The organism is Sporocytophaga sp. (assembly GCF_017745095.1).
Taxonomy (GTDB): domain Bacteria; phylum Bacteroidota; class Bacteroidia; order Cytophagales; family Cytophagaceae; genus Sporocytophaga.
In genome coordinates, this window is sequence record NZ_JAGHZZ010000004.1 from 288,357 (window position 1) to 346,027 (window position 57,671).

The window sequence follows — 57,671 nt, forward strand, 5'->3', positions numbered from 1 at the left end:
CGTCAAAATATTCGGGGTTTTCCATATTTTACCTTTTGAAAATACAACAAGGAAATGCATGAAATGTTAAGTGTGCTTAAAATCCTTCTTTTGCAATTTTTACATCTTTATTATCTTGATTTGGATAAAGGATATCACGAAGAATTTCAGGGGCATTATGAAGCTTCTGAATTAGCACTTCAAAGTCGTCTTTTAAAACGGGATTGGGACGGTTAAAATAAGTTTCTTCCAGAAGAAGTATCATGAAGAACATGGCACTAGCATAAAAAGCTAATAAGGTAGTGCTGAATATGCATAGATTGATGATGGTGGATTTTAAAAATTCTTTTAAGGTTTTCATATCGGTAGTTTATTTTCAGTTAAAAACAAAGCCTATATTCCTTACTGCTATATCAATCACATCTATAGTAAAGATAAGCATTACATTTTTTTCTGTCAATGCTATATTCAGGAAATTTTTTGTGACTTTATATCGTTGATATCTGTGTTCCCACATTCAGTTTAACTCAGCTTTGGAAGATAATTCTCACTTACTTGAAAGGGCAAAGAAACTGGTACTTTCCGATGGTATCGTTTCCCAGTCTATGTCCGGTTTCAGCGGCGGTCCTGTATTAGTTGCTTTTGCATTGTTATTAGGCGCTTCAGGTTTGCAACTTGGTTTGCTTGCCTGCATTCCTGTTTTTGCAAATCTCTTCCAGTTGTTTTCAGTTTGGTTTCTTAATAAAATTAAAAGTAGAAGGAAGGTTTGCGTCTTATTTTCATTTTTAGGCAGATTCCCTTTGCTGATATTAGGTTTCGCATGTTTGTTTTCACAGGGGAGTTGGCTGATCTATCTTTTAATTGGGGTAATGTTTGTTCATAACTTTGTTGGAGCAATTTCAGGCGGTTCTTGGACATCCTGGATGCATGATCTTATTCCTTCTGAGCAGCTGGGAAGATTTTTCAGTAATAGAATCAGATGGGCTCAGGCTTTTGCTGTTGCTGTTTCCTTTTTAACCGGATTCGTCCTTGATCATTTTGCAGGACATGAAATGATGAGATTCGTATTCGGTTGCTTTTTCCTGGTAGCAGGAGGGTTGGGTTTGCTAAGTACTTTTTTGCTTTCTCAAACACATGAACCTGAAATGAAAGAATTTCCTGTGTTCTCATTTAGAGAATTGACAAGACCATTTGCCAATGAAAATCTGAGAACACTTATAGGTTTTACTATCCTATGGAATCTGGCTTCAAATTTTGCTACACCATTTTTCTCAGTGTATCTGCTAAGTCAACTTCAATATCCTGTCAGTATTGTAATCGGTCTTACCGTGCTTGCACAGCTGGTCACTATCATGTCTCTTGGCTTCTGGGGTAAATATTCCGATACCTTAAATAATAAAGCTGTACTTAGAATTTGTGTGCCTCTGTATATGCTGTCCGTTCTTGCCTGGACTTATACCACGTTTCCTGCTAAGCATTTGCTTACTCTGCCTTTACTGATTATCATTCATATAATGATAGGTATAGCCAATGGTGGTATATCTCTGGCTGTAGGGAATATAGGTTTAAAATTGGCGCCTAAGGGAAAGGGATCTGTTTTCCTTATCTCCATGAACATGAGTAATTCCATATTTGCCGGCTTTGGTCCTTTGTTGTCAGGTATGGTTTCCGGTTATTTTACTCTAAAGGATCTCTCAATTGGTTTTAATTATTCTGGTCCAGACATGAAAGAGGCAATTCATTTTATAAGCCTGCAGTCATGGGATTTTCCTTTTGTATTCTCGGTAATTCTTGGTGTGTTAAGCTTTAAGATGCTTGCAAATCTGAAGGAGGGAGTCGAGATAGAAAAAGAATCACTCTGGTCAAATTTGAAAAGGCAGTTAGTTGGAGACTTGAAAAATATCACTCTATTCAAGCAACGCAAACCATTGTCTCTATCAAAAGCTAAAGTATATTCTGCTTTAGAAAAGCTGGAAAACGATAATGACGAAGATCTGATTTATTCATCTAAAACAGATTCTTCAATTCTTCAATAGCCATTATTGGCGCGACATGAGATTTGATTGTTCCCATTAAGATTACTAGATATTTAAATTTGGTGACTTATTATTTTTTTTGGAAATCACTTTTAGGACGAAACATGCTTGGAGTTTTTTAAATCTTAATTCAGGACTCGGAGATTTGAGTTAAGAAGTTCCGGCGTTTGATTCAGAACTGAATAAAATCGCATTTCGCATTTTATACCTTAAAATGCCAAAAAGCGGGACAGAGATATAAAAATAAAAATGAGTCACAGTCAGGGGAAATTTGCCTGAAAATGAAAGATTTTTAGTTTTTTCTTAGGATAAGGTCTATTCTGTTTCGAAAAGTTGATGAAAAGTGGGGTGATCTATTCTTCCAAACCTGCCCCTTCAATGTCTTTTTTATAATCTTCAATAGCACTATAGATACCCCATGCGGAATCAAATCTGCCTGATTCAGAATTAAGTAATTTATAGTCTGCAGTATCTGTGATAAAGCCTGTTTCCACAAGTACACTTGGCATAGAAGTTTTCCATAATACCAGAAAACCAGCTTGTTTAACTCCTCTACTATGTCTCTTATTACTCAGTTGAAATTCGGTTTCAATCTTGTGGGCAAGCTTCATGCTGCTTTGCATAAAGGCATTCTGGAATAATGAAAACAGAATATAGGATTGAGGTGAATTAGGGTCAAATCCTTCATAGTTCTCTTTATGATCATCTTCCATCAGAATAGAAGAATTTTCTCTTTGGGCTATTTCGAGATTCTGTTCGGTTTTATGAAGGCCCATGCAATAGGTTTCTGTTCCATGCATGCCAGAAGGGCCTGAGTTTACGTGAACTGAAATAAAAAGATCGGCATGATTCTTATTGGCGATACCAGCCCTGTCATGAAGTTCCACAAATCGATCATCTTTTCTTGTAAAAACCACCTTTACATCGGGCATGTTTTCCTGAATCAACTGACCTACTTTCAAACTTATATCAAGAGCTATATCTTTTTCTCTGGTTTTATTCTTCAGACATCCGGGATCTTTTCCTCCGTGGCCGGGATCAATAACAATCGTCTTCACCTTTATAGATTTGCGCTCTAAAGGAGTAAATGAAAATAAAAGTAATGTGAGACAGAATCCTATTGATAAGAACTTTTTTACCATATCCTTTGGGGATAAAGATTAATATCACCTAAAAACGAGTAATCTGTTAGTAAAATTACAAAATATTTTGGATAAGGAAAAGTTTTACACAATCCGTTTATGATTGGGCAGAATGTCTGTTATATAGAGGGTTCGACTTAATTGATAATGGAATTGTTTGTCAAAAGGTTGTATGAAAAGATGAACTTTTCTGAATTTAGAAATGAAGAAAATCAATATTCAAATCTTTGTTTTATTTCTTTGGTCAACAATGCTCTTTGGTCAGTCTTTAATGCATTCTTCAACAGAAACGATGAAAAATGGCCCTGGAATTATTGAAGTGTCAAAGAATTCTTCAAAACTTCCTTGTGTAATTAATTACAATGACTGGAACTTATCTTTCCTTGATGACTTCAATGGCTCTGTCAAAGACTTGTCTGAAAATTGGTACTTGTTTGGTGATAATCATGGGCCAGACGAATTACAAATTTATAAATGGGATCAATTGTCTGTTTCTGGTGGCAATCTTGTGATTACAGCGCAGCCCCTTCCAGAGCCTGTAACAGGGTCTAATGGTGTTATTTATAATTACACTTCCGGCTGGATTCACTACAAAAATATGGTAAAAGGGAATGCCTTATTCGAGATAAGATGCAAAATGCCTGAAGGTAGAGAACAATCTTTATGGCCTGCATTCTGGATGTGGAATGGTGATTGTTCTCAGCAAACAGATGGTTATAGGGAAATTGACATCTTTGAATACTGGGGAAATAATTTTAAATGCGGGACTAATAATGTCTTCTGGTGCGATGGAAGTAGAAATAGACAGAGTTGTTTTACTGAATATTGTGAAAAGCAGCCAGACTTCTTCAACGACTTTCACATTTTCTCTGTCGCGTGGCTAAAAGATAAACTTGTTTTTTATATTGACGGAAAGGAAATTCGGACTGTGAAGGACCACGTTCCTCTTGAATCAGCTGAAATGTATTTAATTGCAAACCTTGCTTTAGCAAATTCACCATCTATTTCCGATGTTAAATTTCCTCAGTATTTTACAATAGATTGGATAAAAATTTATAATCTGAAAGACAAGGGAAATACATTAGAAACATGCACACGATCTGAGAATTGTGAAAAAACAAGCACGAATGAATTGAAGCTGCTGAAGGCCTCAACCACTAAACAATAAGACAAAAATATAATCTATTGAATTTTTCTTTTCAGATCTTTTCTGAATTTGAACTTGAAGTACTGGCGAATCCAGAACATCATAAATCCAGTATTCATGAGTTTATTCAGGAAGGGCGAGTTTGAAAAGTAAAATTTAGTCATCGTTGTTTCGATGAACCTTGCTTCAAAAGCTTTGGAGTACTTTTTAATTAAGTTTTCTTTTATTGTAAAAAAACTTTTGTCTGCATTGCCTTTGCTTTTGTGCAGCAAATGAAAATTGACAACATATGCACTGTACCCCAATATTGATGCAATGATGCACAAATCTGTTCCATACAGGTGAAACCCAGACAAATCACCGGAAAGCGCAAGATTGGCTTCTTTTTTTACCAGAATAAAATTTTCATCGACAGAAACTACCTTAGCAGGAGGGTGCCCGCATCTGCGGAATACTCCATCACCTTCTGTAATTCTGTATACTTTGTTTTTAATACCAACAGCTCCCGCATTACCAATGATAGCCCATTTGGGATCCATAGCTTCTATTTCAGCAATGCGCTGTTCTAACACTTCAAGGTTATCATAGTTCAAAAGAATATCCTGATGACAAAGTATGATATATTTCCCCTGTGCTTCCTGAAGAAATTTATTTAATCCTGAAAATGCTTCATAAGCATTACTCTGACTATTATCAATATGAAGAAATTCACAAAAGGATGTGTTAAATCCTGCATTTACAAAAGACTGAAGCATCTCCTGATATTCATCAGGATTAGTAACCAATGTACATACAGAATACTTATAAGGGAAAATTTGCTTTCCTGAAATGGCTCTCGAGGTTATCGGATTTAATACTTCCAATGCTTTAAAATCTTACTTCTAAAAATGATTAATCTATATTACAAAGGTGAAAGCTCAGAGCAAAAAGCTGAAAGCACTTCTTATACTTTCAGCTTTTCGCTTTATGCATTGCGCTTACAACGCCTGCATAGTCGTCAGTTTGCTGTATACTCCATCTTCAAACATTAGCAGTTCCTGATGAGTACCTCTCTCTACAATTTTGCCTTTCTCTATAACCAATATTTCGTCGGCATTCTGAATAGTGCTCAATCTGTGCGCAATTACCAGAGTGGTTCTGTTTTTCATCAGATTATTTAGAGCCTCCTGAACCAGTTTTTCTGATTCAGTGTCAAGAGCCGAAGTAGCTTCATCCAAAATTAAAATAGGAGGATTTTTTAGAACAGCTCTTGCAATGCTTAAACGCTGTTTTTGTCCGCCAGACAGTTTAACCCCTCTGTCACCGATTACAGTGTCATATCCATTTTCAGACTCCATTATAAAGTTGTGAGCATTTGCAATTTTAGCAGCTTGGATAACCTCTTCTCTTGACATATTCGGCTTTCCAAAGGCGATGTTGTTATGGATGGTATCATTAAATAGCAAAGATTCCTGATTTACTATACCCATCAGATCTCTCACCGATTCTACAGTGCAATCTTTAATATCTGTACCGTCAATTTTTATGCAACCTTCCGTAGGGTCATAAAATCTCGGAATAAGGTCTGAAATAGTTGATTTCCCTCCTCCCGAAGGGCCTACCAATGCAATAGTTTTACCTCTTTGCAACTTGAAGTTTACACCATTAAGAATTGTTTTATGCTCATCGTAAGAGAATTGAACATCTTCGAAAGAAATTTCTTTTTCAAAAGTCTTTAACTCTGTTGCATTAGACTTATTCTTGATAGCAGGTTCAGTATCTATCAACTGAAGAACTCTTTCTCCGGCAGTAATACCGTGTTGTATCTGAGAGAACGAACCAGTCATAGCCTTTGCAGGTCTAAGCACCTGGCTGAAGATGGCAATGTAAGCGATAAACTCTTCAGGTTTCAGAGAATTGTTTCCTTCCAATACCATAGCGCCACCATACAATAGTATTCCCACAACAACCGTAACCCCCATCAATTCAGAAACAGGAGAAGCAAGTTCGTTTTTCTTCACCATTGTTCTGGATGCAGTTGAATACCTGATGTTTTCCTGATGGAATTTATCCTGGACATATGATAAAGCATTAAATGCCTTGATAACACGCAATCCTGTAAGTGCTTCATCCAATATGCTCAGCATAATTCCCATAGATGTTTGAGCATCAGAAGTAGCTTGTTTCAACTTTCTTACAATTGTAGCTATAATCAATCCAGATACCGGAATAAAGAAAATCGTGAAGAATGTTAAAGATGCCGATAATTTGAAAAGCGCAAAGAAATAAAATATGATTGTTACCGGTTCACGGAAGAAAACAATTAAAGTATTTGTGATAGATCCTTGAACTACTTGCACATCTCCGGAGATTTTGGCCATTATATCCCCTTTTTTCTCATTTGAGAAATAGCTCAGATGCAGATTTAATACATTGTTAAATACTGTTTTTCTCAGATTCAGTAGTGTGTGAATTCTTAAGTCCTCAAGTACAATCTGCGATAGGTAACGGAATAAGTTAGACAATAATACGGATGTGAAAATGACACCACATATATAAAAAAGTGCCGCTAGTTTCTGATCCGAAGATTGTGATGCTTTATATAGATAATAATAAAATACTTCTTTGAAATAATCATAGCTCAAAACAAAGGAAGGCATTTGAGTCACTTTATTCAATGATTCAGCTGAATCCTCGGAGAACAATAGATTAAATATCGGAATAAGAAGGGTAAAATTTAAAAGCCCAAAAATAATACTGAGCAAAGCAAAGATTATATATGGAATCGCAAATTTTTCAAGAGGCTTGGCAAAAGCTATGAGCCTTAAGTATATTTTCATGATATTGATTGTAAACTAAAATATAAACTTCAACAAAGTTATTAAATTAAATCCACTTTAATGAAGGTGTTCTCCATAACAGCCTGTCTGCTTTAGAATTTGATGATCTTTTTCCCGCTTAATTGTCTTCTTATTTCCTTTACCACAATAGGTAATGATTTTTTGGCGCCTGAAAATTTTGCTAATTCATTAATTCTCATTCTGCTAGCTGCAACCGCTTTTTTTCTCAGGGCTACTTCATTTAAAGCTTTGATGTAATAAAACTTAAAGGAAAGAATTTTGAATGTCAGGTTAAAAAACAACTGAATATTATATAAAAACAGGTAAAGTCCTTCTAGATGAATAAGATGTAAAAGTACTTTATTCCTAAAAGATGTAACTTTTATCTTTTTACTTTTATGATATTTAGAAATGGTGGCACTGTTTGGATGCAGACAAACTGCCTCCGGTTCATAGTAACACTTCCAGCCTAAACGCCAGGCTTTTATGCCAAGATCCAGATCTTCATTGTAGAAAGGTGCATAGATCTCGTCAAAGCCACCCAGCGCAAATAATTTTTTCCTGTCTACAAGACTGTTGGCTCCACTTAAAAAAAAACTCGGAATCCAGAATGTGGATGAACTATTTTCCAAAGTATAGTTAATCGTCCCTTTAATAGTAGCCCCTTTAATATAAGGATATTTAGCGGTGTCCTGAGTCTTGTGGTCCGTCAGTCCAATGATTTTGCCCATCACTCCGAATGTGTTTTCCGAATCAAAGTACCTAAACTGATTCACAAAATATTCCGGGGTGAGCATTACATCATTGTTGAGTGCAAAGACTAGATCCTTAGTCGCTGCTTTAATTCCAAGATTTATAGTCGGAGAAAATCCTTTGTTTACTTCGTTAATGAGTAATATAATTTCAGGGTATCTATCTTTTATAAATGCAATGGAGTCATCAGAGGAACAGTCATCTGCAATAATGATTTCGTACTCAGCTTTGCAATATTCAAGAGCTTTATAAACTGAAGGAAGATTTTCTTCAAGAAGTTTTCTGCCGTTATAATTTGGTATAACTACTGATATGCTTTTCTGATTCATTTGTTCCAACCTTCTATTATTTCAAATACCTGCTCTGTTTTTAATGATTCTATGCAAATGCAATTGCCTCCTTTGGCACAGTCAAAGCATTCCTTATCAAGCGACAATACTGTTGAATATTTACCTATGGGTTTCCATCTGCCTGCGTGCATGGGCTTTATGGAAGGGTAAAAACCTACAGTGTGAATTCCAAGTGCTGATGCGATGTGTAATGGTCCGGTGCTGCAAGCTACAAGTCCGTCCGCTTTTGCAATTACCGATATGAGTTCACCCAATGTGACTTTGCCCGTAAGGTCAATCATTTCAGGTAATGAAAAGAAATCTTCCTGTTCATTCCGTATTTTCTGACCTTCGTCTTTTGTTCCCGTTATTATTGGAGTATAGCCGGCTGAAATTAATCGTTTGGCGAGTGAAAAATAGTTCTGAATAGGCCATTCTCTTGCACTTCCTTTTGACTTAGGGTGCAATATTATTTTTTTCTTAGCACTATCAAGTTCTGATTTTACTGCTTCTGGTAATTCAGATTTAGGAGATACATCGAGTAAGGAGCCTAAAGTACCAATTGAAGGAATTTCTTTAACTCCTAAGCCTTCAAGTAATTTGAAGTTCAGTTGAGCTTCATGGAGATCAGATTTTTTTCTGGAAAAACTTATTTTTTTATTGGCATATAACCAGTGAAAGGTCCTGTGACTTGTGCCTATCCGGACCGGTATTCCGCTTTGTTTACATATTTTTGCAACATCCTTATCAGGATATACGAAAATGGCAGTCTCTATATTCTTGGATTTTAATAAAGATGGATCGTCTATAAGCGATTCTCTAGAGATGAATTCATCAATAGAATTACAAGCCTTTATTAGATCGGCAGTATATTTTTTCCCAAGAAAAAGAATCATGGAATCCGGGAAACGTTGTTTTAGATATGCAGCCAGAGGAAATGTGAGTACCACATCTCCAAGATTATCAGTCCTGCTTATCAGAATGTTTTTCATATGTTATAAAAGTCTATCAAACCCTCTCTTAAATTCAAATTGAGAAATGTAGTTAAGTTCTATCAGTTATTAAGTCAGGTTTTTGTTGACGTCTACCCTCAAAGCTTTTGTATAGTGAAGGCAGAACATAATGAAGAATAAACAAAAAGTAAGGCCTGTCTTTGTTTCTAAGGTATCTTCAAAGAGGAACGATACAGAAGTGATAGTGTATATTACCAAAAGGATTTTAGATCTATAGTTTTTATTTGAAAATAAAGGGAAATAGAAGCAAGAAATAAAAACAATAAAGCCCAGTATGCCAGTAGCAGCTAATGTTCTGAGGTATTGGTTGTGGGGACTTAATCTGTTTTCCGCTTCTACAAAGGGAAATTTTTTTGCATATCCTTTCCTCACTTCAGATTCAATATTTCCTTCCCCAACTCCAAATATTGGATGATCCCTGAAGAGCTGAAATGTTACCTGTTGAGAAACCAGTCTTTTACCGATGGAATAATTGTTAGCTTTATCTTTAATGTCACTCAGGTTCCAGTCATACTTTGTATACCCCCATTTATTCTTTAAAGTATTCAATGAAAAGAAAGATATTCCAACCAGTGCAATCACACCAATGAATAGGAAAAGGCCTTTTTTGAAATTTTTTGATGCTAATAAATAAAAGGTAATTAAAACCAAAACAACATAAAAAGCGACTAGCCCTGATCTAACTGCTAGCAAATGCTGATAAAAGATTAAAAATATAAGCATAATTATATTTAATCCTTTGAAAAAAAAGTCTTTAAAGTAATCTTTTTCTATAAGATAATATGCAAGGAATACAGAAAATGTGACCATTAGACTGAAGCGCACATGATTTACAGGAGTAGGAATTAGATGAGATTTTCCATACGCCCAATCGAAGTATTCCTTATTTTGAAAATAAATTGAAGTACTACCAACAGCGCATACAAATACCATAATCAAAAAGAGGAAGAAAATATCATAATATAATTTTCTTGGAAAAGGTGGAAGTATAGCAAACAAAAAAGGCAAAGCTAGAAATTGATAATGCAGCTCAAACTGCAATGCAGCATACTTTTGATTTTCTGGATTAGTTCGAAGGAGACTTAGTATAAAGGCAATAAAAATAATGAAGAAAACGGAAAATCTTTTTTCAATTAGAAAAATATTAAAATTCCTGATTTTTAGTATAAAATAAAGTAAAGCAAGTCCGGTCAATGCTAATATACCTTGATTTGCCAGGATATGTATACTATCCATAGTAAAAATGCCAGTTACTATGACAAAAAGACATATTCTTACAAAAATTAAATAATATCGGTTTTGAGAATCCATTAATTAAGGGTAATAATTATTTTTATTTATTGTAAAGTAATTGAAAATTAAGGTGTTGTTTTTGGAGAGAATCCAAACACAACAAATGCAGAAATTTTAATGTTCTACTTTAAGGAATCGTAAATATGGTACGATAATTACTTTATTCATTAAGTAAAATTATAAATAATACTTTAAATGGAAGAGAATAGAGAAAATATAAGAAAGGATTTAAGCAAAGCGGAGAAAGATGCTCAGTTTGAAAAGGAGTTTATGCCTTTGATTGATTCTCTTTATAATTTTGCTTATCGTTTGACCCTTGATGAAGACGATGCAAATGATCTTGTACAAGAGACCTATTTAAAGGCATATCGATTCTTCAATTCATATGAGCAAGGCACCAATGCTAAAGCCTGGCTGTTCAGAATATTGAAAAACAGTTTTATAAATGATTTTAGAAAGAAAAGCAAAGAGCCTTCAAAGGTTGATTATCAGGAGGTAGAGTCCTATTATAACTCTGATGATGTGGATGAAAGCATCACTACCGACCTTAGGATAGAATCTTTGCAGGAGATGATCGGGGATGAGGTTGCAACTGCGCTTAATGCATTAGCTGTTGATTTTAGAACCATCATTATACTTTGTGACCTTGAGGGTTTTACTTATGAAGAAATGGCCAAAATTCTTGATATACCAATCGGTACTGTGAGGTCAAGATTGCATAGGGCTAGAAACTTATTAAAAGAAAAGCTGAAAGCTTATGCAGGTACAATGGGCTATAACAAATAAGAAAAATTCCGTATGATTGCGAACAATTTAATTCGAATGGATAAGGGAAAAAAAATCTCTGAATGCAATGAGTGTATACAAGCACTTCATCTTTTGATTGATGGAGAAGCTTCTAGTAATCAGAAAGAATTTCTGGAAAAACATATAGAAGAATGTATGCCGTGTTATCAAAGCTATAATCTTGATAAAAATGTAAAGGAGATTGTAAAGAGTAAAATAGAAAAAAAGCCCGTTCCTTCGGCCTTAATAGCGAATATTAAGGATAAATTGAATGAAAGTTTTTAAATTTGTCTATGGAAGATGGCAAATTAATCATTTTTTCAGCTCCCTCTGGATCTGGTAAAACGACAATTGTCAAGCATTTGCTTGCCAAAAATAATAATCTTGGATACTCAATATCCGCTTGTACGCGCGATAAAAGAGGGCGTAATGAGACTTACGGAAAAGATTATTATTTTCTCACCCCAGAAGAATTCAAACAAAAAATTGATCAAGACGAGTTTGTTGAATGGGAACAAGTTTACCCTGGTCAATTCTATGGTACTTTAAAATCTGAAATAAATAGAATTTGGAGTGACGGGAAAAGCGCTGTATTTGATGTAGATGTTAAAGGTGGTCTTAGCCTGAAAAAGTTCTATGGAAATAAAGCTTTGGCTATTTTTGTAAAATGCCCATCTATGGAAGTTTTAGAACAAAGGCTGAGAGAAAGAAAAACGGATACAGAAGAAAGTATTTCTGCGAGATTATTCAAGGTGAAATTTGAAATGAGTTTTGAAAATCAGTTTGATATAACTTTGGTTAATAATGATTTGGAAGAAGCATTAAAGGGCGCTCAACAGCTTGTTGATGATTTTCTTTCCGGAAAAATCACTTTCCCCAAAAAAGGCTGATAGATTAGCGCTTCATGAAAGTTGGTCTTTTTTTCGGTTCGTTTAATCCTATTCATATAGGTCACCTCATTATAGGTAACGTAATGGCTGAGCATGCAGATCTTGACGAAGTATGGTATGTGGTAACGCCCCAGAATCCTTTGAAAAAAAATAATACCTTACTACACGAGTTTGACAGATATGATATGGTGAATCTGGCTATTATGGATCATCCTAAATTTCGTGTCAGCGATGTGGAATTTCATTTGCCTAAGCCGAGCTATACCATAGATACTCTTACCTACATTCAGGAGAAATTTCCTAAGAATAAATTTGTGCTTATAATAGGAGAAGATAATCTTTGTCAGCTTCCCAAATGGAAGAATTTCAATAGTATTCTGGAATATTTTGAATTGTATGTTTATCCAAGACCTGATTCAGGAGATTGTGAACTGAAAAATCATAAAAATGTAAGGTTCGTGGAGGCTCCATTACTGGACATTTCTGCCACTTACATCAGGCAGTCAATCAAAAAAAATCTTTCAGTAAAATATATGATAACTCAAGAGGTAGAGACTTTTATTAAAAATAAAAATCTCTACCGATAGAATATTGAATTAAACAGTCATTATTTCAGCCTCTTTCTTAGCTAAAACCTGATCTATTTTTGCAATAAAATCGTTAGTCAAAGTTTGAACTTTTTCTTCGGCTTTTTTGATCTCGTCCTCAGAAGCACCTTCTTTTTGAAGAGTTCTTAGTTCTTCATTAGTATCTTTTCTAATATTACGGATAGCTATTTTACCACTCTCAGATTCACCTTTTACTTGTTTTACAAGAGCTTTTCTTCTCTCTTCTGTAAGAGGAGGTAAAGAGATTCTGATGTTTTCTCCGTCATTCTGAGGATTGAAACCAAGATTACTATCTTTAATTGCTTTTTCAATTTCAGTGATCAACTTTTTTTCAAAAGGTTTGATCATAATTGTCCTTGCATCCGGAGTAGTAATGGATGATACTTGTTCTAATGGAGTGTCGATGCCATAATAGCTTACAGAAACCCCGTGAACCATTGACGGCATTGCTTTGCCGGCACGTATTTTAGCGAATTCAGCTTCGGTATGTTTCAATGCTTTTGTCATTGAATCCTTTGCTTCGTCCAGGTATAATTGAATTTCTTCCATTTGGAAAAATAAGTTATATAATAAAATTACATTGTTACCAGCGTACCGACATCTTCACCTTCCGCAATTTTCAAAAGGTTGCCGGGCTTATTCATATCAAATACGATAATTGGTAAACCATTTTCTTTGCAAAGGGTAAAGGCAGTCATATCCATAATTTGAAGACCTTTTTGGTATACTTCCTTGAATGAGATATTAGAGAATCTTGTTGCTGTAGGATCTTTTTCCGGATCTGATGAATAAATTCCATCTACTCTTGTTCCTTTAAGGACAGCTTGAGCTTCAATTTCAATAGCTCTTAAGCTTGCAGCTGAATCTGTTGTGAAATATGGATTTCCTGTACCTGCTCCGAAAATTACAATTCGTCCTTTCTCAAGATGTCTCACCGCTCTTCTTCTTATAAATTGCTCACAAACTTGTTCTATCTTGATTCCAGACATTAATCTTGTATAAAGTCCAATATTTTCCAGTGCGCTTTGAAGTGCCATTGCGTTTATCACAGTGGCAAGCATCCCCATATAATCCCCTTGAACTCTGTCTATCCCTGTAGCGGCAGCTTCAACTCCTCTGTATATATTGCCTCCTCCGATAACAATAGCCAGCTGAACACCTTTATCACTTACAGCCTTTATTTCTTTTGCATATCTCATGAGAACTTCCGGATCGATACCGTACTTTTGATTTCCCATCAATGCTTCTCCACTTAGTTTTAAAAGAATTCTTTTGTATTTCATTTCAGAAGATATTTTACCGCAAACTTGGCAAATATAATAATGATTATCTAATAATTAAATTATAACCTGATCAGTACCTGATTTTTTTCGACACTCTGTCCTTCCTTTATCTGAATACTTTTCACAACTCCAGCACCAGGTGATTTAATAAGGTTCTCCATCTTCATTGCCTCAAGGATCAATACAGGCTCACCTTTCTCGATTGTTTGACCTTCTTTAACTTTTATCTCTAAAACTTTCCCTGGCATTGGTGCTTTTATGTCATTGAGAGCTTCGGACCTCTTATTGCTGACACCAAGTTTTTCAAGCATTAGATCTCTTGTATCTTGGATCGCAACTTGAATTTCCTTATCATTTATTCTTAAAAAGAGAATCTTTTGCTCTTTGTCGAATTTTAATACTTCCACAGAATAGCTTTTGTTTTCTCTTATAATATGATAAGATTTTTGATAAACCAGTTCTGAAATGTCCCAGTCTAAAGGGCTTCCATTAAGAATAAGCTTGTCTCCTTCTTTTTGAAACTCAATAAAATTTTGATTACTAATTTTTATTTTTAACATTTCAACATTATTTCGCTCTTAAATATAATTAAATCAATCAAAAAACAACTGAGTATGAGTTTTTCTGTTTCAACAGGGCGGTTCCTTCTGTTACCCCTCTTGCTGCTATTATTTTCTTGTAAATCATTGAAAAAAAGTGATAATACTGTACCGGTGGCTGAAAAGGAGAAAAAAAGTGTTTCTGCTTTTAAGACAAGCAAAGGTCCTTATCAGCCTTCACGAACAAGATATGTAGACTTACTTCATACTAAACTGGAAGTTTCATTCGACTGGAAAAACCAATACCTAAATGGTGTTGCTTACCTAACTTTCAAACCTCTTTTTTATCCTCAAAATAAATTGGTGCTGGATGCAAAGGGTATGGACATTCACTCTGTAGAATTGATATCTCCCTCTACAATGCCATTGAAATATTTGTATAATAAAGAAAGGCTTGATATCACTCTCGATAAAGTATATCAAAGAAAAGATACTTTTCTGATACGAATTAAATACACTGCAAAACCGAATGAGCTTAAAAAAGGAGGGAGCGAAGCAATCACAGATGATCGAGGATTGTATTTTATAAACGCCGATGGTAAAGATCCGGAAAAGCCTGTTCAGATATGGACCCAAGGAGAAACCCAATCCAATTCAGTCTGGTTTCCTACTATTGATTCTCCAAATGAAAAAACTACTCAGGAGATGTTTATTACTGTTGATTCATCCTTTAATGTACTTTCCAATGGCGAGCTAATTTATCAGAAAGCAAATAAAGATGGAACCAACACTTTCTACTGGAAACAAGATCTTCCTCATTCTCCATACCTTTTTATGATGGCAATAGGAAAATATTCCATTACAGAGGATCATATGAAAGATACTCGATTTGATTGGGATGATTTGAAGATCAATTATTATGTTGAACCTCAATATGGGAAATATGCTAAAGATATTTTTGGAAATACACCTGAGATGATTGCATTTTTTTCATCATTGTTAAAGTATAAATATCCTTGGGATAAATATTCACAGGTGGTGGTAAGAGATTATGTTTCAGGTGCAATGGAGAATACTTCAGCTACAATTTTTATGGAAGCACTTCAGTCAACTGACAGAGAATTACTTGACGAAAGCTGGGATCCGATCATCGCCCATGAACTATTTCATCATTGGTTTGGTGACCTTGTTACTGCCGAATCCTGGGCTAATTTGCCTTTAAATGAGTCATTTGCAAATTATTCTGAATATCTGTGGCTGGATTATAAATATGGAAAAGATGAGGCAGATCAGCATGCGGAAACAGAAGAAAAGCAATACTTTGATGAAGCAAATCACAAACAGGAACCTTTAATCAGATTTCATTATCTTGATAAAGAGGATATGTTTGATAGACACAGTTATAATAAAGGAGGAAGAGTTTTACATACTTTGAGGAAAGTTGTTGGTGATTCAGCCTTTTTTGAAGCTCTAAATTTATATTTAAAACGAAATCAGTTTAAACCAGCAGAAATTCACGATTTGAGGCTAGCATTTGAGGAAGTTACCGGAACTGATATGAATTGGTTCTTTAATCAATGGTTTTTAGCTCCTGGTCATCCGGATCTTAAAATTGAAAGTCAGTATAATAGCGGCATGTTGAGTTTAACTGTAGAGCAACAACAAGATACATTACGGACACCGATTTATAGAATACCATTTAAACTTGATGTTTGGGTAAATGGAGTAAAAACCACACATCATCTTGAACTTACCAAAGTAAAGCAGAATTTTTCTCTGCCTTGTCCTGCTCAACCTAATCTGGTACATTTTGATCCTGATAACGACGTCTTGTCTAAAAAGTCTCACGAAAAATCTGATGAAGAGCTTATTTTCCAGTTTAAGAATTCTGATGGGTATTTTGGAAGAAAAGATGCCTTGGTGGCTTATTTTGATTTGAGTAAAACTGAAAATCAGGAATTAGCTCAAGCGAAATTTAAGACTAAAGAGTTTGAGAGTCTTTTAAAAGGAGCACTAAATGATCGATTCTGGGGAATAAGAGATTTTGCTCTGGATCAGTTTTCCAAATATGTTATTCCAAATATTGAAATTTATATACCTGATCTTGAAAAAATAGCAGCATCTGATACTAAGCCAGCAGTTAGGGCACAAGCCATCTATTTATTGTCTTCTTATGATAATAAGAGATTTGTGGATCTTTACTATAAAGGATTGGATGAAAAGGCTTATTCCGTTGTGGGCGCATCGCTTTCCAGTTTGTTAAAGACAAAGGATTCTAATATTGAAAAACGGATATCTGAATTTGAATCTATTGACAATATTAATATAATCATCCCTTTGGCTAATTATTTTATCAATTCTAAGGACACGTCAAGATACTTGTGGTTTAAAAAGAATATGCAAACATCAGAGGATCGACGAGTATATGCATTGTTGAGTTATTTTAGCCAATATCTTGCTATACTTCCGGAAGAAGAAAAGAATGATGGCAAACAATTGTTAAAGAAAATATCCGATACAAATAAGCATGAAGTAATCAGGAATGCTGCAAATTATTATCTTCAAATGCTTAAATAGAATTATCCCTTAAAAAAAGTACGTTTTTAAATGGTTGATAATTAAGATGCTGAAGAATATTAAAAAAAAAAGCAAGAAAAATAGGTGCGAAAATTTGACTTAAATAAAAAAGCACCTATTTTTGCAGCTCAATTTTTTAAAACAGCAAGTTTAAAGGGTTGATTTGAAAAGGAAGTTTTCAAAAAAAGTTTGGGGAGATACCAAAGTGGCCAACTGGAACAGACTGTAAATCTGTCGTCATCTGACTTCGAAGGTTCGAATCCTTCTCTCCCCACTATATTTTATTTAAAAATAGTTTCGAGAAAAATTGGGGAATTGAAAATGGTTTGTTTACTTTGCGGACCAATTTCGATTCTGAGAAGGGAAAAATCTCAGACTAGCCAAATTAATTAAAAGCGGGAGTAGCTCAGTTGGTAGAGCGACAGCCTTCCAAGCTGTAGGTCGCGGGTTCGAGCCTCGTCTCCCGCTCAATTTTTTGAGCTTCCTGGAGAGTTGCTCTTAAGCCGGTGTAGCTCAGGGGTAGAGTACTTCCTTGGTAAGGAAGGGGTCACGGGTTCAATTCCCGTCACTGGCTCTTAAAATTCAAACTCAGAGCAAGTCAGCTTAAGATTGCAAATTCCTTTATCGCATTTTAAAATAATTATAAAATTATAAATTAACAATAAAACCGAGGATTTTCAAATATGGCTAAAGAAACTTTTGACCGTTCCAAACCTCACGTGAATATAGGTACTATAGGTCACGTAGACCACGGTAAAACAACTTTGACTGCCGCAATCACTAAAGTATTGTCAGAAAAAGGTCTAGCAGAGAAAAGAGATTTCTCTCAGATTGACAACGCTCCTGAGGAAAAAGAAAGAGGTATTACTATCAATACTTCTCACGTGGAGTACGCTACAGCTAACAGACACTATGCTCACGTAGACTGTCCAGGTCACGCTGACTATGTTAAAAACATGGTTACAGGTGCTGCTCAGATGGATGGAGCTATCCTTGTGGTTGCTGCTACTGACGGACCAATGCCTCAAACTAGAGAGCATATTCTTCTTGCACGTCAGGTAGGTGTTCCAGCTCTTGTTGTTTTCATGAACAAAGTTGACTTAGTTGACGATCCTGAACTTCTTGACCTAGTTGAGATGGAAGTTAGAGAACTACTTAGCTTCTACGAATTCCCAGGTGATACAATCTCTATTATCAGAGGTTCTGCTCTTGGTGGATTGAACGGAGACGCTAAATGGGTAGCAACTATCGAAGAACTAATGGATGCGGTTGATAAAGATATTCCAATTCCTCCACGTATGACTGACCTTCCTTTCTTGATGCCAGTTGAAGACGTATTCTCTATCACTGGTAGAGGTACAGTTGCAACAGGTAGAATTGAAAGAGGAATCATTAACTCTGGAGAGGCTGTTGATATCCTTGGTATGGGTGCTGAAAACCTTAAGTCTACAGTTACTGGAGTTGAGATGTTCAGAAAAATCCTTGATAGAGGAGAAGCTGGTGATAACGTAGGTCTACTTCTAAGAGGTATTGAGAAAGATCAAATCAGAAGAGGAATGGTAATCTGTAAGCCAGGTTCTGTAACTCCTCACTTAGAATTTAAAGCTGAGATTTACGTTCTTTCAAAAGAAGAAGGTGGAAGACATACTCCATTCTTTAACAAATACAGACCTCAGTTCTACATGAGAACAACTGACGTTACTGGTGAAATCATCCTTCCAGAAGGAACTGAAATGGTTATGCCTGGTGACAATATCACAATCACTGTGAAACTAATCAACTCTGTTGCGATGGAGAAAGGATTAAGATTTGCGATCAGAGAAGGTGGTAGAACAGTAGGTGCTGGTCAGGTAACTGAAATTTTAAAATAAGTAAAAAAATAAATAAGAGTGCGTTTTTGAAAATTATTTTCGAGAACGCACTTGTTTATTTATAAGATATTATCTAACTTTGCACTCCCTTTTCAGGGGTGTGTAGTTAAACGGGTGTAGTTCAAGGGTAGAATAGCGGTCTCCAAAACCGTTGATGGGAGTTCGAATCTCTCCACCCGTGCACAGGAAAATAAGTCAAAAATGAAAAAGGTAATAGATTTTCTAAAAGAGTCAGTTGAAGAGATCAGAAGTAGAGTTTCCTGGCCGAAGTTCAGTGAACTTCAAGGAAGTACTGTACTTGTTCTGGTTGCTTCTATCATTTTTGCACTAATAATCGGAGTGATCGATTATTTATTTAAAAACGGTATGTCCTTCATTTACGAAAACTTCTAAAAGGGGGATAGATCGATGAGTCAATTACAGTGGTACGTTGTCAGAGCGGTTAGTGGACAAGAGAAGAAAGTAAAAAGCTATCTTGAAAACGAAATCGTTAGACAAAATCTTCAAGAGTTTGTTCCTCAGGTCTTAATACCTTCAGAAAAGGTATATGAAATGAGAAATGGGAAAAAGAGGGTACGTGAGAGAAATTTTTTCCCTGGATATGTACTAATTCAAGCAGATATAAATCACGGCGAAGCAGCACACATTATTACCAGTATTCCTGGAGTTATTGGATTCCTTGGATCTAGTGAAACTGGAGCAGCTTCAAAAAAACCTGTACCATTAAGACAGTCAGAAGTTAACAGGATCTTAGGAAAAGTAGATCAGGTTGATGAAAGAGAAGAAAAGCTAGAAACTCCTTTTATAGTAGGTGAGCTAGTTAAAGTAATGGATGGTCCATTCAACGGATTTACTGGTTCTGTTGAAGAAGTATTTGAAGAAAGAAAGAAGCTCAATGTAATGGTGAAAATTTTCGGAAGAAATACACCCGTTGAGTTGAATTATATGCAAGTAGAAAAAGTTCAGTAAAATGGCAAAAGAAATAGGCGGATATCTGAAATTGCAGGTAAAGGGCGGAGCCGCAAATCCATCTCCTCCAATCGGTCCAGCATTGGGTAGTAAAGGTTTGAATATCATGGAGTTCTGTAAGCAGTTTAATGCTAGAACACAAGATAAACCAGGTGTTTTATTACCGGTGTTAATAACAATGTACAAAGACAAATCTTTTGACTTTGTTATTAAAACTCCTCCTGCTCCAATTCTTTTAATGGAAGCGGCAAAAGCAAAAAAGGGATCTGCAGAACCTAACAGAAATAAAGTAGGATCAGTTACCTGGGATCAGGTTAAAACTATCGCTGAAACTAAATTGCCAGACTTAAATTGTTCTAAAATTGATTCAGCGATGAAGATGATTGCCGGAACTGCTAGAAGTATGGGTATAACAATTACAGGTAAAGCTCCTTGGGAATCTTAATAAGAAATTGACATGGGAAAACTTACAAAAAAACAAAAGCAAGTAATTGCTAAATATAACCCTGAGCAGGAATATTCTCTTGCAGATGCTTCTAAATTAGTAAAAGAAATTACTTTCACAAAGTTTGATGCTTCTGTTGATATCGATGTGAGATTGGGTGTTGATCCTAAGAAGGCAGATCAGATGGTAAGAGGAGTTGTTGCTCTGCCTCATGGTACTGGTAAGGACGTTAGAGTTCTAGTACTTTGCACTCCTGATAAAGCTCAGGAAGCTAAAGATGCTGGTGCAGAACACGTTGGTCTTGATGATTACATTGCAAAAATTGAGCAAGGTTGGTTAGATATTGACGTAATCATTACAATGCCTACAGTAATGGCAAAAGTTGGTAAGCTAGGTAGAATTCTTGGTCCAAGAAGCTTAATGCCAAACCCTAAAGCCGGAACAGTAACGCTTGAAGTTGGAAAAGCTGTTAAAGAAATTAAACAAGGTAAAATCGACTTCAAAGTAGATAAATACGGAATTATTCATACCAGTATTGGTAAAGTATCTTTTACTCCTGACAAAATTCAGGACAATATTAATGAGCTAATTCAGGTAATTTCAAAATTGAAGCCTGCTTCAGCTAAAGGTACTTATATTAAGAGTGTTTCATTGTCAAGTACAATGAGCCCTGGTATTACAGTGGATAAGAGTTCAATTTCAGGAATATAAGAAAATGACTAAAGAACAAAAAGCTCAGATCATTGAAGAGTTGAGCCAAAAATTTGCTTCGAAGAATTACTTTTATATAACCGATGCTTCAGGTCTTTCTGTTGAGCAGGTTAATAAATTCAGAAAATTGTGTTTCAAAAAAGGTATTGAATATACAGTTGTAAAGAATTCTTTGATTAAGAAAGCTTTGGCAAACCTTAATACTGACTATACTCCTTTTAACCAGGGTGTGTTAAAAGGCTTCTCAGGAATTCTGTTTGCAGATGCAGGAAATGCACCAGCAAAACTATTGAAAGAGTATCATAAAGAAGGGGGTAAGGGGTTTAATAAGCCTACTCTTAAAGGAGCTTCTATTGATGGTGGATTGTTTATCGGTGAAGATACTCTAGATCTTCTTAGCAATCTTAAATCTAAAAACGAACTTATTGGAGATATCATTGGATTACTTCAATCTCCTGCTAAAAATGTTGTTTCAGCTCTTCAAAGCGGTGGAAACAAACTTGCAGGAATCGTTAAGACTCTTTCTGAAAAACCAGAGTAATATTTCAGAATACTTCATACAAAAATAAACATTAATCAAATTAGTAATTTTTAAATAAATAATAAAATGGCAGATTTAAAAGCATTCGCTGAGCAACTTGTAAATTTAACTGTTAAAGAAGTTAACGAACTTGCGCAAATCCTGAAAGATGAATACGGTATCGAGCCTGCTGCTGCTGCTCCTGTAATGGTAGCTGGAGGTGGTGGAGCTGCTGCTGAAGCACCTGCTGAAAAAACAGCTTTCGATGTAATCCTTAAAAACCCAGGAGCTGCTAAACTTGCAGTTGTAAAACTAGTTAAAGATCTTACTGGTCTTGGATTGAAAGAAGCTAAAGATCTAGTTGATTCTACTCCGAAACCTGTTAAAGAAGGTCTACCTAAAGCAGAAGCTGAGTCTCTAAAGAAACAATTAGAAGAGGCTGGAGCTGAAGTTGAAATTAAATAAGGTAAGATTACCTTTAACAGCCTTAAAAATAATTTCAAGGCCTGGCAACATAGTCAGGTCTTTTCCTGTTTGTGGGTATAAACCTTTCAGACACCCCTTGATTTAAGTAATAATATTTAAAAATTATTCACTAACCAAACTTATAAAGCATTGGCTATCAATAATAAAGGAGAAAGAATAAGTTTTGCTACAAGAAAATCTCTAATTGATTACCCTGATTTTCTAGATGTGCAATTACAATCCTTTGAGGATTTCTTTCAGATTGATACGCCCTCTGAAAGCCGTACACAAGAGGGTTTGTATAAAGTATTTGCGGAAAATTTCCCTATCAGCGACTCAAGGGAAAATTTTGTCCTCGAGTTTATTGACTATACAATAGACCCGCCAAAATATTCCGTTGATGAATGTATTGATAGAGGTCTTACATATTCAGTGCCTCTTAAGGCGAAATTAAGACTTTCCTGCAATGACGAAGACAACGAAGATTTCCAAACTATAGAGCAAGAAGTATTCCTTGGGAATATTCCTTATATGACTCTTAAGGGATCTTTTATAGTAAACGGGGCAGAAAGGGTTATAGTTTCTCAGTTGCACAGATCTCCGGGAGTTTTTTTCGCTCAAAGTAAACATACAAACGGAACAAAACTTTATTCTGCCAGAATTATCCCTTTTAAAGGATCCTGGATCGAATTTGCTACAGACGTTAACAATGTAATGTATGCCTATATCGATAGAAAGAAAAAGTTTCCTGTTACTACTCTTTTACGTGCTATCGGATACGGTTCAGATAAAGATATCCTTGATCTATTCGGTTTATCAGAAGAAGTAGAAGCTAACAAAGCTTCTTTAAAGAAAGTTACAGGTAGAAAGTTGGCCGCAAGGGTACTTAGAAGCTGGACTGAAGACTTTGTTGATGAAGATACAGGTGAGGTAGTTTCTATTGATAGAAATGAGGTTCTTTTAGAGAGAGATTCTGTTATCTCTGAAGAAGATATTGATACTATCCTTGATTCTAATACAAAATCGATTATTCTTCATAGAGAAGATATAAATATAGCTGACTACACTATTATTTATAACACTCTTCAAAAGGATAATTCAAACTCTGAAAAAGAAGCTGTAGAAACCATCTATAGACAACTTAGAAATACAGAGGCTCCAGATGAGCAAACTGCAAGAGATATCATTCATAACCTTTTCTTTAGTGATAAGAGATATGACCTTGGTGAAGTTGGTAGATATAGAATCAACAAAAAACTTGGTCTTGAGATTGCTTCTGATATCAGAGTTTTAACTACTCAGGATATCATTAGCATTGTTAAGTATCTTATCGGTTTGATTAACTCAAAGGCAGTTGTTGATGATATTGACCATTTGAGTAATAGAAGGGTTAGAACTGTAGGTGAACAGCTGTATAGCCAATTCGGAGTTGGTTTAGCTAGGATGGCTAGAACTATCAAAGAAAGAATGAACGTTAGGGATAACGAGGATTTTAAACCTGTTGACCTTATCAATGCAAGAACTCTTTCTTCTGTAATCAATTCGTTCTTCGGTACAAATCAGTTATCTCAATTCATGGATCAAACCAATCCATTGGCTGAGATTACACATAAAAGAAGAATGTCAGCCCTTGGTCCTGGTGGTCTTTCAAGAGAAAGAGCCGGTTTCGAGGTTCGTGATGTTCACTATACCCACTACGGTCGTCTTTGTACAATTGAAACTCCAGAGGGACCAAATATTGGTCTTATTTCTTCTCTTTGTGTTCATGCAAAAGTAAATAACATGGGCTTCATCGAGACTCCTTACCTTAAAGTAGAAGAAGGTAAAGTAAGTTTGAAGGATCCTGTTTATTTAACGGCTGAAGAAGAAGATCGTCATAATATCGCTCAGGCAAATGCTAAGATAGATAACACAGGTAACTTCATGCTTGATAAGGTTAAAGCAAGATATGAAGGTGACTTCCCTGTTGTTGAGCCAGATAAATTATCATACATGGACGTTGCGCCAAATCAGATTGTTTCTGTTGCGGCTTCTTTGATTCCATTCCTAGAGCACGATGATGCTAACCGTGCATTGATGGGTTCAAACATGCAACGTCAGGCAGTACCTCTATTAAAGCCAGAAGCTCCTATCGTTGGAACTGGCCTTGAAGGTCGTGTTGCTGTCGATTCAAGAGCTCTTGTAACTGCAGAAGGTGAAGGAGTTGTAGATTTTGTTGATGCTAAGAAAATAGTTATCAAGTATGATCTTAACGACGACGAAAAACTTGTAAGCTTTGATACCGAAAGTAAAACCTATGATCTTGTTAAGTTTAGAAGAACTAACCAGGATACATGTATTAACCTTAAGCCTATAGTATACAAAGGCCAAAGAGTTAAAAAAGGTCAGGTTCTTTGCGAAGGATATGCAACAAATAATGGAGAACTTGCTCTGGGTAGAAACCTAAAAGTAGCATTCATGCCTTGGCAAGGATACAACTTTGAGGATGCTATTGTTATTTCAGAGAAAGTAGTTCGTGATGATATCTTCACTTCAATACATATTGAAGAATTTGAACTTGAAGTTAGGGATACAAAGAGAGGGGAAGAGGAACTTACTTCTGAGATTCCAAACGTAAGTGAAGAAGCTGTTAAAAACCTTGATGAAAACGGAATTGTTCGTATTGGAGCTGAAGTTAAAGAGGGTGATATTCTGATTGGAAAAATTACTCCTAAAGGGGAAACTGATCCAACTCCTGAAGAAAAACTTCTTAGAGCTATCTTCGGAGATAAAGCTGGGGATGTTAAAGATGCTTCATTAAAAGCTTCTCCGTCTTTAAGAGGTGTAGTAATTGATACTAAACTATTCTCTCGTCCTAAGAAGGATAAAGACATCAGAGCGAAGTCCAAGAAACAAGTTGATACATTAAAAGCAAAATATAGTAAAGACCTTTTAGCAATCAGAGCTATAATGATTGAGAAAATGGTTGAATTGCTGGATGGTAAAACTAGTAATGGAGTTAAGCACAAGTTTGGTGATGAGATTATTTCCAAAGGTGTAAAATTCAACAGAAGAAATATTTCTGAAAACGTATTCCCTGAGCGTAACAGCTATAGAGATGAAAGTACATATAATGTACAAGAAGAAGTAAATCTTTTAGGTGATTTGATTCTTGAAGGTTGGACTTCTGAGGAGAAGGTCAATTTGATGATCCATAGTCTTGTTAAAAACTACAACAGAAAAAGAAATGAACTTTCGGGAAGATTTAAACGTGAAAGATTCACTTTGGAGGTTGGAGATGAACTACCTGCAGGTATAGTTCAGTTAGCAAAAGTTTATGTAGCTAAAAAACGTAAACTGAAAGTGGGTGATAAAATGGCTGGTCGTCACGGTAACAAAGGGGTTGTAGCTAAAATAGTTCGTGATGAAGATATGCCATTCCTTGCCGATGGAACTCCTGTAGATATAGTTCTAAATCCGCTTGGTGTACCTTCTCGTATGAACCTTGGTCAGATTTATGAAACAGTTCTTGGATGGGCTGGACTAAAACTTGGCAAGACTTATGCTACTCCAATATTTGATGGTGCAAGTGAAGAAGAAGTAGCAAATGAATTATCCCTTGCGGGGTTGCCTTCATTCGGTAGAACTTTCCTACATGATGGTTTAACAGGTCAGAGATTTGACCAGCCAGTTACTGTAGGGGTTATCTACATGCTTAAACTTGGCCACTTAGTTGATGATAAGATGCATGCCCGTTCAATCGGTCCATACTCATTGATCACTCAGCAGCCACTTGGAGGTAAAGCTCAGTTCGGAGGTCAGAGATTCGGAGAAATGGAAGTTTGGGCACTTGAAGCATTCGGTGCAGCAAACGTTCTTCAGGAAATTCTGACTGTGAAATCTGATGACGTTATAGGAAGAGCAAAAGCTTATGAAGCCATAGTTAAAGGTGAAAATATGCCTAAGCCAAATATACCAGAATCCTTCAACGTATTGGTTCACGAGTTAAGAGGCCTTGCGCTGGAAATCACTTTAGACTAATCATTAACCAAAGCTGCCGGATTTAAACCGGCAGCTATTCATATTTTTTTAAGTTTGTTTCAGGATATAAAACCTAAAAGATGGCTTTCAGAAAAAATAAAAAATTAAATCAGGACTTCTCAAAAGTCACCATTAGCCTTGCTTCACCTGAATCCATTTTGGAAAGCTCTCATGGAGAAGTAACGCAACCGGAGACGATCAATTACAGAACCTACAAACCTGAAATGGGTGGACTATTCTGCGAAAGAATATTTGGTCCTGTGAAAGATTGGGAGTGTCATTGCGGTAAATACAAAAGAATTAGATATAAAGGTATTATCTGTGACAGATGTGGGGTTGAAGTAACTGAGAAAAAAGTTAGAAGGGAAAGAATGGGACACATTGAACTTGTTGTTCCAGTTGCTCATATCTGGTATTTTAGATCTTTACCAAATAAAATTGGTTACTTATTAGGTTTACCTACTAAAAAACTTGATCAGATTATTTACTATGAAAGATATGTTGTAATTCAGTCAGGTGTAAAATCTGAAGATGGTATCAACTATCTTGACTTCTTGACAGAAGATGAGTATTTGGATATCCTGGATAAACTTCCAAGAGAAAACCAAATGCTTGATGATGAGGATCCGAATAAGTTTATTGCAAAAATGGGTGCTGATGCTCTGGAAATGCTTTTATCAAGAATTAAACTTGATGAGCTTTCTTATAGCTTAAGACATGCTGCCGCAAACGATACTTCTCAGCAAAGAAAAGCAGAAGCTTTAAAAAGACTTAAAGTCGTAGAGGCTTTCAGAGATGCAAGAACTCGTATTGAGAACAAACCTGAATGGATGGTTGTTAGAATGGTTCCTGTTATTCCTCCAGAACTTCGTCCTCTTGTACCTCTTGATGGTGGTCGTTTTGCAACTTCTGACTTAAATGACCTATACAGAAGAGTTATTATCAGAAATAACCGTCTGAAAAGACTTATTGAAATAAAAGCACCTGAAGTTATTCTTAGAAATGAGAAGCGTATGCTTCAGGAGGCTGTTGATTCCCTATTCGACAACTCTAGAAAAGTTAATGCTGTAAGAGCTGAAGGTAACAGAGCATTAAAGTCTTTAAGTGATATGCTTAAAGGTAAGCAAGGTCGTTTCCGTCAAAACTTACTTGGTAAAAGGGTTGACTATTCTGGTCGTTCGGTTATCGTTGTTGGTCCTGAGTTGAAACTTCATGAGTGCGGTCTTCCTAAAGACATGGCTGCTGAATTGTTCAAGCCATTTATTATAAGAAAACTGATTGAAAGAGGAATTGTTAAGACTGTTAAGTCTGCTAAGAAAATTGTTGATAGAAAAGATCCTGTAGTATGGGATATCCTTGAAAATGTATTGAAAGGACACCCTGTATTACTAAACCGTGCTCCAACGCTTCACAGATTAGGTATCCAGGCTTTCCAGCCTAAACTTATAGAAGGTAAAGCGATTCAGTTGCATCCGCTTGTGTGTACTGCGTTCAACGCCGACTTTGACGGTGACCAGATGGCGGTTCACGTACCTCTAGGTCAGGAAGCTATCCTTGAAGCATCAGTATTAATGCTTGCTTCTCATAATATCCTTAACCCTGCAAACGGTGCTCCTATTACAGTACCATCACAGGACATGGTTCTTGGTCTGTACTATGTAACCAAAGGAAGAAAATCAACTCCTGAATATCCAGTGCTTGGAGAAGGCAAGGTGTTCTATGGACCGGAAGAGGTTGTGATTGCCTTGAATGAGGGTAGACTTTCTCAGCATGCGCACATTAAAGTGCGTGTAAACGTGAGAAATGAAAATGGTGAACTAGATAAAAAGCTAATCGACACTGTTGCAGGTAGAGTTTTATTCAACTTGCTTGTTCCAGAAGAAGTAGGTTATATCAATGAACTTTTAACCAAGAAAAAACTTCAGCAGATTATCGGACACGTATTCAAAGTAGCCGGTAACTCAAGAACAGCACATTTCCTAGATGATATTAAACAACTAGGATTTATGTCAGCATTTAGAGGAGGACTTTCTATTGGTCTTTCTGACGTTAAAGTTCCGGATGCTAAGAATATTCTTGTTGTTCAGGCGAAAGAAGATGTGGATGCTGTTTGGAACAACTACCTGATGGGATTGATCACAGATAACGAAAGATATAATCAGGTAATTGATATTTGGACAAGGATTAACTCTCAGATCACTGAAACTCTAATGCAGCAGCTTGAGAGTGATCAGCAGGGATTCAACTCCATCTATATGATGATGCACTCTGGAGCGAGAGGTTCTAGAGAACAGATTCGTCAGCTGGGTGGTATGAGGGGTCTTATGGCTAAACCTCAGAAAAACCTTCAGGGGTCTATCGGTGAGATCATTGAAAACCCAATTCTTTCTAACTTTAAAGAAGGTCTTGACGTTATCGAGTACTTTATTTCTACACACGGTGCTAGAAAAGGTCTTGCGGATACAGCTCTTAAAACTGCGGATGCGGGTTACCTGACAAGAAGACTTGTAGACGTTGCTCAAGACGTAGTTATCAATGAGCCAGACTGCGGTACTCTAAGAGGACTTACGGTTACAGCTCTAAAAGATAACGAAGAAGTTGTTGAGCCACTTTCTGAAAGAATTTTAGGTAGAGTAACTGTTCACGATATCTTTGATCCTCTTACAAATGAATTGGTAATTGGAGCTGGAGAAGAAGTGGATGAAAATATTGCAAGAACAATCGACGAATCAGCTATTGAATCTGTAGAGATTCGTTCGGTATTAACCTGCGAATCAAGAAGAGGTGTATGTGCTAAATGCTACGGAAGAAACCTTGCTACTGGTAGAATGGTAGAAAGAGGAGAAGCTGTAGGGGTTATCGCTGCACAATCCATTGGTGAGCCAGGTACACAGCTTACACTTAGAACATTCCACGTCGGTGGTACTGCTTCTAACATTGCTGTTGATGCGTCTATCAAAGCTAAATTTGAAGGTATTATTGCATTTGACGAAGTTAAATCTATCGTTACTACAAATAACGAAGGTGATAGAGTTGATGTGGTGATGGGACGTTCTGGTGAAATTAGAATTATGGATGATAAGAATGAAAAAGTTCTTATTACTAACCACGTTCCTTATGGAGCTTTCCTTAAAGTGAAAGAAGGAGACAAAGTAACCAAAGGTCAGGATATTTGTAACTGGGATCCATATAACGCGGTAATTCTTTCTGAGTTTGACGGAAGGATTGAATTTGAAGCTATCGTAGAGGGTGTTACTTTCCGCGAAGAGTCAGATGAGCAAACAGGACACAGAGAGAAAGTTATCGTTGATACTAAGGATAAATCTAAAAACCCTGCGATACTTGTTCACTCTAAAAAGGGTGAAACAAAAACATTTAACATTCCGGTGGGAGCACACCTTGCTGTTGAAAATGAGCAGGAAGTTAAGGCTGGTCAGATTCTTGCAAAGATCCCGAGAGCTGTTGGTAAAACAAGAGATATCACTGGAGGTCTTCCAAGAGTAACAGAGTTATTCGAGGCAAGAAATCCTTCAAACCCGGCTGTTGTTTCTGAGATTGACGGTGTAGTAACATATGGTGGTATCAAGAGAGGTAACAGAGAAATCTTTATCGAATCTAAAGATGGTGTAAGAAAGAAATATCTAGTACCTCTTTCTAAGCATATCTTGGTTCAGGATAATGACTTTGTAAAAGCAGGTTATCCATTATCGGATGGTGCTATTACTCCTTCAGATATCCTTGCAATCAAAGGACCTACTGCTGTTCAGGAATATCTTGTAAATGAAATTCAAGAGGTTTACAGACTTCAAGGTGTAAAAATCAATGATAAGCATTGCGAAGTTATAGTAAGACAAATGATGCAGAAAGTGGAGATCATTGAAGCTGGGGACACTAACTTCCTTCAAAATCAGGTTGTCGATAAATTCTCATTCAGAGAAGAAAATGACAGTGTACTTGACAAGAAGGTTGTAGTAGATGCAGGTGATTCTGAAACTCTAAAACCTGGTATGATTGTTACTGCAAGAAGATTAAGAGATGAAAATTCAAGCCTTAAGAGGAAAGATATGAAACTTGTTACTGTAAGAGATGCAGAGGCAGCTGTTTCGAGACCAACTCTTCAAGGTATTACTCAGGCTTCTTTGGGAACAGAAAGCTTTATCTCAGCAGCGTCATTCCAAGAAACAACAAAAGTATTGAGCGAAGCTTCAATCAGAGGAAAAGTAGATTATCTACAAGGTCTGAAAGAAAACGTTATTGTTGGTCACTTGATCCCTGCAGGTACAGGACAGAGAGAATATCAATCATACATTGTAGGATCTAAAGAAGAATACGATCAACTTGTAGCTTCTAAAGAGGCTTTTCATCAGGCTTCAAAGAAGGAAGAACTTCAGGAAAAATAGTATTTTAGTATAGAATAATAAAGACCTTAGGCATTCATAAATAATTGAAGTCTAAGGTCTTATTTTTTATATCAGTTTTAGAATTTAATTTAAAAAACATGGCAGACGATAAAAAGAAAAATCAGCATACTGAGCAGAATCAGATTAACATAGAATTAACAGAGGAGATAGCAGAAGGAGTATATTCTAATCTGGCAATGATTGCTCATTCCAATAGTGAGTTTGTTATTGACTTCATTAGATTGATGCCTGGTGTCCCAAAGGCCAAGGTAAAAGCTAGGATTGTTATTACACCGGAGCATGCCAAAAGATTAGTTGTAGCATTGAAAGAAAATGTTAAAAAATATGAAGAGGCTTTCGGAGAAATTAATAACACAGAAGATTTCCCCCGATTTCCAATGAATTTTGGTGGCACAATGGGAGAAGCCTGATTTCATTTTTTAGATAATTAAAAATAATTAATTAAGATTGTTGTAAATATCTATAAATTAGCTAGATTCGCTTCTCTTTGTTGTGGTTGACATAGAGAATGGATCTTTCAAACAGCAGTAGCTCTCCGGAAAAATTCCGGAGAGCTTTTTTTATAGGGTAAGCAATCGTGAACCAATATTTTTTCAGTCAGGTTTTTTTTATATATGAGATAGGGATGAAAGGTACTAATGGAAATAAAAAAAAATCCTTCTGGCCATGGGTAATTGCTTTAGTTTTTATTCTGGTAGGAGCGTGGATATATATCAAAAAGACCTCAGTAGATGTCAATCAGTCATCAGGTGAGGCTGAAGAAATTGTTATTTATGAACCATTTCCTGTTGATAGTGATAAGGCCGATGTTAATTCTCTTCCCGGAAATTTTAACAAGGAGCAAAGAGTTATCGATTTTCAGGAATTTGTTAATTCTAAAAAAGCAAAAAAATCAATTGGGAAAGATAATGTTGTGACGCTACAGGCAATTGTAAAGATGTCTCAGGCATTAAATGCTGTAAGTACTGAAAATAAGCGTAATCCTGAGGTTGTAAGGAGATTAAAAGAATTTAATGGAAAGGTAAATGATATGATAAAAAATCCTGCTTTGACAGACAATCCAGATGATTTGAAAAAAATATTTACCTCTACATCCAATGTTGTGACTGAAATCCAGAAGGAGAATTATCCTTCACTTGATAAGGCTTCGAGAAATATAAGTAATATGGCCGGTTCTTTGTCACCGGATAAATCTGTGGAATCACAGAAAAATAAAGTTGAGGATTTTTTTGTTGAGGTAGCAGATATTATAGATGATATGGAACAACCATCATAAAGGAGGTGAATAATGGAAGACGAGTTGGAATGGAGAAGACATTTGGTGCGCTTTAGCAGTTTGAAGCATAGCAACCTGGTAGATGAAGAAGGCTTCCTCGGGTATGAAGTTGTTAATGAGAAAAATGAGAGTTTGGGAAAATTATCTGATATCATTATTGACCCAATAGAAGGAAAGACCAAGTTCGTAGATATTCTTACTAATAGTGAATTAAGCCACGGGGGAGGGGAACGACATCTATTTATAGCTCTTGATCATTGTGAGTTCAATACTCCACTTAAAAAACTTTTGTTGAGAGGAATAGAAAAAGACCTTTTATTAAGATACCCGATTGTAAGAGGTGGTATAATAACTTTGGATTATGAACACACGCTTAGGGAAGTTCTTAGCCCAGAAAGTGCCTTAGAACCTACTAAGAGAGGATATTATAAAGAAATAACAGATGAACCGGGCCTATTTGATCCTTCACTTCTTGCACCTAATCCCGATCATTATTTTAGTAGTCCTAATCCTTAGTAGGGAATAACCTAAAAAAGAAGAGGTTGATATTATATCAACCTCTTCTTTTTTTATTATTTTTCTGCCAGTTTATGTCGGTCAAGAAACCTACCATATGCAATTTTGTATTCTTCAATATCAGGAGCAAGTTTTAAAGCTGTTTCATAACATTCAAGGGCATTCAATAACAAGTTCTGGTCTTCATAAAAAGTTGCCAGAATTATTTTATTTAAAGCTGTTTCTTCATTCAGATTAGCTTTCAATTCCTCTGATTCTTTCGTCACTTTCGCAGCTTTATCATCCGGAAGATATTTGAATGAATATCCTTCAAACTTAGCAAAATGGTCAGAGCCTTTTGTTTCTATCTGATATCCGTATACCTTATCTTTTTGAATATTTAATTTGCTGAAATCAAGGATTGCAAAGTTATTTTCAACCTCAATAGTGTACACAGGCTCATCAAATAGGTTTTTTACAGTAACTGCATAACTTTTGGCACCAGAAACAGGTTTCCATTTTAATAATATTGCTAATCCGATTACAAAAGATTCTTTTGGAGCAAGTACTTTAATTGCTGGTACATCTCTTTCTACTGATCCTGTAACATCCATATATTTATGTCTGTTAGAGGCCATATTCTCAGAGCCTCCGCCTGAGATTTCGCTTGTAACATAATCAACATATTTTTTTGTAATGGAGCTATTCTGAGCCGCAACTTCACTATTCAGTTTTGCTACTTCATATACACCAGCCTTTTTAATTTCAATGGTTTTTCCACTTTTATGAACCAGCCCGATGTATCCGTTTTCAGCAATTGAAAGTTTATCATCTTTTAACAGTTTTTTACCAGGTGTAATAGTCTTCCACTCATTTGATCCGGATGAGGCAAATTTGTTTGCCCCTTTACTGGCTAATACAGTAAACAGATTATCCTGGGAAAATACGGTTGTTGAAATGAATAATAATAAGCAAATAATTTGTAAAGCTTTAGTTCTCATAAGCTTGTCCTTTTTTGAATATATGTAAATTTAGCAAATGTTTTTTGTATTTGTTTATTACAGGCATTAAAACGCTGTAATATAATTCAGTCATGTTCCCGGTCAAGAATAATGCCACTGTAGCCAAGGTAAAATCGATCTTATAGTTAAATCGATGAAATATCATAATTACCAGGAAGATCATTAATAAAGCCTCGAATAAAGTAAGAAACAGGCTTGCCCCATCAAACCAATGGCCTAGTTTTAAAAAGAGATAAGAATATAAAGCGATATTTAAAAAGATGATTATAAAATTAATCACAAGTGTGAGTATCCAGTTGAAATTATTGATATAATTGCCTTTTAAAATCATGGATATCTTATTCGCGTGAATTACTACTCCATACATATCAGGATTAGCTTTTCCTATATAATTAATATTTAGTGGAGTAAAAAAACGGTCTTCCCATGTGATTTTTTCAAAATTTGGTCCTAGAAATCCCATAAGTACAATTTTATCTTTCATAAAAGATAAATCTTCCATTTCAAAAAACTGATTTACATCCAGTGCAAAATATTTTATAGATGCATTAGGATTAACATCGCCATGGATTTCAATGTTTCCTGCAAAGTTAATGACCTCAACAGTATCTTTCCTTTTTAATAAATTATTTACTGCTTCAGGATTGATGTACTGAGCTAACTTTGCCGCAAAATCAAGTTCTATAGTATCAACCTGTCTTTCAAAATACATTTTATTATCACTCCCATATTGTCTTACTTTCTTCCTGTAAACTTCATATTTACTGAACTCCCTTGAAGTTTTGAATTTATCATATCCCTCAGATATCATATTGGACATGCCTGTTTCTGCAAATTGGCAGAACATGGGATGGCTGGTTTCAAGACTATCACAGATGTTTCCATCACATTTACTCACCTTACTTACCAGAACGAGATTTTTTACTTTTGAAAATGCATTAGCAAGCAAAGAGTCTCCATCTTTATCTTTGGGTTTTCTGAAAAAAGCATCTATGCCAATAACTCTAGGATGGAAAGCATTGATTTTGTTAACCATTTCTGCAATACCGGCCCTGTCAAGATCGCCAATATTCACTATTACAATATTGGTGTCCGCTTTTTCACTTTCTTTGAATTGAGAAAAATAAAGGTCAGTGATCTGAAAATCCCCAAGTGTTTTAGATACCGGATTTAATACATCAGAATTGATTTCTATTTGAGATAGAATCCACAGGACTATCATAGTAAAAATGGTGGCACCTATAGAGTCTCGTAAAATCTTCCTTTTCATAAAGTGAAGTGGGATTTCAATGGATACATTTAGTAAAAATAACTTTTTTCCTGATTTTAAATTGGAATATTTTTAGTCAGTATTTTATTTGCAGGCATGTCTCAAAGAAAAAACCGACTAGATCTCAAGTCGTATTACGATGGAATTTTAAACGGGGATAGATTAATTCTTTCAAAAGCTATTACTCTAATAGAAAGTTCTTTGCCAGAAGACCAGGATGTGGCAGATCTTCTTATTCGGAAAATATTACCTCATTCTGGAAATTCCCTGAGATTGGGAATAACTGGAGTGCCGGGAGCAGGAAAAAGTGCTTTTATAGAAAGCTTTGGTAGCATGCTTGTAAATACAGGCATGAAAATAGCTGTCCTTCCAATTGATCCTTCAAGTAGATATAGTAAAGGGAGCATTTTAGGTGATAAAACAAGAATGGAAAAACTTTCTTCTCATCCAAATGCTTTTATCAGACCTTCTGCATCTGGCGGTATGCTTGGGGGAGTAGCGTCTCGAACCCAGGAAGCTATTCTGCTTTGCGAAGCAGCAGGATTTAATTTAATTTTTATTGAAACTGTTGGTGTAGGCCAATCTGAGGTAAAGATCTCTGAATTGACTGACCTCGTCTTACTTCTATTGGTATCTGGTACTGGCGACGAATTACAGACATTGAAAAAAGGCATTATGGAAGTAGCAGATATCTTTATCGTTTCAAAAACGGATGGAGAAAATATGGAAAGAGCTTTAGAATATGCCAATGCAATAAAACAAAGCCTTAGTTATTTCTCTAAGGATTCCGTAAAAGTATTCAATTGTTCCTCAGAAACACAATATGGCCTTGCAGAGCTTTGGTCTTATATAAAGGATGCTGAAAATATCAGCAGGAATAATGGAAGTCTGAATCAAAAAAGAAGACAACAAAATTATTTTTGGTTGGTTGGAATAATCGATCAGATGCTTCATAATGAGTTTTATAAAAATGAGGAAGTTCAAAAAAACTTCCTAACAATGAAAGATTCCGTAATGATGGGAGAGGTTCCAGCTCAGGAAGCAGCTAAACAGTTATTTAATATTTTTAAGGGAAAAGGACTTTAAAGCATATATTTTGATATTTTTACAACACCAGGATATTAATTTAAATTGAAAAAGGATGGTTAAACAATCTTACAGCTACACAGATCAGGAACAAATAATCTGGACAACTCTTTACAGCAGAATTATTCAATTCTTGCCTGAGACTGCCGATGATATGGTTTTGCAAGGGATCAAAAGAATAGGCTTTCCGGCTGATCATATTCCCGATTTCGAAGGTCTAAATAAAAAAATAAAAACTTTTTCGGATTGGGAAATTGTGCCTTTGGAAAATATGGTGGATGACAAAGAGTTTATCGGTATGCTTGCTAGCAAAAAATATCCTTGCAGAACATGGATAAGAAATACTGAGCAAATGGAGCATGAAGAAGATGTCTATGATATTTTTCATGATGTTATTGGCCATACTCCCTTGTTAACCATACCGTCTTATTGCGAGTACCTTACTGGGCTTGGTAAACTTGCACTTGAATACCTTGAAAATGATAATGCCATTGCACTACTTAAAAGAGTATACTGGCATTCTATTCAATTTGGAATAAAGGCAACAGATCAAAATCTTACAATTTATGGAGCTCACTTACTGTCTTCTAGAAGCGAAACAGCATATTCTTTGAGTGCAGGAGTTCCGAAATACGATTTTAATGTTGCCAAAATGATGGAAACACCTTATATCAAAAACAGATTTCAAGAGAGATATTTTGTAATTAATAATTATGAAGAGCTATTCAATAGTTTGGATCTGGTGAAAAAGGAATTGAAGAATAGAATATAATTTATTGAATGGATACCTCTTTGTTTAAGTCTGTACGTTTTTCACAGACTACAATTACTGAATTAATGATACCCTCCTATGCGAATTTCGGAGGCAAAATACATGGGGGAATTCTTCTTTCCCTCATGGATAAAGTTGCTTACGCATGTGCAGCAAAACATTCCGGGGCGTATTGTGTAACAGTTGCAGTAGACAATGTAGAATTTTTACAACCAGTGGAAGTAGGGGATTTGGTTTCACTGCATGCATCGGTTAATTATGTCGGTAATACTTCATTAATTATTGGCATAAAAGTGATTGCAGAAAATGTCACAATTGGAAGTGTAAAGCATACTAATACTTCATATTTTACAATGGTTGCCAAAAACCTTGAAGGAAAGCTACAGGAAATTCCAGGCCTGGTTCTTGAAACAAGAGAAGAGGTCAGACGGTATCTTGAGGCGATTAAAAGAAAAGAACTAAAATTTCAGTATAAGGAACAGCTTAATAATGAAAAGTCAAATTTGGCTATTGAGGAAGAGTTGTATAAGTTGGAAAAGGAGAGATGTGTTCTGAAACTTAATATTTGACAAGAAACCAACTACATGGATACAGTAACAAAAGAACAGCCTAAGAAAAGTATTCTTATTCTTGTTTCTTTCTTTTTTGGATGGTTTGGAATAGACCGATTGATGTTGGGTTATAAATACTGGTGGCTGAAGCTTCTGACTTTTGCAGGTTTTGGTCTCTGGTGGCTTGTTGATCTAGTTTTGATTATATTTTCTAAACTCAATCCAGTCAACAGGGATAAGTAGTAAGATCAGAAATTTATGTTTTAATTCTTTAGCAGAATGATTAATTAGCTTTATACGGGAAATATATTTTAAACTCAGTTCCTTTTCCTTTTTCACTGAATGCCTCAATTTTTCCACCTGCATTTTCTATTATTCTTTTAACTATATACAATCCAACACCTGACCCATCTACATGGTCATGCAGACGTTTGAACATGCCAAATATTTTTCCTTTGTCTTTTTCCTCAAAACCAAGTCCATTGTCTTTAATAGAGATCACTGCAAAATTTCCGTCTATCCATGATTTTATAAAAATCTCAGGTTTTCTCTCCGCCGATTGATATTTAATCGCATTACTGATGAGGTTAAATAAAATGCTTTTGAAGTTTTTTCTACTGAAAGAAATTCTTTTACACTGGCTGAAGTCTGCGTCTATAATCGCTTCAGAGCCAACTATCATTTCTAAAAGAGTAAATTTTATATCTTCAAGGAAATCTTCAAATTCGACAATAGTTTCGTCCTCATTAAAGTTCTTCTGAATTTTTGAAATTTCTGTTAAGTCTTTAATGGTTTCTTTGAATCTTAAGATACTAACCTTCATCAATCCGATGATAAATTTAATATCATCGTTTTCCGCATCAATCTGAAGGTCAAGAGAGGCAATGAGGCCTTCTATATTTGAAATCGGCGCTTTGAGATCGTGGGATGCAGTATATACAAAGTTATCAAGATCGGTATTGATTTTTTCTAACGCTACATTTTTTTTGATAAGCTCTTCAGTTCTTTCTCTCACTCTTGCTTCCAGAAGATTATTATTATCAATAAGTTCTTCCTGAGCTTTTTTCAGATCATCATTTGCTTTCTGGATTTCTTCTTCAGCTTTTTTCCGATCAGTAATATCCTGGGCAATTCCATGAATACGCAGCACTTCCCGTTTCTCATTAAATACAGGTTTAGCTTTGATATATATGTATCTGTCCTGACCATTTTTCATCACCTTTTGCTCAAATGTAACAGGGATACCTGTTTTTAGGAGATTTTTGGCACGTTCATCAAAAATAGTCCAGTCATCTAATGCTACTTTATTTTTAACATCATTAAAGCTTATAGAAATTTGCATAGGATCAAACCCCAGCATCTTGTATAATTCGTCAGAGAATGAAATTTCATTAGTAATAAGATCCCATTCCCAGTTTCCAAGACAAGCAAGTTCTTGTGCTTCGAGTAAAAGGGATTTACTTTTCCTTACTTTTTCCTGTGCTTTTTTCTGTTCAGTAATATCCTGAACAATCCCTAAAATAAGAACTGGCAAGCCATCCTCGTCTCTGCGAAATACAGTTTCTCTTTTATTCATCCATCTCCAGTCTCCATTTTTATTAAGAAAACGGCACTCCGATTCGAGTATTTGGTCTTTTGCTTGTTCTGAAAACATGTCCACCCAATTTTCGATATTGATTTGATTTTTTGAGTGAATCAATGCTTTAATTTGAATCGGAGACATCTCCCGGACTTCCTCGGGGGTATAACCTAATACCTCGGTAATAGCTTTATTTACATAGACTATTTTTCTATATCTAGTATCAAAAACGTAAAGGACATTTGGAGTCGAATCTGCAATCTGATTAATAAGTTCTCTTGTTTCCTTTAATTTATCCTCAGCTTTCTGAAGCGTGACATCATCATTGTGTAGAATTCCACTTGCAATATGATTACCAGATAGATCTTTGATAGGAAATATACCATTCAGGACTTTTACTTCATCTTTGTTATCTTTCTTCTTGATTTTTTTGTTTTTGGATGCAATGACATTTTCCACTAGTTCTTGCTGCATTCTTTCTGGGATAAGGAGAATTAATGAGTTCCCTATTACTTCCTGTTCTTGATATCCAAAAAGCCTTTCTGCCTGCTTATTCCAGTGAGTTATCTTTCCATCTTTATTTATCGATAAACAGGCATCATTTAGTTCTTCTGATTTAGTTTGTTGAGGCTTTCTTCTGAAAATTTCATTTTCAATAAGATAAAAGGCGTCCTGGAGGTAAATGAGCAACGTGGAGATGATTTCTGAATCAGAGGTATATTGGCAAATAAATTTAATAAGCAGTTTTTTGTATTTTAATATAAATTCCTCTGTCTCAGGTACAGAAAGTCCTGATTTGATCAGTAAATCAATAATATTTTTAATAAGTAGATCGTCTCCCTCACATTTAATAGCCTTGAATAAAAGTATCAATTGTGTAAGAAGTCTCTTTTGGTCAGAGGTTTTATTTAAAAAATAATCCTTTATCTCATTATTCCCCTTTTCCAAAAACTGGCTTTTGATAAAGTTCAAAAAATAGCTGAATGTAATTGGTTGGACTAGTTCTTCTTTCATTTCAACTGTTAGCTAAGTCAAAATTTTATTTAATTCAGGGAAAACATTTATCTCCCTAAATTGTTATGAATGTGGACTATTTTAACCCATTTTGTGGAAAAGTTCTGGTGGCTGAGTAAAAAAACTATTTGATTTAAAAACTTAACTCCACATCTTTTTCAGATATTTTTTCCAACAAAGGTTTAAGGATCAATTTTGCATTTTCCTTAGTCTGATCCATAATTTTCATCTGTAGTGCGGTTTTTTGCAAATGAGTTTCAGCTTCTTTATAAGCTGCATCGATTAATTCTGATTCCTGAAAAAGTCCTTTCTCTATACTATAAACTTTGGAATCAGAATGATTAATTTTAAAATAACAAAGCTCTGGTTGCGGCAAACGAATCGAAACTTTGTTATCCGAAAATTTTATATCATTCGAATCGATTCGTGAAAGATCAATGCAACCTACTACTTCACCACTCGCGATAAGTACTGCTTTAGGATCAGGAAGATACCATGGATTTTGTACCTCGTGTTCCACAATATCCTTTAAATAGTATTTTACTACTTCCAGTTTTCCTAAACTTATTATTCTTTCCTGAATGAGATGGTGGGAAGAAACAGTCTTTATCTCATCACTTTCCTCTTCATTTCTAAAATTAGTTTTATAAATGATAAAACCAAATAAAAGGACTAAAAACCAGGGAAATATATAAATTAATATCTTTTTCATACAAGTAAATTCCAGCTTTACTAAAGATATAATTTATTCTACTCTTTTTCCTGAAAATTTTACAATTAATATGATTAGAGTTGTACCAAGGCCCAGATTAAAGAACCAGTGAAAATTTATAAGGCTGAAAAAAAAGACCAATATACTTATTAGAGCAATTGTTGCTGCATAAGGTAATTGTGTCTTAATATGTTGAATATGATTGCAGTCTGATGCTATAGAACTCATAATTGTAGAGTCTGAAACAGGAGAACAATGAATGCCAAATACAGATCCACTTAAAATTGTTGCAATTACATTATAGGTAACGCTTTCTGTATCAGATACTGAAAGTCCGGAAGATGCCGAAATCATCCAACTCACGGGTACGAGCAATGGGTATAAGATTGCCATGGCTCCCCAGACTGATCCTGTAGAAAAAGCAAAAGTTGCGGCTAGTAGAAAACTAACAATTGGAAGTAGACTAGGCTTAATATTTCCTGTTATCACTGAGGAAAGGTATTCTGTTGCATGAAGATCTTCTGTGATTTCTGCAAGTGACCATGAAAAAATCAGAATTATTATTGCTGATAGCATAACCCGAAAACCATGAATCATGATTTCTGTAGTCCTTTTTAAAGATATATTTTTATGTAATAAAGTTAATAGAAAAGCAGTCAGGAGACTTGAAAATGAGGACCAAAGTAATGCAATATAAAAGTCGCCATTGCCAAATAATTCCCCGAGTTTTTGAAAAAAGCTGATATTCTTGTTATCAAAGTCATACAAATATTTCCAAACAGTTGATAAATTTTGACTGGTTATAGGGATACCTTTGCCCAGCATTTTTTGATATATGTTTTCCGTCCCTGTAACAATTAATCCCGCAATAGCTGTGATGAAAAGTACTATTAACGGAAATGCTGCATTGATCCATTTGCCTCCGTTTTGGGATTCGGGATGTAAAATTTCCACAATATCTCTTTCTATATTTTTTTCAATGGATTTATCATTTTGTTCATTCTTAATGCCTGCGCTGCGTGCACTTACCTCTGCATCGGCCATTTTGTTGAAATCTTTTTTAGATACTATTAAGGCAAAAGTTAGTATCAGCATAAAGATTGGATAATAGGCGTATTGTAAAGATTTAAAAAAAATGGAAAATGCAGAATTGCCCAACCTAAGGTATGATGCTGCATCGTGGACATAAACCATTTCAGCTCCAGTCCATGTTGTGAAGAAGGCTAAAGAGGCTGCAGAGGCAGCCGTTGTGCTTACAATAAAAGCTAGCTTTTCTCTTGAGACTTTGTATTTGTCTGTAATTGGCCTCATTGTATTTCCTACAATGAGAATGTTGACGTAGTTGTCAAAAAAAATGGATAGGCTCAGAAAAAGAGTGGTTAGTTGTGCACTTCTTGAGGAGTGTGCAATAGCAGAAATTTTGTTAACTAATCCCGTTAATCCCCCATTTTTGGCAATGAGAGCAATCATTCCCCCCACCATAAATGCGAAGGAAATAAGCGAAAGATGTTTACCGTCTCTCAAAACTTCCAGTATGTAAGAGTCTATTACTCTTAAAAAAGCTGGAATCACATTTGAAAATTCAAATCCCATTAATAGTAGCACCCCAACAAAAACACTCAGAAATAATGATGTAATGACTTCATGGAAAATCAGTGATAAGGCTATTGCCAGTAATGGAGGAATAATACTCAGCCAATCAGGTAGGTGCCTAATTTTAATACTATAAAGAGTCGTCTGATTCTGAGGTTTAAAGGTAATTTCACTCGATTTAAATAAGGTGGTGGTGTATAAAGCTTTACCTTCAATAAATTCCAGTACTTTGAGTTCTTTATCAATATAAAAGCCGATCTTTCCATTAAAGGTGGAGTCAGGAGTACCCTTATTATTTAGTCTGACTATTTGAATTTCAGCAAATTCATCTCCAATTATATAATTTGGAGCGGAAAACTTAAAATCCGTTTTTGCGTACAATTCGGATGTTATAGGAGAGAGGACAAAAAAAGAGATTATAAGAAGAAATAATCCTCTCACAATTATCAGGTTTTTATTAAAATAATAGTCCCGCAATGTATCCTATTTTTTTAATAAACCGTTTTAGAACACAATGGTTAGCAATAATATGTCTTTTTTGTCAGAGGAAATAATGAATGATAGAAATATCAATTATTACAATAGGTTGGGAGTCAATACTCTTAAAGAACTAGCAGTAAAAGGTGGATTTGCGGATTACCCGGATCTTTGGATGGTAAACTCAAGTCTTAAAAATGCCAATGCTATTCTGGAAATTGGTGCAGGATATGGAAGATGTATTGATTTTCTGATGAAAAATAAATTTCAGGGACAAATTATTGCTCTTGAAAAAAGTCCAGTTTTATTTGACTACTTGACTGAAACATACAAAAATGTAGAAGTTGTATTTGGCGACATTAAAACTTATTCCATGGATGGAAAGGTTGATGTGGCATTATGGATGTGGTCCGGTATTATAGACTTTTCATTGGATGAACAAAAGAATTGTATACGCAAAGTAGAAGGTTTTCTCAATAAAGGTGGAAAGCTGGTAATAGATGTGCCTAAGATTGGTTTTCAGACTTTTGCTCAGCATTTGGATAAACAAAGACTTCATATTTCAAATGAATATGGTACTCTGGATTGTTACATCCCGTCGTTTTCTGAAATTGAAAAAATAGGAAAGGAAGCTGGTTTCAGTGTAGCTGAAGAAATTCACTACAAGACTACAACATTAAAAGAACGGACGATCTATATTCTTACTAAATAAAAAAAACCCGGTTAAAGCCGGGTTTTTTTATTTATAAATGCAATTAAGCTTTAGCAGGCATGTTGTCTAACACGTTCATAACTTCTTTCACGTGTTTTCTTGAAGTTTGAAGTAACTCCATTTCTTCGCTGTTTAATTTAAGCTCGATTACTCTCTCGATACCGTTTTTACCTAAAACAGCAGGAACGCCAAGGTAGCAGTCATTAATGCCGTATTCACCTTCAAGTTTGATACATACAGGAAGAATTCTCTTCTGATCTTTCACAATGGCCTCAACCATTTGTGCTGCAGCAGAACCTGGTGCATACCAAGCTGAAGTTCCCATCAGTTTTACAAGCTCTCCACCACCATTTTTAGTTCTTTCTATGATTGCATCAAGTTTGTCTTTAGCAACAAGTTCTGTAACTGGGATACCACCTACAGTAGTATATCTTGGAAGTGGAACCATAGTATCTCCGTGTCCACCAAGAAGCATTCCTTGGATTTCTTTCGGAGAGCATTTGATTTCGTCAGCAAGGAAAGCTCTGTATCTTGCAGTATCAAGGATACCAGCCATACCAATAACTTTGTTTCTTGGAAGTTTAGATGCAAGGTGAGCGCAATAAGTCATTACATCCAGAGGATTGGATACAACTATGATTATTGCATTCGGAGAGTATTTTACAACGTTTTCTGTAACAGATTGAACGATGCCAGCATTGGTAGAGATAAGATCATCCCTTGTCATACCTGGTTTTCTTGGAAGACCAGAAGTAATTACTACCACTTCCGAACCAGCAGTTCTGGAGTAGTCGTTAGTTACACCAACTGTTTTCGAATCGTAAACATTGATCGGTGCTTTCTGCCAAATATCAAGTGCTTTACCTTCTGCGAAGCCTTCTTTGATATCTAGAAGAACGATTTCATTTGCTATCTCACGATATGCTAAAACATCGGCACAGGTTGCTCCCACGTTACCTGCTCCTACTACTGTTACTTTCATAGTAAAATATGATTTTTTAGTTAATGATTATAAACTAGGCGTGTAAATTTATCCAAAGTATGTCAATATTAAAATGTTTTTTACCAAAAATGACCTTAGGATAGAGGATTGACTGTGATTTTTAGAGCATCTTTTGAATCTGCTCTGATTTTGAACCTTTCGTCAATCCGCATACCAATGATCCAGACAATTTTATCATCACTGGTAATCACTAAAGTATTATCCTTTTGAAGTAAAGGTGTTTTTCTGTCAATCAAAAAATCACTTACTTTTTTGAAGTTTTTCATTCCCAAAGGAATAAATCGATCTCCAGGTAACCAATTTCTAACTACAAGCGGGAATTCAAGAGCAGCCCAATCAAGATGAGCTGTATACCTATCTGAATGGACATCAAACTCATTTGTATTAATTTTGTTCAGCGAAAATGAAAAATTCCTGAAAGTAAAACTATTAAGCTGTTCGCTTATCTTAAATTCCTCAGCAGGGTCCGATTCTCTAAGATGCTTAAGCAGTAAAGACTGTCTGTCAACATTCAAAACAAAAGTTTTAGAATAGTATAGACTTCCGGTAGTCTTGGTATTTAAAAGATTTACGGAATCCTTATAGGTAAAACCAAATTCGCTGAGCAGTTCGCTTAAAACTATGGCTGGTTCTGGTTCTGAGAGAACAATATTCAGGTCAATTCTGATGTCGGGTCCTTTGAAAGAAAAAGATCTTGATTTAATTTCATTAACCTTGGATTTGAAAAAATGTGCAACAGCACGAATTTTTTCAGTACTTTCAAAAGCAGTCTGTTCCAGGCTAGGATTGATCTCTTTCAGAACCGGAATAACTTTATGTCTGATAAGATTTCTGTAATACTTTGTAGAAGCATTTGAAATATCTTCTCTCCATTCAAGATTATTTTCCAGAACAAAAGCATCTATTTCTTCTCTTTGACAAAAGAGGAGCGGCCTGATTATTTCTCCGTTGCGGGGTTGTATTCCCTGCAATCCTGCATACCCTGTGCCTCTTGTAAGGTTAAGTAATATTGTTTCGAATACATCATTCAAATGATGAGCAGTGGCAATAGAATCGAAGCCTTTTTCAGAAGCAAGTTTTCTGAACCAGGCATATCTCAAATCTCTTGCAGCCATTTGAATGCTAATTCTGTTATCTTTGGCGAATGTTTCCGTTTCAAATCGTTGGGAAAAAAACGGAACCTTATAGTGAGTTGCAAGTTTTCTGACAAACTCTTCATCCAGATCAGAGTCAATTCCTCTTAGCTGGAAGTTGCAGTGCGCTATTCCAAAGTTTATTCCGGCCAAATGTAAAAGTTCACACATGGTCACACTGTCTTTACCTCCGCTAACAGCAGCCAAAACATTTGCTGATTCGGAGATGAGCTGATGTCTGGAGATAAATTGGCGGAATCTTTGTAACATATTAGAAAAATTGCTTTTTTGATTAATTTTGGTGAGATAAATATACAAATGAGATATTGCTTATATCTGATTTTTCTGCTGCTTTTTATTCCCGATCTAGTAAATGCGCAGGGAAAAATAGACCTTGTCCAGGCAAGAGAACTGGAAGGTATTACAGTTAATGGTGTTAACATCAGGAGATTAAAAGGGGATGTAATTTTTAAACAACAGGGCACATACCTTTACTGTGACTCTGCTTATCAGAATCCCAAAAATAATTCTATTGAGGCTTTTGGAAATGTCCGCATGAATCAGGGTGATACGGTCAACCTTACCTGCCGCAATCTTCTTTATGAAGGAAATACCAAAAAGACTATTGCCAAAAGGAATGTAGTTCTGAAAGATAAAACAATGACACTTTTTACTGATATTCTTCATTATGACGTTTCTGCGAGAAGAGCTTTTTATCCTAATGGAGGTACCATCAAAGATGAGAAAAGTACATTAACGAGTAGGGAAGGCTATTACAATTTAGGAGAGAAAGTATTTAATTTCCGGAGGGATGTAAGGGTTGTGAACCCATCACAAAATTTTGTACTTACTACTGATAGTTTGGATTATAATTCTTATACCAATATTGCCTATTTCAAAGGCCCTACTAAGATCATTTCTCCTGATGGTGTGGTGGTTACAACAGAAGGTGAATATAACATTATGAGCAAAGTGACTGCAACAAAAGAAAGATCCAATGTGCAGTCCGGTAATTTTGACATAGAGGCAGACAACCTGGATTATGATGAAAGGCAAGGTAATGGAATTGCGAGAGGTAATGTAATTTTAAGAAGCCCGAAAGATAGTGTACAAATACTTGGAGAAAGGGCCAATTACTGGAGTAGAAGGGGAACCTCTAAGGTGTTTGGAAATCCGGTCATGAAAAATTATTCAGGAGGTGATACCCTGTTTCTTTCAGCAGATACATTAATTTCTCTTGATTATCCTGAGAAAAAGATTAAGAAACTCATTGCCTATAAGCATACCAAAATTTTCCGTCATGATCTTCAAGGAAAATGTGATTCGTTAGTATATGATTTTGCAGATTCTACGATTTATTTTTTTGGAGATCCTGTATTGTGGAGTGAAAAAAATCAGATTGTAGCAGACTCTATCAATATTCTTTTAGTCAATAATAAAGTTTCAAAGATGAATATGAAGGTTAATGCATTTATGGCTTCCATTGATAGTCTTGAAAATTATAATCAGGTAAAAGGTAAGAAAATGGTGGCTCACTTTACTGAAAACAAAATTCAAAAAGTTGATGTCAATGGAAATGGAGAAAGTTTGTATTTCGCTCTGGAAGGAGACACTGTTTTAATAGGAATGAATAAAGTAGTTTGTAGTGATCTAATCGTCAGATTTAAAGAAGCTAAGGTAAATACCATATCATTTATTAAAAGTCCAGACGCCAAATTTATTCCACCTCACGAAATATTAGAACCTGATACCAGGTTAAAAGGCTTTGTTTGGAGAGGTAAAGAAAGACCTTCTAAAAAAGATGTTTTAGGAGTACGATATGTCAATTAGTAAGATAGATTCGTTATATTCAGAAATTTAGAATTCTAATAATTTTCGGCGTTCAATTGGCTGGAAAATTAATTTGGATTGAAATAATTAGAAGAAAAAGCATATTTTGTTTACTTTTACGGTCTTATGAAGTTAGGTTTTGCTAAAAGTCTTTTGTTGGGATTGTTGATTTTACTGTCTTCATGCAGTGAGTTTCAGCGAGTTCAAAAAAGTTCAGACGTCAACAAAAAGCTGGAGGCTGCGCTGAAATATTATGAGAAAAAGGATAATTACAAAGCCAATGTCCTTTTAGAAGAAATCATGCCTTTGTTAAAAGGCCGACCTGAAGCTGAAAAAGCACAATTTGTATTTGCCAATACTTATTTTAATGATAAGCAGTATATCATGAGCAGCTATTACTTTAAGGATTTGTATGAAACTTATCCAAGAAGTGAATATGCGGAAGAAAGTATGTATATGCATGTAAAGTCTCTTTACATGGACAGTCCTTCCTACAAACTTGATCAGGGAAATACCGATGAGGCAATGCAGACAATTCAGATGTTTGGCGTGAAATATCCTCAAAGCAGTCATATGGAAGAGGTGAACAGTATGACTGATGAACTAAATGCGAAAACAGAGTACAAGGCATTTGAAAACGCAAAACTCTATTATAAGATTGGCATTTATAAATCAGCTGTTGTAAGTCTTGGAACTTTTCTAGATAGGTATCCTTCTGGTAAATTTGCAGAAGAAGCTACGTTTATACAGTTTCAGGCACAATATAATTTAGCTAAGCACAGTGTATTGAGATTGCAAAGAGAAAGATATAATACAGCGCTTGAATTTTATTATGGGTTTATCGATAGATTCCCTGAAAGCAAATTCAAAAAAGAGGCTGAAGAGTTATATGATAGGATTACAGAACGTTTAAAGAATTTTCAAAGCTAATGAACAATAAAGCAAAAGTTACTACTATTCCATCGTCAATAGTGACGAGAGATCTTGAAAAGTTATCTGCACCTACGGGAAATATTTATGAATCACTAGTGGTTGTGGCAAAGAGATCAAGACAAATTTCTTCAAAAGTAAAAGAAGAATTGAATAACAAATTGGCTGATTTTGCTTCTACAGTTGATAATCTTGAAGAAATCTTTGAAAACAGAGAGCAGATAGAGATTTCCAAGTTCTACGAAAGAATGCCAAAACCAACTAATATGGCTATCGAAGAGTTTTTCGAAGGAAAAATTCATTTCAGAAAGCCTAACGAAGAGAAATAATTTATGTGAATGATGCTTCGCGGAAAAAAAGTTATACTTGGTGTTTGCGGGAGCATTGCGGCATATAAAGCAGCTTTATTAACAAGACAATTGATAAAAGAAGGAGCAGAGGTTCAGGTAATACTGACACCCTCTGCTTCTTCTTTTATTGGGCCACTTACATTTTCAACACTTACCGGAAAGCCTGTCTATAATTCTTTAATCAGGAATGATGCGGGAGAGTGGAATAATCATGTAGATCTTGCCTTGTGGGCAGATCTAATTCTTATAGCACCGGCCACCGCAAATACAATTTCCAAGTTGGCTAATGGTGTATGCGATAACCTCCTAACAGCAGTTTATCTTAGTGCAAAGTGTCCTGTAATGTTCGCTCCGGCAATGGATCTGGATATGTACCGGCATCCGGCTACCAAGGCTAATATTGAAAAGCTTAAATCCTATAGCAATATTATTATTGATGCCGAATTCGGATTTTTAGCAAGTGGCCTTGAAGGAGAAGGGCGTTTAGCCGAGCCTGAACATATTACAGATTTTGTAAAAAGATATTTTCAGAAAAATACCCAGCTAGCAGGGAGGAAAATAGTGGTTACAGCAGGACCAACCTATGAACCACTCGATCCAGTAAGGTTTATTAGCAATCATTCAACCGGAAAAATGGGTTATGAAATTGCTCATCAGCTTGATCAATTGGGAGCTTCTGTCACTTTGATATCAGGTCCTACAGCACTAAAATCTCCTTCTGATTCTGTTAAATTAATGAAAGTGCAAAAGGCCGAGGAAATGTATAATGCGGTGATGACAAATGTTCCGGATGCAGATGCTATAATACTTTCAGCAGCTGTGGCAGATTATACTCCGAAAGAAGTTGCATTACAGAAGATCAAAAAGAAAGATGGAGAACTGAGCATAGACCTGATAAAAACCAAAGATATTGCGGCAGCAGTTGGGGCTAACAAAAAAACAGGCCAGGTATTGGTTGGATTTGCTTTAGAAACTGAAAATGAAATTCAGAATGCTTCAGTGAAGCTTGCAAATAAAAACCTTGATTTTATCGTACTTAATTCTCTTAGAGATGACGGAGCAGGTTTTGGATTCGATACCAATAAGGTAACATTTATTGATAAATACAATATGGTGCAGACTTTTGAGTTAAAAAGTAAGAAAGAAGTTGCTTCTGATATCATCAGTGAGTTGCTGAAGCATCTGGATCTTAAAAAGAAATAATAGTCGACATTTCATAATAGAAAATTCAGTAACATATATAGTTTTTTGCTGTAATTCCCCACTTTAGAAATATGAAAAAGTACTTAATAGCTCTGATTTTTATACTTACAAATTTGATTTCTTTTGCTCAGCAGGGTGAGTTGAATTGTACCATTACTATTGATGCTGAAAGTATTGAAAATAGTGAGAAAAAGGATGTTATGACTCAGTTGAAGGCAGCCATGTTGGAGTTCATGAATAACAAAAGGTGGACAACTGATGAATATAAACCGGAAGAGAGGATTAACTGCAACATTATTATCACACTTACAGGAGTTTCCGGTCAGAGTCTGTACGAGGCTACGGCCATGATTACTTCTACAAGACCTTTATATAACACCAATAAGGAAACTATGATTCTCAAATTCCTGGACAGGAAGTTTAATTTTGAGTATGTAGAAGGAAGTGCGATTTATTATACTGAAAATTCTTTTAATGGTAATCTTACAGCAATGCTTTCTTATTATGCCTACATGATCCTGGCTATGGATTATGATACCTTTGGGCAAATGGGGGGGACAAAATATTATGAGAAAGCCAGAGATATTGCAAACATAGCTCAATCTTCCCAGGCAGTGGGATGGGATCAGTTGGAGACAAACGGCAGATTTTCATTAATTCAAAACCTTACCAATACTCAGTTTGCTCCATTTAGAGAAGGTCTATACATTTATCATCGCCAGGCAATGGATAAATTTTTGATAAATGCAGACCAAAGCAGAAAAGATATCATCACTGTCTTTGATAAAATAAAAACTGTGTATAACATCAATCCAACTTCAGTAGTAATTAAGAATTTTTTTAATGCTAAAGTGGAGGAAATAATAAATATTTATTCTCAGGCCACTCCTGAAATGCGTCAGCAGGTTGTAAATACTCTGCGACAGATGGATCCCCTGAATGCGGATAAATATAATAGGCTTCTTAAGCTCTGATCATTCTTCACTCTATCTATTTTTATTAAATTAGCATATAATTTAATAAAAATGGGAAAAAGGCTTATCCGCATACCTGCTAAGGACATTCCTTCCAAAATATCCACTGTGGTTTCGAAAGAAATCAATATCATCATGCACGACCAGACAACTCTTTTTGGATGTCTTGTTTCGGCAGATGATCAAAAGCTTTTGCTCAAAGACTCCAGATTGGATCTACACCCCATTGATTTTAAGAACATTCGTGAAATAATTTACGATTATACAGCCTCTTTTTAATTATGCTTAAAAATCTTTTAATCAGGAACTATGTCCTGATCAGCGAGCTGGAACTGCAACCGTCATCGGAGTTAAATATTGTAACAGGCGAAACAGGAGCAGGAAAGTCTATCATGCTGGGTGCTCTTGGTTTGTTGCTTGGTAACAGGGCCGATGTAAAAGTACTTTTCAATGAAGAAGAAAAATGTATCATTGAAGGTGCTTTTGATATTTCAGGATATGAAATTGAGGATCTTTTCAAAGAGGAGGATCTTGATTATGAAACGCTGTGTCTGGTAAGACGAGAAATAGCTCCCAGCGGCAAATCCAGAGCTTTCGTAAACGATACTCCGGTAAATCTTGATTTTCTTAAAAAACTGGGGCAAAGACTAATGGATGTACATAGTCAGCACGAAACGCTCATGCTAGGCGCATCTTCATTCCAGATTGGAATTGTTGACGCCTTTGCAGGAAATAAAAATTTGCTGACAGAGTATAAAAAGCTTTATAAAGAATTTAAAGATAAAGAAGCAGAACTTGTTGATGTTACAATACAAGCAGAAGAATCATCAAAGCAACAGGACTTTAATACTTTTCTTTTGAGTGAATTGGAGGAAGCTAATTTACAAAGCGGGGAGCAGGAAAAGTTAGAAGAGGATCTTAAGCTGCTTGAAAATTCAGAAGAAATTAAAAGTAAACTTAATCAGATGGTCAGTATCCTTTCTGAATCTGATCAGGCAAGTATTGCGGTTTTGCAGACAGTCAATAAATTGTTTGATGGTATTGTAAAGTATTCTCCATCCTATGAAAAACTTCGCGAACGTTTTCAAAGCATTGTAATAGAGTTAAAAGATATCAATGGAGAGCTTGAAGAAGCTGAACAACAGATAGATTATTCACCTGAAAAAATTGAAGAGAAAAGAGAACGTCTCAGCTTAATTTACAAGCTTGAAAAGAAACATCATGTAAATACAATTGAAGATCTTATAGCAATTCAGGAAGACCTTGAAAATAAAGCCGGTGCTAATTCAGATCTTTTTGAGAAGATCGAAATATTAAAAGTTGCATTAGTAAAACTGGAAAAAAGTTTGCGGGAAAAAGCAGTTAAACTAAGCAATCAGAGAACTAAAGTGATACCAGGCATTAAGAAGGAACTAGAATTATTACTTAAAGAGGTGGGAATGCCAAATGCTACTATGCATATTCATTCAGACACCACCGAGCTAGGTCCATTAGGGATTGATAAAATCAATTTCCTGTTTAGTGCCAATAAAGGTATCGCACCGGAAGAACTTAAAAATGCAGCTTCGGGAGGAGAGTTCTCAAGACTGATGCTGTGTATCAAGTACATGTTAGCTGATAAGTCTTCATTGCCAACTATTGTATTTGACGAGATCGATACCGGTATTTCCGGAGAGGTAGCGTTTAAGGTTGGTAAGATGATGAAGCAAATGTCTAAAAACCACCAGGTGATTGCAATCACCCATTTGCCTCAGATTGCGGCGCAAGGATCTGCACATTACTTTGTATATAAAGATCATTCAAGTAAAAGATCAGTGAGTAAAATAAGAGAATTAACGAAAGAAGATCGTGTTAAGGAAATTGCACAGATGATAGGAGGAGAGAAACCATCAGAAACTGCAATGAAGAATGCGAAAGAACTGTTGGAAATCAACGAGTAAGAAAAATAATATAAGATATTTTATCCAAGATTTTTTGAATGAATCGAGGAGAATAATAATTTTACGAGTTGAGTTTTAATAAAACAAAGAAAAAATGGCTTACAATCTCTTAAAAGGTAAAAGGGGAATCATATTCGGAGCACTCGATAGTAATTCCATTGCATGGAAAGTTGCTGAAAAAGCACATGAGGAAGGGGCTTCATTCACTTTAACCAATGCCCCCATTGCAATGAGAATGGGAGAGATCAATAAACTGGCTGAAACATGTGGTGCTGTGGTAATTCCAGCAGATGCTACTTCTCTGGAAGATCTTGAAAACCTTTTCACTAAATCGCTTGAAGCTTTAGGCGGTAAGGTAGATTTCATACTTCACTCCATCGGAATGAGTCCTAACGTTCGTAAAGGCAAGGATTATGGCGATCTTAACTATGAATGGTTTCTTAAAACTATAGATATATCAGCTCTTTCTTTTCATAAAATCATGCAGATTGCAGAGAAAAAAGATGCATTGAATGAAGGTGCTTCAATTGTAGCACTTAGCTATATTGCTGCACAGAAGGCAGTTCCTGGATATAATGATATGGCCGAAGCAAAAGCTGCATTAGAGTCAATTGCAAGAAGTTATGGTTTAAGACTAGGACCTAAGAAAATCAGAGTAAATACAGTTTCTCAGTCTCCTACTATGACAACTGCAGGTAAAGGAATTTCTGGTTTTGACGTATTTGTAGACTTTGCAGAAAAATTATCTCCTCTTGGTAATGCATCTGCTGAAGAGTGTGCAGATTATGTAATCACGCTGTTCTCAGATCTTACAAAGAAAGTTACTATGCAGAATTTATTTCATGATGGAGGATTTTCATGTACTGCTATTAGTGATGAATTCATTCAGTCATTTTACAGCAAAAAATAATTTTTTAGAAGATACTTATATCAAACAGGCGGGCTGAAAAGTCTGCCTGTTTTCTTTTATATAATGATGTATTTTAAAGTCAACTTTGGATTGTAGTTTTTCCTGAAAAGATTGATTTCATTTATGAAGTAAGCAACCAAAGTAACATAGACAGCATTTAAATTTTTTTATATTTGTATAGAGTGACAGACTAAAAAATTTCTTAAAACAAACTTATTTTCATGCAAAAACTACAATTATTTTGTTTGGTTCAAGTGCTGGTTATTTTTCTATCCTGCACAAAACCAGCTACAAATCCTTATTCAGGAGAGACTTATTGCCCTGTAACTTTAGATAGTAATGGCGATGGTAATTACACTGCTCATAAAGCTTCTGAAAATATAGTCATAGATGGGAAAGGCAATGAGAAAAGCTGGGAAAAAGCTACATGGGCACCTATTAAGTATAAATGGCTGGGAGCAGATTACACTCCTCAAGATTTTTCAGGCCGATATAAAATACTATGGAAAGAAGACAGAATCTATTATCTGGTTGAGATAACTGACAATATTCTTAGCGATCAAAGACCTGATCCATTCAACGATTGGTGGGAAGATGATTGTCTGGAGTTATTTATTGATGAAGACAAATCAGGAGGGAATCATCAGTTTAATCACAATGCTTTTGCATATCACATTACACTAGACTATGATGCAGTGGACATAGGTCCTGATCAGAAGCCTCATCTATATAATAAAGATGTAGAAACCAAGAGGACTAAGAATGGAAACGTTTATACGTGGGAAGTTGGAATGAAAGTATTTAAAGATACTTACAAAGATGGAGAAGATAACGTACCAGTAAAACTTACTGAAGGAAAGAAATTAGGATTTGCGGTTTCTTATAATGACAATGATGCAACAGGTGGTAGAGAGAATTTTGTTGGGTCAATGGAAATACCAGGAGAAGATAAAAATAGAGGTTGGATCGATGCTGGCTTATTTGGAACTCTGGAACTTGTGAAATAAGTATTAGTCTTTAAAGGTATATTTTCCCTGAATCATATTCAGGGAAAATATTGTAATATTTAATCATACTGCATTTTCAATCAATTTTTTAAGTATATCCTGCGCTGCAATAGCAATAACAGTCCCTGGTCCAAAGATTCCTGATACTCCATTTGCATAAAGAAAATCGTAATCTTTAGGTGGAATAATTCCTCCTGCTACAACCATTATATCATCTCTTCCTATTTTTTTCAGTGCTTCAATTAATTCAGGAATAAGTGTTTTATGACCACCTGCAAGACTAGATACACCTATTATATGCACATCACTTTCAGCTCCCATTCTTGCCAGTTCTTCAGGAGTCTGAAACAAAGGGGCAAGGTCAACATCAAAACCGAGGTCAGCGAAGGCTGTGGCTATTACTTTTGCTCCACGGTCGTGTCCATCTTGTCCAAGTTTTCCAATAATAATCCTAGGTCTTCTTCCATCCATTGCAGCAAATTGATCAGACAGTGCACGTGCCTTATCCATATTTCCTATGTCAGAAGATTCTCTTCCATAAATTCCTGAAGTAGTTCTAGTCATAGCTTTATGTCTCCCAAAAACTTTTTCCATTGCCATTGATATTTCTCCCAAAGTGGCTCTTCTCCTGGCCGCTTCTATGGCTAGCTCCAGAAGGTTACCTTTTCCTGTCTGAGCACAGTTGGTAATAGAATCCAAAGCAAGGATTACATCTTTTTCATGTCGTTGAGCCTTTATTCTTTCTAGTCGTTGAATTTGTTTCTCTCTTACCTGAGAGTTGTCGACTTCAAGAAGATCAAGCTTTCCTTCTTCTTCAACGCCATACTTATTAACTCCCACTATTGTATCCTGACCAGAATCAATACGTGCCTGCTTTCTAGCAGCAGCCTGATCTATTCTGCTTTGTGGAATTCCGGCTTCTATTGATTTTGCCATTCCACCATGAGCTTCAATTTCTCCAATCAGTTTTTCTGCTTTAACTATGAGCTCATTCGTAAGATATTCCAAATAGTATGAGCCTCCGAATGGATCTATATACTTGCAAAGATCCGTATGCTTTTGAAGATGTAGTTGAGTATCGCGTGCTATTTTAGCTGAAAAATCAGTTGGCAAGGCCAGTGCTTCATCAAGTGCATTAGTGTGCAAAGACTGAGTATGGCCAAGCACAGCAGCCATTGCTTCAATACAGGTTCTTGTTATATTGTTAAAAGGATCTTGTCTCGTCAAGCTCCAACCAGAGGTTTGACAATGTGTTCTTAATGCAAGAGACTTTTCATTTTTCGGATTAAACTCTTTCAGCATTTTAGCCCAGAGAAACCTACCGGCACGCATCTTGGCGATCTCCATGAAGAAGTTCATTCCGATTCCCCAAAAGAAAGAAAGCCTGGGAGCAAAGTCATCAATGTCGATACCCGCTTTCAAACCGGTACGAACATATTCCAATCCATCTGCCAATGTATAAGCAAGCTCAATATCGGCAGTAGCTCCAGCTTCTTGCATATGGTAACCGCTTATGCTAATGGAATTAAACTTAGGCATATGGCGGGAAGTATATTCAAATATGTCTCCTATGATTTTCATTGAAGGAAGGGGAGGATATATGTAAGTGTTCCTTACCATGAACTCCTTTAATATATCATTTTGAATAGTGCCACTAAGCTTTGCCGGAGACACGCCTTGCTCTTCTGCAGCAACAATATAGAATGCCAGAATAGGAATAACTGCTCCATTCATTGTCATAGAAACGGACATCTGATCCAAAGGAATTCCTTCGAAAAGTATTTTGATGTCTTCTACAGAATCAACAGCTACTCCAGCCTTACCCACATCCCCTGTAACTCTTGGATGATCGGAGTCATATCCTCTATGCGTCGGAAGATCGAAGGCAACTGATAATCCTTTTTGTCCTCCTGCTAGATTCCTTCTATAAAAAGCGTTTGATTCTTCAGCAGTGGAAAAACCTGCATATTGGCGGATAGTCCATGGTTTACCAAGATACATGCTAGCATAAGGTCCTCTTAAGAATGGCGGGCTTCCGGCAGGAAAGTCATCATAGATAAAGCTTTCGCTATCTTTTTGGGTGAACAAACTTTTTACTGGAATCTGTTCGGACGTTAGCCAAGTGCTTTTCTCCTGTTTTCCGGTAAAAGATGGGTCAGGGAGTTGATGATATTGTATTTTTGAAAAATCTGGCTTCATAATTTACTTGACTATATTCCTACGTTTGGCCTCTGAATAACCGTTTGCTTCTTCAATAGCTTTAAATTTTTCCCATGCTGCTTCGCTAATTTTTGAAGTAATAGTTTCTATTAAATAAGAACCAGCTAAAGGATCTTTTACTTTATCCATGAAAGATTCTTCTCTTAATATATGTGCAATATTTAAACGTACTCTTTGATAAAACTCTTCTGCAATTGAGTCTAGTGATGTTGTTCTGCTGTTTATTTTAATAAAGTCAGAATTACCCAAAATAGCTGCTGTAAACTGAATTGTATTGATGATCATTTCATCATTTTCATTTTTAACAGTGGATTTTGAAGGAATGAGTTCAGAATGAAAAGTTGTGTTGACTGAATTTCCCGGGAGCAGAAGTTCCTTTAACTTATCCCAAAGTGATCGGAAAGCTCTCAGTTTGGCAATTTCTACAATAAAGTTTTCGCCAATTGAAGTATGAAAATGAATTTTTGATAACACCAATTCTTTAGAAATTCCTTTTTCAGTAAGAAGATCGAAATATTCAATAGCTTTGGCCAGTGAATAAGCTAATTCAGTCCCGGGGTCCTCATTTGATTCGGAAATTCCTAAAATTGAACCGATTGATCCTTTTTTAGAGAGAATTATTGACAAATTATTGATGATATCATCCTTTTCTCTTAAATAAATGTCGGAATTGAGATTTAAAAAACTACCAGGTGCGATATTTTCCAAAATATCAATTTTATCGGCCTCAAAAATTTCAATGGTGTATGAAAAGTCATTTAATAAATCTTTCACAGAAGTCAAACTAAAATTTCGACTATTTCTGATTAAAATTTCTATATGATCTGCATTGAATTTTTTTGATTTTTCAATTTCTTTTTTTAGTGAATCTATGTCCAAAAAAATGATTTTATAGACAGCTTTCCATTTGCCAAAATTTTTGTCAAAATATGACACGTTTATACGGCTTAAATCTGCTTTGGTATAAAATGGTTCTATATTTATTTTTTGGCCTAC

53 protein-coding genes and 4 tRNA genes (2 of these 57 cut by a window edge) are annotated in these 57,671 nt (G+C 35.6%); 37 read left to right on the top strand and 20 right to left on the bottom strand.

Annotated features, from left to right (window positions below; translation table 11 throughout):
* Positions 1–25 carry the 5' portion of a hypothetical protein gene (locus tag J7604_RS08180; protein WP_293893888.1) on the bottom strand. The gene continues 191 nt to the left of window position 1, outside the view, so only the first 25 of its 216 coding nucleotides appear in the window; its start codon is at positions 23–25; its stop codon lies off the left edge, out of view.
* Positions 26–76: 51 nt separating this feature from the next.
* Positions 77–340, bottom strand: coding sequence for a hypothetical protein (locus J7604_RS08185; RefSeq protein ID WP_293893891.1), 264 nt, complete (start codon positions 338–340; stop codon positions 77–79).
* Between the two features lie 172 nt (positions 341–512).
* Between J7604_RS08185 and J7604_RS08190 the strand changes: the two genes are divergently transcribed.
* Positions 513–2,015, top strand: coding sequence for an MFS transporter (locus tag J7604_RS08190; RefSeq protein ID WP_293893894.1), 1,503 nt, complete (start codon positions 513–515; stop codon positions 2,013–2,015).
* A 353-nt stretch (positions 2,016–2,368) separates the two neighbouring features.
* Here J7604_RS08190 and J7604_RS08195 read toward each other — a convergent pair whose 3' ends face one another.
* A complete protein-coding gene (locus tag J7604_RS08195; protein ID WP_293893897.1) occupies positions 2,369–3,157 on the bottom strand; it encodes an N-acetylmuramoyl-L-alanine amidase in 789 nt (262 codons plus the stop codon).
* Positions 3,158–3,359: 202 nt separating this feature from the next.
* On the opposite strand from J7604_RS08195, the gene J7604_RS08200 reads away from it, so the two are divergent.
* Positions 3,360–4,325, top strand: coding sequence for a glycoside hydrolase family 16 protein (locus J7604_RS08200; protein WP_293893900.1), 966 nt, complete (start codon positions 3,360–3,362; stop codon positions 4,323–4,325).
* Positions 4,326–4,339: 14 nt separating this feature from the next.
* On the opposite strand, the gene J7604_RS08205 is transcribed toward J7604_RS08200, so the two are convergent.
* The 5 genes from J7604_RS08205 to J7604_RS08225 all read right to left on the bottom strand — a co-directional run bounded on the left by J7604_RS08205 (position 4,340) and on the right by J7604_RS08225 (position 10,454).
* Positions 4,340–5,167, bottom strand: a complete 828-nt coding sequence (locus J7604_RS08205; protein WP_293893903.1) for a hypothetical protein — start codon at positions 5,165–5,167, stop codon at positions 4,340–4,342.
* Between the two features lie 114 nt (positions 5,168–5,281).
* Positions 5,282–7,123, bottom strand: a complete 1,842-nt coding sequence (locus J7604_RS08210; protein WP_293893906.1) for an ABC transporter ATP-binding protein — start codon at positions 7,121–7,123, stop codon at positions 5,282–5,284.
* A 92-nt stretch (positions 7,124–7,215) separates the two neighbouring features.
* Positions 7,216–8,205 (bottom strand): glycosyltransferase family 2 protein, encoded by a 990-nt coding sequence (locus tag J7604_RS08215; protein WP_293893909.1) that lies wholly within the window; start codon positions 8,203–8,205, stop codon positions 7,216–7,218.
* A complete protein-coding gene (locus J7604_RS08220; RefSeq protein WP_293893912.1) occupies positions 8,202–9,197 on the bottom strand; it encodes a glycosyltransferase family 9 protein in 996 nt (331 codons plus the stop codon). The genes J7604_RS08215 and J7604_RS08220 overlap by 4 nt, the downstream gene beginning before the upstream one ends.
* A 69-nt stretch (positions 9,198–9,266) precedes the next feature.
* Positions 9,267–10,454 carry an O-antigen ligase gene (locus tag J7604_RS08225; RefSeq protein WP_293893915.1) on the bottom strand — a complete coding sequence of 396 codons (1,188 nt, stop codon included), beginning with the start codon at positions 10,452–10,454 and terminating at the stop codon, positions 9,267–9,269.
* A 252-nt stretch (positions 10,455–10,706) separates the two neighbouring features.
* On the opposite strand from J7604_RS08225, the gene J7604_RS08230 reads away from it, so the two are divergent.
* Genes J7604_RS08230 through nadD form a run of 4 tightly spaced genes read left to right on the top strand, consistent with a single transcriptional unit; the run spans position 10,707 to position 12,774 of the window.
* A complete protein-coding gene (locus tag J7604_RS08230; RefSeq protein WP_045467520.1) occupies positions 10,707–11,297 on the top strand; it encodes a sigma-70 family RNA polymerase sigma factor in 591 nt (196 codons plus the stop codon).
* A gap of 36 nt (positions 11,298–11,333) precedes the next feature.
* On the top strand, positions 11,334–11,582 hold the full coding sequence (locus J7604_RS08235) for a zf-HC2 domain-containing protein (RefSeq protein WP_293893920.1): 249 nt from the start codon (positions 11,334–11,336) through the stop codon (positions 11,580–11,582).
* A gap of 8 nt (positions 11,583–11,590) precedes the next feature.
* Positions 11,591–12,187, top strand: coding sequence for a guanylate kinase (gene gmk, locus J7604_RS08240; RefSeq protein WP_293893923.1), 597 nt, complete (start codon positions 11,591–11,593; stop codon positions 12,185–12,187).
* A 14-nt stretch (positions 12,188–12,201) separates the two neighbouring features.
* On the top strand, positions 12,202–12,774 hold the full coding sequence (gene nadD / locus J7604_RS08245) for a nicotinate (nicotinamide) nucleotide adenylyltransferase (RefSeq protein WP_045467526.1): 573 nt from the start codon (positions 12,202–12,204) through the stop codon (positions 12,772–12,774).
* A gap of 9 nt (positions 12,775–12,783) precedes the next feature.
* On the opposite strand, the gene frr is transcribed toward nadD, so the two are convergent.
* Genes frr through J7604_RS08260 form a run of 3 tightly spaced genes read right to left on the bottom strand, consistent with a single transcriptional unit; the run spans position 12,784 to position 14,638 of the window.
* On the bottom strand, positions 12,784–13,344 hold the full coding sequence (frr, locus tag J7604_RS08250) for a ribosome recycling factor (RefSeq protein ID WP_293893930.1): 561 nt from the start codon (positions 13,342–13,344) through the stop codon (positions 12,784–12,786).
* A gap of 26 nt (positions 13,345–13,370) precedes the next feature.
* Positions 13,371–14,078 carry a UMP kinase gene (pyrH, locus tag J7604_RS08255; RefSeq protein ID WP_028979663.1) on the bottom strand — a complete coding sequence of 236 codons (708 nt, stop codon included), beginning with the start codon at positions 14,076–14,078 and terminating at the stop codon, positions 13,371–13,373.
* 59 nt (positions 14,079–14,137) lie between these two features.
* Positions 14,138–14,638, bottom strand: coding sequence for an acetyl-CoA carboxylase biotin carboxyl carrier protein subunit (locus J7604_RS08260; RefSeq protein WP_293893935.1), 501 nt, complete (start codon positions 14,636–14,638; stop codon positions 14,138–14,140).
* A gap of 126 nt (positions 14,639–14,764) precedes the next feature.
* Between J7604_RS08260 and J7604_RS08265 the strand changes: the two genes are divergently transcribed.
* The 17 genes from J7604_RS08265 to J7604_RS08345 all read left to right on the top strand — a co-directional run bounded on the left by J7604_RS08265 (position 14,765) and on the right by J7604_RS08345 (position 32,408).
* Positions 14,765–17,194: a M1 family metallopeptidase gene (locus J7604_RS08265; RefSeq protein ID WP_293893938.1), complete on the top strand. Its 2,430-nt coding sequence runs from the start codon at positions 14,765–14,767 to the stop codon at positions 17,192–17,194.
* A 191-nt stretch (positions 17,195–17,385) separates the two neighbouring features.
* A tRNA-Tyr gene (locus J7604_RS08270) sits at positions 17,386–17,468 on the top strand.
* Positions 17,469–17,589: 121 nt separating this feature from the next.
* A tRNA-Gly gene (locus J7604_RS08275) sits at positions 17,590–17,662 on the top strand.
* A 34-nt stretch (positions 17,663–17,696) separates the two neighbouring features.
* Positions 17,697–17,768 (top strand) — tRNA-Thr (locus J7604_RS08280).
* Between the two features lie 109 nt (positions 17,769–17,877).
* A complete protein-coding gene (gene tuf / locus J7604_RS08285) occupies positions 17,878–19,065 on the top strand; it encodes an elongation factor Tu (RefSeq protein WP_293893941.1) in 1,188 nt (395 codons plus the stop codon).
* A gap of 110 nt (positions 19,066–19,175) precedes the next feature.
* Positions 19,176–19,246, top strand: a tRNA-Trp gene (locus tag J7604_RS08290).
* 20 nt (positions 19,247–19,266) lie between these two features.
* The gene (gene secE, locus J7604_RS08295) at positions 19,267–19,458 is read left to right on the top strand and encodes a preprotein translocase subunit SecE (RefSeq protein WP_293893944.1); all 192 of its coding nucleotides are present in this window, start codon (positions 19,267–19,269) and stop codon (positions 19,456–19,458) included.
* Positions 19,459–19,473: 15 nt separating this feature from the next.
* Positions 19,474–20,034 (top strand): transcription termination/antitermination protein NusG, encoded by a 561-nt coding sequence (gene nusG, locus J7604_RS08300; RefSeq protein ID WP_028979658.1) that lies wholly within the window; start codon positions 19,474–19,476, stop codon positions 20,032–20,034.
* Position 20,035: 1 nt separating this feature from the next.
* On the top strand, positions 20,036–20,479 hold the full coding sequence (gene rplK / locus J7604_RS08305; protein WP_028979657.1) for a 50S ribosomal protein L11: 444 nt from the start codon (positions 20,036–20,038) through the stop codon (positions 20,477–20,479).
* Positions 20,480–20,491: 12 nt separating this feature from the next.
* On the top strand, positions 20,492–21,190 hold the full coding sequence (gene rplA / locus J7604_RS08310) for a 50S ribosomal protein L1 (RefSeq protein WP_028979656.1): 699 nt from the start codon (positions 20,492–20,494) through the stop codon (positions 21,188–21,190).
* A gap of 4 nt (positions 21,191–21,194) precedes the next feature.
* Positions 21,195–21,731: a 50S ribosomal protein L10 gene (rplJ, locus tag J7604_RS08315; RefSeq protein WP_293893954.1), complete on the top strand. Its 537-nt coding sequence runs from the start codon at positions 21,195–21,197 to the stop codon at positions 21,729–21,731.
* 66 nt (positions 21,732–21,797) lie between these two features.
* Positions 21,798–22,175, top strand: coding sequence for a 50S ribosomal protein L7/L12 (gene rplL, locus J7604_RS08320; protein ID WP_028979654.1), 378 nt, complete (start codon positions 21,798–21,800; stop codon positions 22,173–22,175).
* Positions 22,176–22,325: 150 nt separating this feature from the next.
* The gene (rpoB, locus tag J7604_RS08325) at positions 22,326–26,195 is read left to right on the top strand and encodes a DNA-directed RNA polymerase subunit beta (protein ID WP_293893959.1); all 3,870 of its coding nucleotides are present in this window, start codon (positions 22,326–22,328) and stop codon (positions 26,193–26,195) included.
* An 80-nt stretch (positions 26,196–26,275) separates the two neighbouring features.
* Positions 26,276–30,595, top strand: coding sequence for a DNA-directed RNA polymerase subunit beta' (gene rpoC, locus J7604_RS08330; protein ID WP_293893962.1), 4,320 nt, complete (start codon positions 26,276–26,278; stop codon positions 30,593–30,595).
* 98 nt (positions 30,596–30,693) lie between these two features.
* Entirely contained in the window at positions 30,694–31,026 is a 333-nt protein-coding gene (locus J7604_RS08335; protein ID WP_293893965.1) for a DUF3467 domain-containing protein, read from the top strand.
* Between the two features lie 215 nt (positions 31,027–31,241).
* The gene (locus tag J7604_RS08340; protein ID WP_293893968.1) at positions 31,242–31,892 is read left to right on the top strand and encodes a hypothetical protein; all 651 of its coding nucleotides are present in this window, start codon (positions 31,242–31,244) and stop codon (positions 31,890–31,892) included.
* 12 nt (positions 31,893–31,904) lie between these two features.
* Complete coding sequence (locus J7604_RS08345; protein ID WP_293893971.1) at positions 31,905–32,408, top strand: PRC-barrel domain-containing protein; 504 nt, start codon at positions 31,905–31,907, stop codon at positions 32,406–32,408.
* A gap of 56 nt (positions 32,409–32,464) precedes the next feature.
* On the opposite strand, the gene J7604_RS08350 is transcribed toward J7604_RS08345, so the two are convergent.
* Positions 32,465–33,388 (bottom strand): hypothetical protein, encoded by a 924-nt coding sequence (locus tag J7604_RS08350; protein WP_293893974.1) that lies wholly within the window; start codon positions 33,386–33,388, stop codon positions 32,465–32,467.
* A complete protein-coding gene (locus J7604_RS08355; protein ID WP_293893977.1) occupies positions 33,378–34,679 on the bottom strand; it encodes a CHASE2 domain-containing protein in 1,302 nt (433 codons plus the stop codon). Before J7604_RS08355 ends, J7604_RS08350 begins: the two co-directional genes overlap by 11 nt.
* Before the next feature lie 96 nt (positions 34,680–34,775).
* On the opposite strand from J7604_RS08355, the gene meaB reads away from it, so the two are divergent.
* The 4 genes from meaB to J7604_RS08375 are packed head-to-tail and all read left to right on the top strand — an operon-like array spanning position 34,776 to position 37,331.
* A complete protein-coding gene (gene meaB / locus J7604_RS08360) occupies positions 34,776–35,765 on the top strand; it encodes a methylmalonyl Co-A mutase-associated GTPase MeaB (protein ID WP_293893980.1) in 990 nt (329 codons plus the stop codon).
* A 55-nt stretch (positions 35,766–35,820) separates the two neighbouring features.
* Positions 35,821–36,537 carry a phenylalanine 4-monooxygenase gene (locus J7604_RS08365; RefSeq protein WP_293893983.1) on the top strand — a complete coding sequence of 239 codons (717 nt, stop codon included), beginning with the start codon at positions 35,821–35,823 and terminating at the stop codon, positions 36,535–36,537.
* 8 nt (positions 36,538–36,545) lie between these two features.
* A complete protein-coding gene (locus J7604_RS08370) occupies positions 36,546–37,106 on the top strand; it encodes an acyl-CoA thioesterase (RefSeq protein WP_293893986.1) in 561 nt (186 codons plus the stop codon).
* 15 nt (positions 37,107–37,121) lie between these two features.
* On the top strand, positions 37,122–37,331 hold the full coding sequence (locus tag J7604_RS08375) for a TM2 domain-containing protein (protein WP_293893989.1): 210 nt from the start codon (positions 37,122–37,124) through the stop codon (positions 37,329–37,331).
* Between the two features lie 40 nt (positions 37,332–37,371).
* Here J7604_RS08375 and J7604_RS08380 read toward each other — a convergent pair whose 3' ends face one another.
* From J7604_RS08380 to J7604_RS08390, 3 genes are all read right to left on the bottom strand, one after another.
* The gene (locus J7604_RS08380; protein ID WP_293893992.1) at positions 37,372–39,681 is read right to left on the bottom strand and encodes a PAS domain S-box protein; all 2,310 of its coding nucleotides are present in this window, start codon (positions 39,679–39,681) and stop codon (positions 37,372–37,374) included.
* Positions 39,682–39,814: 133 nt separating this feature from the next.
* Complete coding sequence (locus J7604_RS08385; RefSeq protein ID WP_293893995.1) at positions 39,815–40,393, bottom strand: DUF4230 domain-containing protein; 579 nt, start codon at positions 40,391–40,393, stop codon at positions 39,815–39,817.
* 33 nt (positions 40,394–40,426) lie between these two features.
* Positions 40,427–42,427, bottom strand: coding sequence for a Na+/H+ antiporter NhaC family protein (locus tag J7604_RS08390; RefSeq protein WP_293893998.1), 2,001 nt, complete (start codon positions 42,425–42,427; stop codon positions 40,427–40,429).
* Positions 42,428–42,500: 73 nt separating this feature from the next.
* Here J7604_RS08390 and J7604_RS08395 point away from each other — a divergent pair, with 73 nt between their 5' ends.
* A complete protein-coding gene (locus tag J7604_RS08395) occupies positions 42,501–43,175 on the top strand; it encodes a trans-aconitate 2-methyltransferase (protein ID WP_293894001.1) in 675 nt (224 codons plus the stop codon).
* Between the two features lie 43 nt (positions 43,176–43,218).
* Here the strand turns inward: J7604_RS08395 and mdh are convergent, their stop codons facing one another.
* Complete coding sequence (gene mdh, locus J7604_RS08400) at positions 43,219–44,157, bottom strand: malate dehydrogenase (RefSeq protein WP_293894004.1); 939 nt, start codon at positions 44,155–44,157, stop codon at positions 43,219–43,221.
* A 95-nt stretch (positions 44,158–44,252) separates the two neighbouring features.
* The gene (gene tilS, locus J7604_RS08405; protein ID WP_293894007.1) at positions 44,253–45,581 is read right to left on the bottom strand and encodes a tRNA lysidine(34) synthetase TilS; all 1,329 of its coding nucleotides are present in this window, start codon (positions 45,579–45,581) and stop codon (positions 44,253–44,255) included.
* Between the two features lie 48 nt (positions 45,582–45,629).
* On the opposite strand from tilS, the gene J7604_RS08410 reads away from it, so the two are divergent.
* The 9 genes from J7604_RS08410 (at position 45,630) to J7604_RS08450 (ending at position 54,455) form a co-directional block, all read left to right on the top strand.
* A complete protein-coding gene (locus J7604_RS08410; protein ID WP_293894010.1) occupies positions 45,630–47,141 on the top strand; it encodes an OstA-like protein in 1,512 nt (503 codons plus the stop codon).
* Positions 47,142–47,267: 126 nt separating this feature from the next.
* Positions 47,268–48,071: an outer membrane protein assembly factor BamD gene (locus J7604_RS08415; protein ID WP_293894012.1), complete on the top strand. Its 804-nt coding sequence runs from the start codon at positions 47,268–47,270 to the stop codon at positions 48,069–48,071.
* Complete coding sequence (locus tag J7604_RS08420; protein ID WP_293894014.1) at positions 48,071–48,400, top strand: DNA-directed RNA polymerase subunit omega; 330 nt, start codon at positions 48,071–48,073, stop codon at positions 48,398–48,400. Before J7604_RS08415 ends, J7604_RS08420 begins: the two co-directional genes overlap by 1 nt.
* Positions 48,401–48,409: 9 nt before the next feature.
* Positions 48,410–49,624, top strand: coding sequence for a bifunctional phosphopantothenoylcysteine decarboxylase/phosphopantothenate--cysteine ligase CoaBC (gene coaBC / locus J7604_RS08425; protein ID WP_367113559.1), 1,215 nt, complete (start codon positions 48,410–48,412; stop codon positions 49,622–49,624).
* Between the two features lie 71 nt (positions 49,625–49,695).
* Positions 49,696–50,598, top strand: coding sequence for a DUF4835 family protein (locus J7604_RS08430; protein WP_293894016.1), 903 nt, complete (start codon positions 49,696–49,698; stop codon positions 50,596–50,598).
* 51 nt (positions 50,599–50,649) lie between these two features.
* A complete protein-coding gene (locus J7604_RS08435) occupies positions 50,650–50,877 on the top strand; it encodes a hypothetical protein (RefSeq protein WP_293894018.1) in 228 nt (75 codons plus the stop codon).
* Positions 50,878–50,879: 2 nt separating this feature from the next.
* Positions 50,880–52,538, top strand: a complete 1,659-nt coding sequence (gene recN, locus J7604_RS08440) for a DNA repair protein RecN (RefSeq protein ID WP_293894020.1) — start codon at positions 50,880–50,882, stop codon at positions 52,536–52,538.
* A 94-nt stretch (positions 52,539–52,632) separates the two neighbouring features.
* Positions 52,633–53,448 carry an enoyl-ACP reductase gene (locus tag J7604_RS08445; protein ID WP_293894022.1) on the top strand — a complete coding sequence of 272 codons (816 nt, stop codon included), beginning with the start codon at positions 52,633–52,635 and terminating at the stop codon, positions 53,446–53,448.
* Positions 53,449–53,669: 221 nt separating this feature from the next.
* Positions 53,670–54,455 carry a sugar-binding protein gene (locus J7604_RS08450; protein WP_293894024.1) on the top strand — a complete coding sequence of 262 codons (786 nt, stop codon included), beginning with the start codon at positions 53,670–53,672 and terminating at the stop codon, positions 54,453–54,455.
* A gap of 63 nt (positions 54,456–54,518) precedes the next feature.
* On the opposite strand, the gene scpA is transcribed toward J7604_RS08450, so the two are convergent.
* The gene (gene scpA, locus J7604_RS08455; protein ID WP_293894026.1) at positions 54,519–56,654 is read right to left on the bottom strand and encodes a methylmalonyl-CoA mutase; all 2,136 of its coding nucleotides are present in this window, start codon (positions 56,652–56,654) and stop codon (positions 54,519–54,521) included.
* Positions 56,655–56,657: 3 nt separating this feature from the next.
* On the bottom strand, positions 56,658–57,671 hold the 3' portion of the coding sequence (locus J7604_RS08460; RefSeq protein WP_293894028.1) for a methylmalonyl-CoA mutase family protein. 114 nt of this gene lie beyond the right edge of the window; only the last 1,014 of its 1,128 coding nucleotides appear in the window; its start codon lies off the right edge, out of view; the stop codon is at positions 56,658–56,660.

What these genes read in the sequence shown, in the direction of transcription:
- J7604_RS08235 (WP_293893920.1), top strand. Translation starts at nt 11,334, where the DNA reads ATGGATAAGGGAAAAAAAATCTCTGAATGCAATGAGTGTATACAAGCA.
- mdh (WP_293894004.1), bottom strand. Translation starts at nt 44,157, where the DNA reads ATGAAAGTAACAGTAGTAGGAGCAGGTAACGTGGGAGCAACCTGTGCC.
- rpoC (WP_293893962.1), top strand. Translation starts at nt 26,276, where the DNA reads ATGGCTTTCAGAAAAAATAAAAAATTAAATCAGGACTTCTCAAAAGTC.
- J7604_RS08380 (WP_293893992.1), bottom strand. Translation starts at nt 39,681, where the DNA reads ATGAAAGAAGAACTAGTCCAACCAATTACATTCAGCTATTTTTTGAAC.
- J7604_RS08225 (WP_293893915.1), bottom strand. Translation starts at nt 10,454, where the DNA reads ATGGATAGTATACATATCCTGGCAAATCAAGGTATATTAGCATTGACC.
- recN (WP_293894020.1), top strand. Translation starts at nt 50,880, where the DNA reads ATGCTTAAAAATCTTTTAATCAGGAACTATGTCCTGATCAGCGAGCTG.
- J7604_RS08375 (WP_293893989.1), top strand. Translation starts at nt 37,122, where the DNA reads ATGGATACAGTAACAAAAGAACAGCCTAAGAAAAGTATTCTTATTCTT.
- nusG (WP_028979658.1), top strand. Translation starts at nt 19,474, where the DNA reads ATGAGTCAATTACAGTGGTACGTTGTCAGAGCGGTTAGTGGACAAGAG.
- rplL (WP_028979654.1), top strand. Translation starts at nt 21,798, where the DNA reads ATGGCAGATTTAAAAGCATTCGCTGAGCAACTTGTAAATTTAACTGTT.
- meaB (WP_293893980.1), top strand. Translation starts at nt 34,776, where the DNA reads ATGTCTCAAAGAAAAAACCGACTAGATCTCAAGTCGTATTACGATGGA.
- J7604_RS08365 (WP_293893983.1), top strand. Translation starts at nt 35,821, where the DNA reads ATGGTTAAACAATCTTACAGCTACACAGATCAGGAACAAATAATCTGG.
- secE (WP_293893944.1), top strand. Translation starts at nt 19,267, where the DNA reads ATGAAAAAGGTAATAGATTTTCTAAAAGAGTCAGTTGAAGAGATCAGA.
- J7604_RS08345 (WP_293893971.1), top strand. Translation starts at nt 31,905, where the DNA reads ATGGAAGACGAGTTGGAATGGAGAAGACATTTGGTGCGCTTTAGCAGT.
- J7604_RS08195 (WP_293893897.1), bottom strand. Translation starts at nt 3,157, where the DNA reads ATGGTAAAAAAGTTCTTATCAATAGGATTCTGTCTCACATTACTTTTA.
- J7604_RS08210 (WP_293893906.1), bottom strand. Translation starts at nt 7,123, where the DNA reads ATGAAAATATACTTAAGGCTCATAGCTTTTGCCAAGCCTCTTGAAAAA.
- J7604_RS08335 (WP_293893965.1), top strand. Translation starts at nt 30,694, where the DNA reads ATGGCAGACGATAAAAAGAAAAATCAGCATACTGAGCAGAATCAGATT.
- frr (WP_293893930.1), bottom strand. Translation starts at nt 13,344, where the DNA reads ATGGAAGAAATTCAATTATACCTGGACGAAGCAAAGGATTCAATGACA.
- J7604_RS08230 (WP_045467520.1), top strand. Translation starts at nt 10,707, where the DNA reads ATGGAAGAGAATAGAGAAAATATAAGAAAGGATTTAAGCAAAGCGGAG.
- rplA (WP_028979656.1), top strand. Translation starts at nt 20,492, where the DNA reads ATGGGAAAACTTACAAAAAAACAAAAGCAAGTAATTGCTAAATATAAC.
- J7604_RS08385 (WP_293893995.1), bottom strand. Translation starts at nt 40,393, where the DNA reads ATGAAAAAGATATTAATTTATATATTTCCCTGGTTTTTAGTCCTTTTA.
- J7604_RS08415 (WP_293894012.1), top strand. Translation starts at nt 47,268, where the DNA reads ATGAAGTTAGGTTTTGCTAAAAGTCTTTTGTTGGGATTGTTGATTTTA.
- J7604_RS08420 (WP_293894014.1), top strand. Translation starts at nt 48,071, where the DNA reads ATGAACAATAAAGCAAAAGTTACTACTATTCCATCGTCAATAGTGACG.
- scpA (WP_293894026.1), bottom strand. Translation starts at nt 56,654, where the DNA reads ATGAAGCCAGATTTTTCAAAAATACAATATCATCAACTCCCTGACCCA.
- J7604_RS08450 (WP_293894024.1), top strand. Translation starts at nt 53,670, where the DNA reads ATGCAAAAACTACAATTATTTTGTTTGGTTCAAGTGCTGGTTATTTTT.
- pyrH (WP_028979663.1), bottom strand. Translation starts at nt 14,078, where the DNA reads ATGAAATACAAAAGAATTCTTTTAAAACTAAGTGGAGAAGCATTGATG.
- J7604_RS08355 (WP_293893977.1), bottom strand. Translation starts at nt 34,679, where the DNA reads ATGAAAAGGAAGATTTTACGAGACTCTATAGGTGCCACCATTTTTACT.
- J7604_RS08430 (WP_293894016.1), top strand. Translation starts at nt 49,696, where the DNA reads ATGAAAAAGTACTTAATAGCTCTGATTTTTATACTTACAAATTTGATT.
- J7604_RS08350 (WP_293893974.1), bottom strand. Translation starts at nt 33,388, where the DNA reads ATGAGAACTAAAGCTTTACAAATTATTTGCTTATTATTATTCATTTCA.
- J7604_RS08395 (WP_293894001.1), top strand. Translation starts at nt 42,501, where the DNA reads ATGGTTAGCAATAATATGTCTTTTTTGTCAGAGGAAATAATGAATGAT.
- nadD (WP_045467526.1), top strand. Translation starts at nt 12,202, where the DNA reads ATGAAAGTTGGTCTTTTTTTCGGTTCGTTTAATCCTATTCATATAGGT.
- rplK (WP_028979657.1), top strand. Translation starts at nt 20,036, where the DNA reads ATGGCAAAAGAAATAGGCGGATATCTGAAATTGCAGGTAAAGGGCGGA.
- J7604_RS08435 (WP_293894018.1), top strand. Translation starts at nt 50,650, where the DNA reads ATGGGAAAAAGGCTTATCCGCATACCTGCTAAGGACATTCCTTCCAAA.
- J7604_RS08185 (WP_293893891.1), bottom strand. Translation starts at nt 340, where the DNA reads ATGAAAACCTTAAAAGAATTTTTAAAATCCACCATCATCAATCTATGC.
- J7604_RS08200 (WP_293893900.1), top strand. Translation starts at nt 3,360, where the DNA reads ATGAAGAAAATCAATATTCAAATCTTTGTTTTATTTCTTTGGTCAACA.
- coaBC (WP_367113559.1), top strand. Translation starts at nt 48,410, where the DNA reads ATGATGCTTCGCGGAAAAAAAGTTATACTTGGTGTTTGCGGGAGCATT.
- tilS (WP_293894007.1), bottom strand. Translation starts at nt 45,581, where the DNA reads ATGTTACAAAGATTCCGCCAATTTATCTCCAGACATCAGCTCATCTCC.
- J7604_RS08215 (WP_293893909.1), bottom strand. Translation starts at nt 8,205, where the DNA reads ATGAATCAGAAAAGCATATCAGTAGTTATACCAAATTATAACGGCAGA.
- J7604_RS08410 (WP_293894010.1), top strand. Translation starts at nt 45,630, where the DNA reads ATGAGATATTGCTTATATCTGATTTTTCTGCTGCTTTTTATTCCCGAT.
- J7604_RS08445 (WP_293894022.1), top strand. Translation starts at nt 52,633, where the DNA reads ATGGCTTACAATCTCTTAAAAGGTAAAAGGGGAATCATATTCGGAGCA.
- J7604_RS08370 (WP_293893986.1), top strand. Translation starts at nt 36,546, where the DNA reads ATGGATACCTCTTTGTTTAAGTCTGTACGTTTTTCACAGACTACAATT.
- gmk (WP_293893923.1), top strand. Translation starts at nt 11,591, where the DNA reads ATGGAAGATGGCAAATTAATCATTTTTTCAGCTCCCTCTGGATCTGGT.
- tuf (WP_293893941.1), top strand. Translation starts at nt 17,878, where the DNA reads ATGGCTAAAGAAACTTTTGACCGTTCCAAACCTCACGTGAATATAGGT.
- J7604_RS08220 (WP_293893912.1), bottom strand. Translation starts at nt 9,197, where the DNA reads ATGAAAAACATTCTGATAAGCAGGACTGATAATCTTGGAGATGTGGTA.
- J7604_RS08340 (WP_293893968.1), top strand. Translation starts at nt 31,242, where the DNA reads ATGAAAGGTACTAATGGAAATAAAAAAAAATCCTTCTGGCCATGGGTA.
- rplJ (WP_293893954.1), top strand. Translation starts at nt 21,195, where the DNA reads ATGACTAAAGAACAAAAAGCTCAGATCATTGAAGAGTTGAGCCAAAAA.
- J7604_RS08260 (WP_293893935.1), bottom strand. Translation starts at nt 14,638, where the DNA reads ATGTTAAAAATAAAAATTAGTAATCAAAATTTTATTGAGTTTCAAAAA.